Origin of the sequence: Zobellia russellii, from assembly GCF_018728565.1 — a bacterium.
Taxonomy (GTDB): domain Bacteria; phylum Bacteroidota; class Bacteroidia; order Flavobacteriales; family Flavobacteriaceae; genus Zobellia; species Zobellia russellii.
Genome location: NZ_JACSOI010000002.1, coordinates 461374 through 519044 on the forward strand (window position 1 = coordinate 461374; position 57671 = coordinate 519044).

44 protein-coding genes (2 of these 44 only partly in view) are annotated in these 57671 nt (G+C 40.4%); 32 read left to right on the forward strand and 12 right to left on the reverse strand.

What is annotated here, in order from left to right; all coding sequences use genetic code 11:
- From H9565_RS07515 to H9565_RS07525, 3 genes are all read right to left on the reverse strand, one after another.
- Window positions 1-422: the 5' portion of an NAD(P)/FAD-dependent oxidoreductase gene (locus H9565_RS07515; protein ID WP_215438594.1), read on the reverse strand. It extends 850 nt beyond the left edge of the window; the window shows 422 of its 1272 coding nt (coding positions 1-422); its start codon is at window positions 420-422; its stop codon lies beyond the left edge, outside the window.
- 125 nt (window positions 423-547) lie between these two features.
- Window positions 548-1450, reverse strand: a complete 903-nt coding sequence (locus H9565_RS07520; RefSeq protein WP_215438595.1) for a universal stress protein — start codon at window positions 1448-1450, stop codon at window positions 548-550.
- A 90-nt stretch (window positions 1451-1540) separates the two neighbouring features.
- Window positions 1541-2230, reverse strand: coding sequence for a Crp/Fnr family transcriptional regulator (locus H9565_RS07525; protein ID WP_246560369.1), 690 nt, complete (start codon window positions 2228-2230; stop codon window positions 1541-1543).
- 124 nt (window positions 2231-2354) lie between these two features.
- On the opposite strand from H9565_RS07525, the gene H9565_RS07530 reads away from it, so the two are divergent.
- The 13 genes from H9565_RS07530 (at window position 2355) to H9565_RS07590 (ending at window position 15576) form a co-directional block, all read left to right on the forward strand.
- The gene (locus H9565_RS07530; RefSeq protein WP_215438596.1) at window positions 2355-4751 is read left to right on the forward strand and encodes a heavy metal translocating P-type ATPase; all 2397 of its coding nucleotides are present in this window, start codon (window positions 2355-2357) and stop codon (window positions 4749-4751) included.
- Between the two features lie 136 nt (window positions 4752-4887).
- Complete coding sequence (locus H9565_RS07535) at window positions 4888-5322, forward strand: doxx family protein (protein ID WP_215438597.1); 435 nt, start codon at window positions 4888-4890, stop codon at window positions 5320-5322.
- 195 nt (window positions 5323-5517) lie between these two features.
- On the forward strand, window positions 5518-5727 hold the full coding sequence (ccoS, locus tag H9565_RS07540) for a cbb3-type cytochrome oxidase assembly protein CcoS (RefSeq protein WP_215438598.1): 210 nt from the start codon (window positions 5518-5520) through the stop codon (window positions 5725-5727).
- A 2-nt stretch (window positions 5728-5729) separates the two neighbouring features.
- Window positions 5730-7934, forward strand: a complete 2205-nt coding sequence (ccoN, locus tag H9565_RS07545; protein WP_215438599.1) for a cytochrome-c oxidase, cbb3-type subunit I — start codon at window positions 5730-5732, stop codon at window positions 7932-7934.
- A gap of 5 nt (window positions 7935-7939) precedes the next feature.
- Window positions 7940-8131: a CcoQ/FixQ family Cbb3-type cytochrome c oxidase assembly chaperone gene (locus tag H9565_RS07550; RefSeq protein WP_215438600.1), complete on the forward strand. Its 192-nt coding sequence runs from the start codon at window positions 7940-7942 to the stop codon at window positions 8129-8131.
- On the forward strand, window positions 8128-9063 hold the full coding sequence (locus tag H9565_RS07555) for a cbb3-type cytochrome c oxidase N-terminal domain-containing protein (RefSeq protein WP_215438601.1): 936 nt from the start codon (window positions 8128-8130) through the stop codon (window positions 9061-9063). The genes H9565_RS07550 and H9565_RS07555 overlap by 4 nt, the downstream gene beginning before the upstream one ends.
- A gap of 47 nt (window positions 9064-9110) precedes the next feature.
- Entirely contained in the window at window positions 9111-10529 is a 1419-nt protein-coding gene (ccoG, locus tag H9565_RS07560; protein ID WP_215438602.1) for a cytochrome c oxidase accessory protein CcoG, read from the forward strand.
- A gap of 17 nt (window positions 10530-10546) precedes the next feature.
- Window positions 10547-10993 carry a FixH family protein gene (locus tag H9565_RS07565; RefSeq protein ID WP_215438603.1) on the forward strand — a complete coding sequence of 149 codons (447 nt, stop codon included), beginning with the start codon at window positions 10547-10549 and terminating at the stop codon, window positions 10991-10993.
- 7 nt (window positions 10994-11000) lie between these two features.
- The gene (locus tag H9565_RS07570; protein ID WP_215438604.1) at window positions 11001-11705 is read left to right on the forward strand and encodes a sulfite exporter TauE/SafE family protein; all 705 of its coding nucleotides are present in this window, start codon (window positions 11001-11003) and stop codon (window positions 11703-11705) included.
- A gap of 27 nt (window positions 11706-11732) precedes the next feature.
- Complete coding sequence (locus H9565_RS07575) at window positions 11733-12221, forward strand: GTP-binding protein (protein WP_215438605.1); 489 nt, start codon at window positions 11733-11735, stop codon at window positions 12219-12221.
- Between the two features lie 66 nt (window positions 12222-12287).
- Complete coding sequence (locus H9565_RS07580) at window positions 12288-13742, forward strand: vanadium-dependent haloperoxidase (protein WP_215438606.1); 1455 nt, start codon at window positions 12288-12290, stop codon at window positions 13740-13742.
- A 139-nt stretch (window positions 13743-13881) separates the two neighbouring features.
- A complete protein-coding gene (locus H9565_RS07585; protein ID WP_215438607.1) occupies window positions 13882-15150 on the forward strand; it encodes an acetyl-CoA hydrolase/transferase family protein in 1269 nt (422 codons plus the stop codon).
- 24 nt (window positions 15151-15174) lie between these two features.
- Window positions 15175-15576: a group III truncated hemoglobin gene (locus H9565_RS07590; protein ID WP_215438608.1), complete on the forward strand. Its 402-nt coding sequence runs from the start codon at window positions 15175-15177 to the stop codon at window positions 15574-15576.
- On the opposite strand, the gene H9565_RS07595 is transcribed toward H9565_RS07590, so the two are convergent.
- Window positions 15573-16043: a pyridoxamine 5'-phosphate oxidase family protein gene (locus H9565_RS07595; RefSeq protein WP_215438609.1), complete on the reverse strand. Its 471-nt coding sequence runs from the start codon at window positions 16041-16043 to the stop codon at window positions 15573-15575. The genes H9565_RS07590 and H9565_RS07595 overlap by 4 nt on opposite strands.
- A gap of 234 nt (window positions 16044-16277) precedes the next feature.
- Here H9565_RS07595 and H9565_RS07600 point away from each other — a divergent pair, with 234 nt between their 5' ends.
- Entirely contained in the window at window positions 16278-17669 is a 1392-nt protein-coding gene (locus tag H9565_RS07600) for a Gfo/Idh/MocA family protein (protein WP_215438610.1), read from the forward strand.
- A 63-nt stretch (window positions 17670-17732) separates the two neighbouring features.
- Here the strand turns inward: H9565_RS07600 and H9565_RS07605 are convergent, their stop codons facing one another.
- The 8 genes from H9565_RS07605 to H9565_RS07640 form a co-directional block, all read right to left on the reverse strand.
- Window positions 17733-18554 (reverse strand): universal stress protein, encoded by an 822-nt coding sequence (locus tag H9565_RS07605; protein ID WP_215438611.1) that lies wholly within the window; start codon window positions 18552-18554, stop codon window positions 17733-17735.
- A gap of 31 nt (window positions 18555-18585) precedes the next feature.
- Complete coding sequence (gene hemN, locus H9565_RS07610; RefSeq protein WP_215438612.1) at window positions 18586-19947, reverse strand: oxygen-independent coproporphyrinogen III oxidase; 1362 nt, start codon at window positions 19945-19947, stop codon at window positions 18586-18588.
- 73 nt (window positions 19948-20020) lie between these two features.
- Complete coding sequence (locus H9565_RS07615) at window positions 20021-20230, reverse strand: hypothetical protein (RefSeq protein ID WP_215438613.1); 210 nt, start codon at window positions 20228-20230, stop codon at window positions 20021-20023.
- A gap of 9 nt (window positions 20231-20239) precedes the next feature.
- Window positions 20240-20746 carry a DinB family protein gene (locus tag H9565_RS07620; RefSeq protein WP_215438614.1) on the reverse strand — a complete coding sequence of 169 codons (507 nt, stop codon included), beginning with the start codon at window positions 20744-20746 and terminating at the stop codon, window positions 20240-20242.
- Between the two features lie 158 nt (window positions 20747-20904).
- A complete protein-coding gene (locus H9565_RS07625; protein ID WP_215438615.1) occupies window positions 20905-22029 on the reverse strand; it encodes a glycerate kinase in 1125 nt (374 codons plus the stop codon).
- Window positions 22030-22039: 10 nt separating this feature from the next.
- Window positions 22040-23644, reverse strand: a complete 1605-nt coding sequence (locus H9565_RS07630) for a sodium:solute symporter (protein WP_215438616.1) — start codon at window positions 23642-23644, stop codon at window positions 22040-22042.
- A 299-nt stretch (window positions 23645-23943) separates the two neighbouring features.
- Window positions 23944-25254 carry an MGH1-like glycoside hydrolase domain-containing protein gene (locus H9565_RS07635; protein WP_215438617.1) on the reverse strand — a complete coding sequence of 437 codons (1311 nt, stop codon included), beginning with the start codon at window positions 25252-25254 and terminating at the stop codon, window positions 23944-23946.
- A 90-nt stretch (window positions 25255-25344) separates the two neighbouring features.
- Window positions 25345-28023: a TonB-dependent receptor domain-containing protein gene (locus H9565_RS07640; RefSeq protein ID WP_215438618.1), complete on the reverse strand. Its 2679-nt coding sequence runs from the start codon at window positions 28021-28023 to the stop codon at window positions 25345-25347.
- Window positions 28024-28217: 194 nt separating this feature from the next.
- Between H9565_RS07640 and H9565_RS07645 the strand changes: the two genes are divergently transcribed.
- From H9565_RS07645 to H9565_RS07730, 18 genes are all read left to right on the forward strand, one after another.
- Entirely contained in the window at window positions 28218-29243 is a 1026-nt protein-coding gene (locus H9565_RS07645) for a LacI family DNA-binding transcriptional regulator (protein WP_215438619.1), read from the forward strand.
- A 164-nt stretch (window positions 29244-29407) separates the two neighbouring features.
- The gene (locus tag H9565_RS07650; RefSeq protein WP_215438740.1) at window positions 29408-30376 is read left to right on the forward strand and encodes a helix-turn-helix transcriptional regulator; all 969 of its coding nucleotides are present in this window, start codon (window positions 29408-29410) and stop codon (window positions 30374-30376) included.
- Window positions 30377-30552: 176 nt separating this feature from the next.
- The gene (locus H9565_RS07655; RefSeq protein ID WP_215438620.1) at window positions 30553-31443 is read left to right on the forward strand and encodes a nucleotidyltransferase family protein; all 891 of its coding nucleotides are present in this window, start codon (window positions 30553-30555) and stop codon (window positions 31441-31443) included.
- Window positions 31443-32507 carry a phosphotransferase enzyme family protein gene (locus H9565_RS07660; RefSeq protein ID WP_215438621.1) on the forward strand — a complete coding sequence of 355 codons (1065 nt, stop codon included), beginning with the start codon at window positions 31443-31445 and terminating at the stop codon, window positions 32505-32507. Before H9565_RS07655 ends, H9565_RS07660 begins: the two co-directional genes overlap by 1 nt.
- Window positions 32508-32668: 161 nt before the next feature.
- On the forward strand, window positions 32669-36799 hold the full coding sequence (locus tag H9565_RS07665) for a hybrid sensor histidine kinase/response regulator transcription factor (protein WP_215438622.1): 4131 nt from the start codon (window positions 32669-32671) through the stop codon (window positions 36797-36799).
- A 376-nt stretch (window positions 36800-37175) separates the two neighbouring features.
- The gene (locus H9565_RS07670) at window positions 37176-40271 is read left to right on the forward strand and encodes a SusC/RagA family TonB-linked outer membrane protein (protein WP_215438623.1); all 3096 of its coding nucleotides are present in this window, start codon (window positions 37176-37178) and stop codon (window positions 40269-40271) included.
- Between the two features lie 12 nt (window positions 40272-40283).
- The gene (locus H9565_RS07675) at window positions 40284-42092 is read left to right on the forward strand and encodes a RagB/SusD family nutrient uptake outer membrane protein (protein WP_215438624.1); all 1809 of its coding nucleotides are present in this window, start codon (window positions 40284-40286) and stop codon (window positions 42090-42092) included.
- A 27-nt stretch (window positions 42093-42119) separates the two neighbouring features.
- On the forward strand, window positions 42120-42581 hold the full coding sequence (locus tag H9565_RS07680; protein ID WP_215438625.1) for a DUF5018-related domain-containing protein: 462 nt from the start codon (window positions 42120-42122) through the stop codon (window positions 42579-42581).
- A gap of 73 nt (window positions 42582-42654) precedes the next feature.
- The gene (locus tag H9565_RS07685; protein WP_246560372.1) at window positions 42655-44211 is read left to right on the forward strand and encodes a sulfatase family protein; all 1557 of its coding nucleotides are present in this window, start codon (window positions 42655-42657) and stop codon (window positions 44209-44211) included.
- A 12-nt stretch (window positions 44212-44223) separates the two neighbouring features.
- On the forward strand, window positions 44224-45732 hold the full coding sequence (locus H9565_RS07690; RefSeq protein WP_215438626.1) for a sulfatase: 1509 nt from the start codon (window positions 44224-44226) through the stop codon (window positions 45730-45732).
- An 81-nt stretch (window positions 45733-45813) separates the two neighbouring features.
- Window positions 45814-47256 (forward strand): alpha-galactosidase, encoded by a 1443-nt coding sequence (locus H9565_RS07695; RefSeq protein ID WP_215438627.1) that lies wholly within the window; start codon window positions 45814-45816, stop codon window positions 47254-47256.
- Between the two features lie 87 nt (window positions 47257-47343).
- Window positions 47344-48945, forward strand: a complete 1602-nt coding sequence (locus tag H9565_RS07700) for a sulfatase family protein (protein ID WP_215438628.1) — start codon at window positions 47344-47346, stop codon at window positions 48943-48945.
- Between the two features lie 14 nt (window positions 48946-48959).
- Window positions 48960-50462 (forward strand): alpha-L-fucosidase, encoded by a 1503-nt coding sequence (locus H9565_RS07705; RefSeq protein WP_246560375.1) that lies wholly within the window; start codon window positions 48960-48962, stop codon window positions 50460-50462.
- Window positions 50463-50497: 35 nt separating this feature from the next.
- Window positions 50498-52210, forward strand: coding sequence for a GMC oxidoreductase (locus H9565_RS07710; protein WP_215438629.1), 1713 nt, complete (start codon window positions 50498-50500; stop codon window positions 52208-52210).
- 2 nt (window positions 52211-52212) lie between these two features.
- Entirely contained in the window at window positions 52213-52776 is a 564-nt protein-coding gene (locus tag H9565_RS07715; RefSeq protein ID WP_215438630.1) for a gluconate 2-dehydrogenase subunit 3 family protein, read from the forward strand.
- 48 nt (window positions 52777-52824) lie between these two features.
- The gene (locus tag H9565_RS07720; protein WP_215438631.1) at window positions 52825-53745 is read left to right on the forward strand and encodes a hydroxypyruvate isomerase family protein; all 921 of its coding nucleotides are present in this window, start codon (window positions 52825-52827) and stop codon (window positions 53743-53745) included.
- Window positions 53746-54048: 303 nt separating this feature from the next.
- Window positions 54049-57168, forward strand: a complete 3120-nt coding sequence (locus tag H9565_RS07725) for a SusC/RagA family TonB-linked outer membrane protein (RefSeq protein WP_215438632.1) — start codon at window positions 54049-54051, stop codon at window positions 57166-57168.
- Between the two features lie 21 nt (window positions 57169-57189).
- Window positions 57190-57671, forward strand: the beginning of a protein-coding gene (locus tag H9565_RS07730) for a RagB/SusD family nutrient uptake outer membrane protein (protein WP_215438633.1). The gene runs 1057 nt beyond the window's last position; 482 of the gene's 1539 nt are visible here — the first part of the coding sequence; it begins with the start codon at window positions 57190-57192; the stop codon falls past the right edge of the window.

Sequence of the window (57671 nt, forward strand, 5' to 3'; positions counted from 1 at the left end):
ATGAGACTTCTAATGTCCAATGCCTGCGGCACACTCTTCATAGACATGGAGTACTGGGCAATCTGCTGGTTTCCAAAATAGTTGGTCTTTGTACCTGTTGCCAGAACCAGATAATCATATTCTAGGTTTCCCGTATCTGTAAAAATCAGTTTTTGTTCGGGGTCAATACGCTCAACATTGGCCAGTCTAAAGTAAAAATTCTCCAAGTGTTTTAGCACTTTGCGAATAGGGTACGCAATGGAATCCGGCTCAAGACCGCTGGTTGAAACTTGATATAATAAGGGTTGAAATGTATGGTAGTTATGCTTATCCAGTAAAACAATCTGTAAGTCTATTTCACTAAGTTTTTTTGCTAGTGATATTCCGGCAAAACCGCCACCAATGATCACTAATCTCTTCTGACCTGTATTAGGAAGGTTCATCGCTAATTTTTTTACAAAATTAAGAAGAACCCCTAGAGTATCTTTTTTATTTTGAGAAATATAACATATAATATTATCGCAATAAAAAAATTAAGATTGTATTGGCCCGCTATTGTAAAAATTGATTACTCAGAAACTAAAGAACTCTCCTCTTTCCGGCTCTTTGAAGAACTGCACATACCCAGTTCCGGTATAACCAACAAAGGTATCTGCGTGTGAAAAGCCACACGTTTCACCACAGGCTCCCTAGTTATATTTTCCATATAACTATGTTGGTAATGGAGCATGGCCAACAGGTGAATATCCAACTCATTGCTAAACACCTCAAGCGTTTTGGAAATGGAATTCAGTTCCGAAACCGTATGTACGTAATGCTCCACACCATTTAGATATTTGCGCAGCATACCTAAATTAAACTTCTGAAGTTCCGTTAAGGCGGAAATTTTGTGCTGTACGTGCACTATCCTAATTACGGCGTTAAAGGTAAGGGCCATATCCAAAAGAGGCTTAAGCTCCGACTCCGTATAAAAACGATTGAAATCTGTTGCAAAAGCTATTTCATCCGGTGTTTTAAATTTAAAATGCTGAGGAACGGCAAGTACCGGGCATCTCTTTACCGCCTTTATTATTCGTACCGTGTTACTACCCATAAAGACCTCATCTAGACTAGATGCCCCTTTGGTTCCGGCAATGACCAAATCTATGTTATAATCATCCACCACTTCCCGTATCTCGTCTACCAACATTGAAAAAGAAGATATGGCCGTGAATTTATGCTTAGGGTTTTGGAACTGGGCCTGTATTCCTGAAATGAAGTTAGTTAACCCTTCTTCTGATTGTCTTCGTGCCGAATCCTCTATTTGTCCGTCAGAAACATTGGCAGCCATGAACCTACTGTGTGCAATATGGGGCGTATAGGTATTTAGCACATAAAAGTTACAAGCTTCATTTTCAAAAAGCTCTATGGCGTAACGCGCCGCATTCCATGCATTTGCCGAAAAATCTGTGGGAAGTAAAATATTTTTCATCTACTTTTTTTATTGAAATCTTCAAGGGTAAAAGTAGAACCAAACCCATAAGCAAACTATGACATATATCAGTTTTTGAGAAGTGCGCTTTTAGAAACCTTCAATCAGGTCTAAAAGTTTACGTTCCTCAACCACCCCAATCCGTTTTCCGGAAGTCTTGATCAATCCCTTTTTCTTAAATTCGGAAATAATCCGGATACAGGATTCGGTAGCGGTGCCCACCACATTGGAATAATCTTCTCTGGACAAGGTTAATTTCAAGAATCCTTCATCATCCTCTCCGTAATTCTTTTTGAGGTATAAAAAGGCTTCGGCCATTCGTTGCTTCACGGTTTTCTGGGACATATTTACAATAACATCATCTGCCTCCTTTAAATCGTGGGCCATATGGCGTAATACCTCAACCGCAAAATTCGGGTTACAGTCAAGCGTATTTGAAATAACATCTTTGGGTATAAAACACACCTCCATATCACTCACCGCAATAGCACTCAGGTTCGTAACCTCTTCCGCAATTACGGAACGTTGCCCCATTACGGCACCCTTACTGGCCAACTTCACTATTTGATCCTTTCCGTTGGCACTAAGTTTAGACATTTTGGACACACCGTCCCTAACACAAAAAACACCATCTAATTGTTGGCCTTCGTGAAAAAGGGCTTCACCTTTTTTAAGAGTCTTGGAGATTTTGGAATCGGACACTTTCTTCAATTCTTCTTTGCTCATGGCCCGTAACGAATTGAATTGCCGTATTATACAATTTTCACATCTACTATTCATAACTCTATTATTTATACCTGACACTACAAAGGTACCGTTCGTAGTCTACACAAAACCTGACAATTGTCATGTTTTTAAACATCCATAACCCGCACCTTTGTAACAGGTATTAGCAAGTGTAAAGATGAATCCTAATAATTGTTTCCATTGCGGTAATGACTGTGACTCCAATGTCATAGTCCTAGATGATAAAAATTTCTGTTGTAACGGCTGCAAGACCGTTTATGAAATTCTATCTAGCAATGATTTAAACTACTATTACGATATACAATCGGCCGCAGGGGCAACCCCAAAAGCTATTGATGGAAGATACGCTTTTTTAGATTCAACAGCAATTACTGAACGCCTTATTGAATTCAATGATGGTGACCTCCAAATTGTAAATCTCTCCATACCCCATATTCATTGCAGTTCTTGTATTTGGATACTTGAAAATCTTAACAAACTGAATCCGTCCATAAAAAGCGGCCAAGTTGATTTTCCTAAGAAGACGGTCCGTATTACATACAACAGTGCTGATGTTTCATTGAAAGAAGTAGTTACCCTATTAGCAAGGATTGGTTATGAGCCTAGTATATCATTAGATGATTTTGATAACAAAAAGAAAGGTACCGATCGCAGCTTAATTTATAAACTTGGGGTTGCCGGTTTTGCTTTTGGCAATGTCATGTTTCTTTCTTTTCCGGATTATTTTGACCTCTCCTCCAGTGATGCATCTGGCGGTGAGTTCTGGCTCAACAGATATGAACCGGTATTTCACTGGCTCATGTTCCTGTTTTCATTGCCTGTCCTCCTCTATGCGGGCAGGGATTATTTTATATCGGCCTATAAAGGACTAAGAAGTAACCTATTGAATATAGACGTACCCATTGCCCTAGGAATTTTAGTACTCTTTCTGCGCAGCACGCTAGAAATTACATTTGGCTGGGGAAGTGGATTTTTCGATTCGCTCACCGGTTTGGTCTTTTTCTTGCTCCTAGGAAAATTTTTTCAGCAAAAAACCTATTCTTTTTTATCGTTTGAACGTGATTATAAATCCTATTTCCCTATTGCCATAACCCGTATTTCTAGAGAAGGCAAAGAAGAAACCGCTCAAGTGCACGACATAAAAAAAGGCGACCGATTATTGATTAGAAACGAAGAATTGATTCCTGTTGATGGTATACTGATAAACGGACAAGCCCGTATTGATTATAGTTTTGTTACCGGTGAATCCGAACCGGTTAAAAAAGAATCCGGAGACAAAGTCTTTGCCGGCGGAAAACAGCTTCAGGGTGCTATAGAGATGGAGGCCTTAAAATCGGTTTCACAGAGTTATCTTACCCAATTGTGGGGCAACAGTGTTTTTCAAGAGGATAAAGCCACTAAGTTTCAGACCTTGACCGATAGTATTGGAAGAAGATTCACCATTGCGGTACTTTCCATTGCTTTTTTATCTGCACTGTTCTGGCTTGTATATGACCCAAGCAAAGCTATGAACGTTTTTACGGCTGTCTTAATAATTGCTTGCCCATGTGCGATTGCTTTGGCCTCACCCTTTACCCTTGGTAATATGCTGCGTATTTTTGGTAGGAAAAAATTTTACCTGAAAGATACCAGGACCATAGAACAGCTCGCACAAATAGATACCGCTATTTTTGATAAAACAGGCACCATTACTACTTCTAAAAAAAGTACCGCCACCTATGAGGGAATGCCCCTCTCGGAAGCCGAAGCTTCTTTGCTTAAAAATACCTTGCGAGGCTCTAACCACCCACTAAGTAGAACCCTTTATAACCTGTTGGCCCAGCAAAACATTATTACCCTAGATGAATACGAAGAGCATATTGGCAAAGGTGTGGAGGGCATAAAGGACAACACCCACATAAAAGCAGGTTCCGCCACTTTTGTAGGCAACACTGAAACTGCTGACGCACTTACGACTTCTGTACATGTTAGCAGTAATGACACCTATAAAGGCCGCTACGTTTTTCACAATCAATACCGTGATGGGGTTTCTGAAGTATTTCAAGAAATGTCCAAAAATTTTGGAGTGGCTATCCTATCAGGAGATAACGAAGGAGAAAAACCACGATTGGAAAAATTGCTGCCCAAGCTTACGCCTCTTTATTTCAACCAAAAACCACAGCACAAACTGGAGTTTATAAAATCCTTGCAAGAACAAGGTAAAAAAGTACTCATGGTAGGCGATGGACTAAATGACGCCGGAGCATTGGCCCAAGCCGAAGTAGGACTTGCCATATCCGAAAACATTAATGTTTTTTCTCCTGCCAGTGATGGAATTATGGACGCTTCCAAATTTAAACAGTTGAACAAGTATATCATGGCTTCCAAAAAAGCTATGAAAATTATAAAATTATGTTTTCTCTTATCCTTAATGTATAATATTATAGGTCTATACTTTGCCATTACAGGACAACTGGAGCCTGTAATCGCAGCCATTTTAATGCCTTTAAGTTCTATAAGCGTAGTGGCGTTCGCAACGGTAGCTACCAATGTAATAGGAAGAGAATTAAAATAACCTCTAAAGGCTATTCTTACAAAGGAGAAGAAATTGAATGCAACCGGAAAACTTAACTGTTAAAAAACCAATCCGAATGCTATAAAAAGTTAGGTTTGTAAGGTTCAAAAACCAACTCAACTAGACTAAACAATACATGCCTTCTTCAAAGACAGCTTTGCTATACACTCATTTTAAGAAAATTTCACTCCTGCAAATCTCAATAGGTGTTGTTTACCTATGGTTTGGGAGTTTAAAATTCTTTAGTGATGCCAGCCCGGCCGAAGAAATGGCCAAAGACACCATTAGTGTGCTCACGATGGGACTTATCCCTAGGGAAACCTCTATCATTCTTTTGGCAATTTTAGAAGCGGGAATCGGTATTTTCCTGCTTGTGGATATTTATAGAAAGCAAACGGTAATTATAACCCTTGCCCATATGGTCTGCACCTTTACCTCTCTTTTACTTTTAAGTGAGATATCGTTTACTTCTAGCCCTTTTGCCCCTACTCTCCTTGGCCAGTACGTAATCAAAAACTTGATTATAATTGCGGCTTTAATTTCCATTTACCAGAACACCAAAAAAGCCTAAACTTCTGCTATAGGCCCACTTTCATGCAACTCAAAATCTGTTTTCACTTTTTCCTCACAAACAGTTACGCAACACACACAATAACAGACAATTAACACGCACACAAATAATCTTCAAGGTATTTATCAAAACCTGATATAAGTCATATTTAATGGCGAAACCGTACCGTAGTTTTACACCATAATTCAGGTAGGTATGAGTGTAATTTATGTGTTATTGGCTATCAGCATTCTTGTTGCGGTCCTATTTTTCATAGCATTTATCGTTTCAGTTAGAAGTGGTCAGTATGATGATTCGTACACCCCTTCTGTACGCATGCTTTTTGAAGATGAACTGGTCGTGCCTAAAAAGACGGTCACTAAAAAAGTAGAGAAAGAGAAAATCCAACTAAATAAACAAGTATAATTATGGAAGTTCAGCAGTTTTATTACGATAACAAAATCGTGAAAAATTTCCTCTATGCAACCATGTTTTGGGGTATTGTAGGTATGTCTGTGGGCTTATTACTGGCCTTTATGTTCATGTTCCCCAATTTAACCGATGGTATTTCATGGTTAAGTTTTGGTCGCTTACGCCCGTTGCATACCAACGCGGTAATTTTTGCATTTGTAGGAAATGCCATTTACGCCGGGGTTTACTACTCCACTCAGCGTTTGCTTAAAGCACGTATGTACAGTGATTTTCTAAGCAAGTTTAATTTCTGGGGTTGGCAACTTATTATTGTTGCGGCGGCCATAACACTCCCTTTGGGGTATACTAGCTCTAAAGAATATGCTGAACTTGAATGGCCCATAGATATTGCCATTGCTTTGGTTTGGGTAGCTTTTGGGGCTAACCTAATTGGTACCATGATCAAAAGAAGGCAACGCCATCTATATGTAGCTATTTGGTTTTACCTGGCTACGTTCGTAACGGTTGCCGTACTTCATATTTTCAATAATATTGAATTGCCCGTAAGTGCCTTAAAAAGCTACTCGGTTTACGCAGGAGTTCAAGATGCATTGGTACAATGGTGGTACGGCCATAATGCGGTAGCTTTTTTCTTGACTACCCCATTCTTGGGCCTTATGTATTATTTTGTTCCTAAAGCGGCCAACAGACCGGTATATTCTTATAGACTTTCTATAGTTCATTTCTGGTCTCTTATTTTCATTTACATCTGGGCCGGTCCGCACCACCTATTATATTCTGCTTTACCGGATTGGGCACAGAACTTAGGGGTTGCTTTCTCGATCATGCTTTTGGCTCCTTCTTGGGGTGGTATGATCAACGGACTATTAACCTTGCGTGGGGCTTGGGACAAAGTACGTACCGATCCCGTTCTAAAATTTATGGTGGTTGCCATTACCGGTTATGGTATGGCCACTTTTGAAGGTCCAATGCTTTCACTTAAAAACGTGAACGCCATTGCCCACTTTAGCGACTGGATCATTGCCCACGTACACGTTGGTGCTTTGGCGTGGAACGGATTCTTGACATTTGGTATGATCTATTGGTTGGTTCCTAAAATGACCAAGAACAAGTTATTTTCCACCGGCTTGGCAAACTTTCACTTTTGGATCGGAACCTTGGGAATCATTTTATATGCATTGCCCATGTATGTTGCCGGGTTTACACAAGCCTTAATGTGGAAAGACTTTAACCCAGATGGCACCTTGGTTTACGGTAACTTCTTAGAAACCGTAGTAGAAATTATGCCTATGTACTGGATGCGTGCTATTGGGGGCAGCCTCTATATTTTTGGAGCAATAGTCATGATCTATAACGTTGTGCGTACTATAAAATCCGGTAGCGTTATTGAAGATGAGTTGGCCGAAGCTGCAGCACTTACTCGTGTTTCAAAACACAGAACAGCTGGTGAAACTTTCCATACATGGTTAGAGCGTAAGCCTATTCAATTAACAATTTTAGCAACTGTTGCTATTTTGATTGGCGGCATTATACAGATTGTGCCGACCATATTGGTGAAATCTAACATACCCACGATTACCAGTGTAAAACCTTATACGCCTTTGGAGCTTGAAGGTCGTGACCTGTATATTCGAGAAGGTTGTGTTAGCTGCCACTCACAAATGGTTCGTCCTTTTAGAAGTGAGGTAGAGCGTTATGGCGAATATGCAAAGGCAGGTGAATTCGTATATGACCACCCATTCCTTTGGGGTAGTAAACGTACAGGGCCAGACCTATTAAGGGTTGGAGGAAAATACTCCGATAACTGGCACCTGAACCACATGTACGACCCACAAAGTACCTCATCCGGTTCAATAATGCCTGCCTACGCTTGGCTTGTTAGAAACGAGCATGACCGAAGCAATATTCAAACTAAAATGGAAGCCATGGTAACCCTTGGCGTGCCTTATACCGAAGACGATATTGCAAATGCCGATGCCTTAATGGATGAGCAGGCAGAAAAAATTGAAAAAAACCTGTACACAGACCCTGATTTTGCAAAAAGCTATGAGGCCGATAAAGCTTATGCCGCCGAAAACGGTGAGGAATTTGTAGAAATGAGAGATCGTGAGATTGTAGCTCTAATCGCCTACTTACAACGTTTAGGCACTGATATTAAGGTGAAGGAAACCGGAGAATTATTATCTGACAACAAAAATTAGAAATCATGTTCAAATTTGTAAAAGGTTACATGGAAACTATAGATGGTGTAGCAACCTACCCCATGATATCATTACTCATCTTTTTTGTGTTCTTCACATTGCTGTTCTGGTGGGTAATTACAGCCTCAAAATCATATATAAAGGAAGTTAGCGAATTGCCTTTAGAAGAAGATAACCAACAAAACCTAGACCTATGAAAAATACATCTACATGGTGGATCAAGATACCGCTCATATTCTTTTTAATATTCGGGTTAACGGAGTTTTTCGTTGATTCCGGTGAAATGCCGGCCTTTATAAAATACCCTATGGTACAGGTGTTCCTGGTTTTTATCCTGTTTTTGCTTATCGCAATTGCGGTAATTACCAGAGCCATTGAAAATGTAATGTTCCAAACACTTTCAAAAGAAGGACAAGAACGTTATTTAGCGGCCAAGAATAAAACCTTTGAGTGGGAATGGGGACAAAGAGTCTACCAAAAAATGTTGGGTTCCAAGCCAATTGAAAAAGAAGGCGAAATTATACTAGACCACAACTATGACGGTATACGGGAACTAGATAACAACTTACCTCCTTGGTGGGTGTATCTTTTCTATGCTTCCATTGTTTTTGCCGTAGTGTACATGGCCCGTTTTCATGTGTTCAATGACTATGATCAGGATCAAGAGTATGAGCAAGAAGTTGCCGCAGCCCAATTAGAAATAGAGGAGTATAAGAAAAATGCAAAAGATCTTGTTGACGCCAATACCGTTGAACTACTCACAGATGCAGGAGACCTAAAGGCTGGTCAAACTATTTTTGAAAGCAATTGTGTAGCCTGCCATATGATCGATGGTGGCGGTGGTATTGGTCCCAACCTTACGGATCAAAACTGGATTCTTGGCGGAGGCATCAAAAACGTATTCCATACCATATCCGAAGGTGGTCGTGATGGCAAAGGTATGATTGCATGGAAACAAAACTTAAAACCTGCAGAGATTGCACAGGTAGCAAGTTATGTACTAAGTTTTGAAGGTACCACTCCGGCAAACCCAAAAGCTCCCGAAGGTGATGTTTGGCTAGACCCCAATGCGCCCGAACAAGCTGCACCAGAAGTAGAGGTAGATTCTGCTTCGGTTTCCGTAAACTGATTAATGCAGGGTTCATATGCCCTGTTAGCTGATAAAGCGAAAAAAAAATGGCACAAGACCAAGATAATTTTAGAGATTCAATTGGCACCATCAAAGAAGATGGGAAAAGGGCATGGGTATATCCCAAAAAACCTAGGGGCAAATTTTACAAATACCGTAAATATGTCAGCTACGTGCTCCTTGCATTTCTGATTTTATCGCCTTTTATAAAAATAAACGGCAATCAGTTTTTAATGTTCAACGTGTTGGAAAGACGTTTCAACATCTTTGGTTTTCCTTTTTATCCGCAAGATTTTCACCTTTTCGTTATCTCTATGATCATTGGGGTGGTTTTCATTGCCTTATTTACCGTTGCTTTTGGTCGTATTTTCTGCGGATGGATGTGTCCACAGACCATCTTTATGGAAATGGTCTTCCGTAGGATAGAATATTGGATAGATGGTGACCGCGGTGCCCAAATGCGATTGGATAGACAAGAGTGGAATGCCGAAAAAATTCGGAAACGGGTATTAAAATGGTTCATTTTCTTTATCATATCATTTATAATAGCCAACGTGTTTCTTGCCTATTTAATCGGTAGCGACAGATTGATACAATACATTACGGACGGACCAGGGCAGCATATAAGTACCATGGTTTCGCTACTGATTTTTACTGCGGTATTTTATTTTGTCTTTGCTTGGTTCAGAGAACAGGTGTGTATTATTGCGTGTCCTTATGGCCGCATGCAAGGGGTCCTTTTAGATAACAAGTCTATTGTTGTGGCGTATGACCATAAACGTGGAGAGGCCGAAAACGGCAGGAAGAAATGGCGTAAGAACGAGGACCGTGAAGCGCTAGGTCATGGTGATTGTATAGACTGCTTTCAATGTGTAAATGTTTGCCCAACCGGGATTGACATTAGAAACGGAACACAGTTGGAGTGTGTGAATTGCACTGCTTGTATAGATGAGTGCGATACCATTATGGAAAAAGTAAACCTTCCAAAAGGTTTAATCCGTTATGCCAGCGAAGACGAAATAACCAAAAAAGAAAAGTTCAAGTTTACGCCTCGCTTAAAGGGGTATACGGCGGTATTGGTCATATTAACCGGAGTACTAATTGGTATGATGTTCTTAAGAAATGACCTTGAAGCCAATATTCTAAGATTACCGGGGCAGCTTTACGAACATAAGGAAGGTAATATTATCAGTAATGTGTACACCTATAAATTGTTGAATAAAACCACCAAGGCGGTTGAAGATGTTCACTTTAAATTGATATCTCCAAAAGGGGAAATTAAACTGGTGCGCCACGAAAATTTTGACGTACAACCAGAAGCTTTGGCAGAAGGTACCTTGTTCATAGAAATTAATTCATCCGCTTTAAGCGGAGACAAGAACAACCTAAAAATTGGGGTGTACAGTAAAGACAAATTAATAGAAACTACCACGGCCCGTTTTTTGGCGCCACGTAGTTACAAATAGAACGTAAATAAAAAATCATGAAAATAAATTGGGGTACAGGTATTGTCATAGCTATCATCGCATTTATCAGTTTTATCATGTTTTTTGTGGTCAAGATGACTACCAGCCATGATGCCAATCATGATTTGGTAACTGAAGAGTATTATAAAGCGGAACTTGGTTATCAGAAAGAAATAGATGCGGAGCAAAATGCCATTGACTCCCATGAACAAATTCAATTGGAAAAAACCGCCGACGGATTGTTGGTGATTTTTCCCAAAACATATTCAAACACAACGGTATCCGGTATTGTATCCCTTTACAGACCGTCCAATAAGCACTTGGATTTTGACTTACCCATTAGTCTGTCCAATTCACATTTGCTCATACCTGACAAACGCTTGTTGGATGGTCGTTGGGATATAAAAGTTACTTGGAAACACCAAGGAAAGGATTTTCAATACAAAGAAAGCATAACTTTTTAAGAAGCATATGATCCTATCTGCACTCATATTAGGACTTATGGGAAGTTTGCACTGCGTAGGCATGTGCGGGCCCATTGCCTTTATGCTTCCTGTAGATAGAACCAACAACTTCAAAAAACTCGGCCAGATCTTTATTTATCATTTTGGTAGGCTTATGGCCTATGCCATCATAGGACTTGTTTTTGGGCTTGTTGGAAAAGGTCTGTCCATTTTTGGCGCCCAACAGAAACTCTCTATTGCCATAGGTGTTTTAATGATTTTGGTTGTATTGATTCCCTATAAAACATTCAATAAATACAATTTATCCAAACCCATTTACAAAGTCATATCAAAGGTTAAGAACCAACTTGGAAAAGAACTGAAGAAAAAATCGGCAGATACCTTTGTGACTATTGGATTCTTAAACGGATTTTTACCTTGTGGTCTAGTCTATATGGCACTTTTTGGAGCAATTGCCATGGGCAACGCTTTACAAGGTGGTCTTTACATGATGTTATTTGGACTAGGAACTATTCCTCTTATGACAACGGCAATCTATTTTAGTGGTTTACTAAAAGGAAGCGTACGCCAAAAAGTACAAAAGGCTATTCCCGTTTTTGTAGTGGTCATAGGTTTACTTTTTATCCTTAGAGGTCTTGGGCTGGGTATTCCATACGTATCCCCTGCACCTGTAACTCAATTAGCCTCAAGTGCTATAGAATGCCATAATTAAGGGCCACGGCCATAAAACTATTCTCTTATGAAACCGCTACCCAACGAAATTATACTTCGCCCAAGGTTTCAATTGGATGTGAACGAAACCAAAGAGTTGGTTCTCCAAAAATTTGAGACCGCCGCATACCCTCCTTTTCTAGTTAAAAAGCTTGACGAACATGTTTTTATCAAATTTGATACTAAAAACAATCATTTTTGGTCGCCTCAACTTCATTTACAGATAGATGAATTAGATGAAACCAATTGTCGTATCTACGGTGTTTTTGGCCCAAACCCAACCTTATGGACCTTCTTTATGTTCGTACATTTTATAATAGCCTGTTTATTCATCATTTTGGGAATTTGGGCCTATTCCAGCTCCGCTTTAAACAAACCTTATCATTTACAGTTAGGATTAATGATAACATTGATAGTGATATGGTTCGCTCTATATTTTTTCGGAAGGGGCGGCAAACAAAAAGGAAAACCCCAAATGAAAGAATTATATGCCTTTATGACGAAAGTTCTTACGTGATAAATTTTTGAGATTTTAAGGCCTTCCTTATATTTGAAAGTTAACAACAACCTAACAATCAACCAAATGAAACGTATTTTAATGCTAACCCTTACCGTAGGGTTATTATACTCCGGCGTAGCATTCGCCCAAAAAAATCAAGAAGAACCAAGAGGAACGAAAAACATAGCCTATAAGTGGGGTAAAATGGCATTGGATGCAACTGCTTCGGACACCGAAAAATTTAAACCCAGGCCCACCATAACTTCCCGTTACCTAGGTCTCATTTTCGTTTCTATTTTTGATGCGTGGTCTAGATATGACAAAAACGCCATACCTGTTTATCTGAAAGGCGTAGACCGTAGGCCCGCAGGTGAGCAAAATCTAAAAAACAAAGAGATTGCCATTAGCTATGCCGCCTTTGGAGCCATGAAGGAATACTACTATTCAGATACGGAAATGTTCCGGAAATTTATGGTTGACTTAGGGCTTGACCCAGATAATACTTCAATGGACCCAAACACTCCCGAAGGGGTTGGAAATTTGGCCGCAAAGGCCACTATTGAAGCTAGAAAAAATGATGGTAGTAATCAATATGGAGAGGTTGCAGGCTCTAACGGAGAACCCTATTTTGATTATACCAACTACAATCCTGTGAACACCGCAGATGAAAATACGGATATTAACCGTTGGCAACCCAAGTATTTCTCCGATGGAAAAGGAGGGCAATATGCCCCAGGTTGCCTTACCCCTTACTGGCAAAAGGTAACCCCAATTACCTTAACCTCAGCGGATCAATTTAGACCGGGGCCTCCCCCAATGGTTGGCTCCGAACAATTAAAGAAAGAAGTTAAGGAAGTGGTAGACCTACAAGCCAATCTTTCGGATGAAGAAATTGCGTTGGTTGAATTTATGAGAGACGGACCGCAGTCCGTTCAGCAAGCCGGTCATTGGCTTAAGTTTGCCCAAGACGTTTCTCGTCGTGACAACCATACTTTAGATCAAGATGTAAAAATGTATTTCCTTACGGAAATTACGGCTATGGACGCTTTTATAGCTTCGTGGGATTCAAAAATGTTCTATGATTACGCCAGACCGTATGCCTTAGTTCACGAGTATTACAAAGACCAAACCATTAAAGCTTGGGGTGGACCCGGTAAGGGAATAGTTGAAATGAAAGGACAGGAATGGAGACCTTACTCGCCAGATATTTTTCTATGCCCACCTTTCCCTAGTTACACTTCGGGACACAGTACTATTAGTGGTGGTTGTGCCGAGGCGCTTCGCCTTTTTACAGGCGATGAACATTTTGGGGAATCCGTAGAACTTATTCCTGGTTCCCTAACCGAACTGGATTCAGTCCATTTTGGGAAACCGGTTACCATACACTTTCCAACATTTACCGAAACCGCAAACATGGCGGGTATCTCACGCGTAATGGGCGGGTATCATATTCAAGCCGATAATATAGCTGGTCTAGAACTAGGACGGGATGTAGCTTCTCAAGCATGGAAGTTTTACAACAAGCATTTAGGCAATTAAGTAAAATAATTTGTACAATAAGCAAAAATGGGAATCCTAAAGGGTTCCCATTTTTTTTAATGGCACTAGCCAAAATATGATATTGTTCATGTTTTAAAGAACCTTTAGTATAGATATTTGCTTGACAAAATAGATTGTTATGAAAATTGTTTCCAAAGCCGAGGCCGCAGCATCCGTAAAATCCGGAGACCGTGTATTTTTTCAAGGGGCCGCAATGACCCCTAATGTTCTTATAGATGCCTTATGCGACAGGTATGAAGAGTTGAAAGATGTAGAAATTATATCCATTCATACCGAAGGCGATGCCAAATATTCTCGAGCACCTTATAACAAAAGCTTTAGAATGAATAGCTGTTTTGTGGGCAGTAATATTAGGAACATGGTCAATAGTAACTTGGGGGATTATATCCCTATTTTCTTAAGTGAAATCCATCTTTTATTTAGACAAGGCATCTTACCTATAGATGTAGCCGTGGTACAAGTTTCTCCTCCTGACAAACATGGATATTGCTCACTTGGTGTTTCCGTGGATGTTACACTGCCGGCAATTCAAATGGCGAAAAAAGTAATCGCACAGATTAACCCTTCCGTACCCAGAACCCATGGGGATGGCATCATTCACATTAATAATATTGACTGTGCCATAGAGGTAGATTGCCCTATACATGTACATGATATCCTATCCATATCTCCCGTTGAAGCCCAGATAGGCAAAAACGTAGCCGAACTGATAGAAGATGGTGCCACCTTACAAATGGGTATTGGAAGCATACCTAACGCAGTATTGAACAATTTAGGCAACCATAAACGGCTAGGTATCCATACCGAAATGTTCTCAGACGGGATACTGCCTTTAATAGAACAGGGAGTAGTAACAGGGGAGGACAAACAGATAAAAACCGGAAAAATTGTTACCTGCTTTGCCGTAGGGTCACAGAAATTATATGATTTTGTGGATGACAATCCTTCGGTACACTTTAAGGAAGCTGCCTATACCAATGACACCTCCATTATAAGAAAAAATCCAAAAGTAACGGCAATTAATAGTGCTATTGAAATAGACCTTACAGGTCAAATTTGTGCCGATACCATTGGCAGCAGACAGTATTCCGGTGTGGGAGGGCAAATGGACTTTATCCGTGGTGCATCACTTTCAAAAGGAGGAAAACCAATTTTTGCCATGCCATCGCTTACTGCAAAAGGTATCTCTAAAATAACCCCCTTCTTAAAACAAGGAGCCGGGGTAACTACAACAAGAGCACATGTTCATTATGTGGTAACAGAGTATGGCGTAGCGCATCTTTTTGGAAAAAACCTAAAAGAAAGAGCCAAAGCTTTAATTGCCATAGCCCATCCTGACTTTAGACAAGAACTTGAGCAGGCCACTTACGAACGCTTTAAGAACTAAGCCTAATAGTGTATTTTTGATGTAATGGGAAAAAAGGAAATTAAAAGCAGAGACGATGTAAAGCTACTTGTTGAAACCTTCTATGGAAAAATACGGGAAGATGAAACCCTTGGCCCTATTTTTAATGGAATCATTTCTGATTGGGAAGCGCACCTAAAGCTTTTGACCGACTTCTGGGAAACCCAACTTTTTCTGCAGCGCAAATACAATGGCAACCCCGTTACCGCCCATCAAGAAGTAGATGATAAAACCCATGGTACAATAACTTCCGAACACTTCGGTATTTGGTTGAATCATTGGTTTGCCACCTTAGATGAGCTTTTTGAAGGAGAAAGAGCTTGGATTGCCAAAAACAGAGCTCAAAAAATGAGCACCATGCTCTTCATGCAGATGTATCAGCACCGGCAGACAAAACCAAACGCTTAAGTGGTTTCGTTTCTATATTTACCTACTATATCCGAAATATGGATGCAATACACTACAGGTGCTTCCTTGGATTCAATTTTACTTGAAAAATCGCCAATAAAATCCACCTTAGTTTCTTCATTTCTATTTAGAAGCTCGTGCACACCATTGGCAAAGGTGTGAAGGTATTTTTTGGCCGTAGGTCCTTTTAATTCTTCAAACGTACCATTAACCTTTACGGAACGCCAATTATGAAAGGCCTCAATATCATCAACTTGTAATGCCACTTGAGAATAGTTACGCATAGATTCAATTTTATGGCCCTCCCCTGAGTAACTTATCAAACATTTATTTTCCCTATCATAAAAATAGGTGACCGGAACAATATGCGGACTCCTACCTGCCACATAGGCCAAATGACCTATACAATGATTACTTAAAAATTGCATGCAATCATCCTGTTTCATTTCACTAACTAATTTTGCCATAACTGTTTTGTTTTGATTGCCATAACTGTTTCTTACTAGTAAATATAACAAGTTTGCAAATGGAATGCTATGATAATTATCAGTTTACGGAAAGTAATCCGTTTTAATAGCTCTTATATATAAAACCACATACGCCTAGAATGCTCATTTTGGCAATATCCATGATTTGCAGTAGCGATAACAATTGTCTAAATTACACTTCCAAACCACCTAATCAGTAATCGTCCTCAAAACATGAAACAAAATTCCTCACGAAGATATTTTCTTAAAAAAGCCGCTTTAGGTTCTGCTGCAGTAACCTCTGCCCCATTTATTTTATCGGCATTTAAAGATGAAAGCTTCCTAATGCAACGTGCATATGAAACCAGTGTATTCACATCTAACGACCAAATAAACCTTGCCCTGATCGGAACCGGAATCCAAGGCATTTTTGATACCCAAGCGGCACTTACCGTTTCCGGTGTAAAACTGGTTGCCGCATGCGACCTCTACACCAGTAGACTGGAAAGGGCCAAAGAATTGTGGGGCGAAGCAATTTTTACGACCCGGGATTATAGAGAAATTTTAAATAGAAAAGATATTGATGCCGTTATCATCGCCACTCCTGACCATTGGCACCAGAAAATAGTGATAGATGCCCTACAGGCCGGTAAACACGTTTATTGTGAAAAGCCTATGGTCCAGCAGTGGGAAGAAGGTCAAGCTATTATTTCTGCCCAGAAAGCATCCGGGAAAATATGTCAAGTAGGTAGCCAAGGAATGTCATCCTTAGGAAATGAAAAAGCCAAGCAATTGTACAAGGAAGGTGCCATTGGCGATATTGTAATGTTGGACTTCTACAATGACCGTTATTCAGCGGAAGGTGCTTGGCAATACCCTATTCCACCAAACGCCAGCAAAAGGAATGTTGATTTTGACACATTTCTTGGGAAAGCCCCCAAAGTTCCTTTTGAGCCCAAACGATTCTTTAGATGGAGAAATTACAGAGATTACGGAACCGGTGTTGCAGGTGACCTCTTTGTTCATGCCTTTTCCACTTTGAACCACGTAATCGATTCCCACGGTCCTAACCGAGCCATGGCTACAGGAGGATTACGATACTGGAAAGACGGCAGGGATGTGCCTGATGTTAGCATTACGCTTTACGATTATCCAAAAACTGAAACCCATTCCGCTTTCAACGCTGCGTTTCGTATCAACTTCATTGCCGGAAGCGGTGGTGGTAGCGGTTTTAAATTAATTGGCACCGAAGGAGAAATGGAAATCGGCCAAAATTCCGTTTCCCTAAAACGCTCTAAACTTAGTCTGGTTCCCGGTGGTTACTCTCTTATTTCTTTTCCCGAAGCTATGCAAGAACAAATCAAAAACGGATATGCCCAGCAAAATCTGGAGACCAGAGCCTCCGCTTTAGAAACCGGAACTACCAAATGGCAAGCACCAAAAGATTACAAAGGTGGCCATCACGACCATTTCTATAATTTCTTTACCGCCATAAGAGAGAAAGGAAAAGTCATACAAGACCCAACGTTTGGATTACGGGCCGCCGGAGCAGCGTTACTGGCCAACGAAAGTTATTACAAAAAGGAGCCTGTACAATGGAATCCTACAGAAATGAAATTAAAATAGGCTACAATAAAAAGGGCGGCCCGTATAAAACGTACCGCCCATAGTTGCGTAGTTTAAGTGCATCTATATTTTAAAGGTCACCACCGGAATATTAGAGTGGTTTACAACATCTTCGCCAATACTTCCCATAAAGAAATGGGCCAAGCCTTTACGGCCATGGGTAGAAATACCAATGGCATCGGCACTATTATTTTTACTGTAGTTTAGAACACCGCGCTCTACACTATAATCATTATATATTTCCACTTGCAACGCTTGGTTTACCTTACCAATAAAGTTATTTATACGCGTATAAATATCATTGGAACTCATAAAATTATCGCCTGGCGTATTAATATACACTAAATCCAGTTCTGCGTTAAGCATAGTTGCAAAAGCTTTTGCCTTTTCAAAACCTGCAATACTTTCCTCCTTAAAGTCGGATGCGAAGACAAAACGGTTAATAGTAAAATCCGTAATCTCATTTTTGATAACCAATACGGGAATATCAGCATTTCGCACGACTTTTTCAGCATTGGAACCAATAAAAATTTCTTCTAGACCATCCGTGCCGTGAGAACCCATAACAATAAGTTCTGCATTATGATCCGCAGCAATTTCATTCACCTCACTAAACACTTTGTAATGTTTAATTATGGGGGTAACCTTTAGGCCTTTTAAATAAGGTTTATTAAGAAATTCGTTAAATCTTTTCTCGGCCAATTTTATTAGAAAAACAGTTTGCTCAGGGTGAAATCCCTCCGTAGAAGTTATCATGGCCTGGTTAAGTTCCAACATATGCAGTGCCAAAATTTCGGAGCCGTGTTTTTTGGCTAATGATACCGCCACTTTTAGGGCATATTCTGACTGTTGGGAGAAATCTAAGGGTACAATTATTTTTTTCATGGTATATCTATTTTTAACGATTAGGGCAACATTAAACGGTCATAGAAAACAATCTTCTTTGGGGCTCTTTTTTATGTAACAGCACATCAAACGCCATACATATATTCCTGATGAAAGGGCGTCCTTTTTCGGTTACCTCTATACCTGAGCAACCTATATTTACCAATTTATCCTCTTCCATAACACGCAGCCTTTTCACCACCTCATCTATCCTTTCAAAACGTTGACTGAACAAACCCCATGAGGTTTTAAAACCGCACATTAAATTTAGGATATGCTTCCTAATTACGCGATCTTCATCCGTTAAGATATGACCTCTATAAACTGGAATAACTCCATTTTCAACCAAATGTTGGTATTCTTCAATACCTTTTACGTTCTGGGCAAAACCGTACCAACTATCACTAATGCTCGAAGCTCCCAAACCAATCATGGCTTGGGTCTTAGATGCGGTATACCCCATAAAATTTCTGTGTAAACTACCGGATTCCATGGATTTGTAAAGTGAATCTGTTGAAAGAGCAAAGTGGTCCATACCAATTTCATGATAACCGACTTCTGCTAACAGGGCCTTACCGGTCTCGTACTGTTGGCGTTTCTCTTCGGCCGTTGGCAAATCGGCATCCTTATAACCTCTTTGGCCATTTCCTTTTAACCAAGGCACATGTGCGTAGCTATAAAAAGCCAAACGGTCTGGTCGTAATTCTTTTGTGCGCAAAATAGTTTCCTTTACATGTTCCTCTTTTTGAAAGGGAAGGCCAAAAATAATATCATGACCTATGGATGTGTAGCCAATCTGCCTAGTCCACTCCGTAACATTTTTTACGTTGGCAAACGGTTGTATACGGTGTATGGCTTGCTGTACTTTTATATTGTAATCCTGAACGCCAAAACTTACGCGCCTAAAACCAACATCATATAGCGCCTGTAAATGTTCTTTAGTTGTATTATTGGGGTGCCCCTCAAAACTAAACTCATAGTCTTGGGCTCTTTTGGCTAGGCTAAAAATACCTTTGATCAAGTTTTTTAGGTGCTCAGGAGAGAAAAAAGTAGGTGTACCGCCTCCCAAATGCAGTTCTTTTATAATTGGCCGTTCCGAGAATAGGTCACAATACAGTTTCCATTCCTTTAATACGGACCGGATGTACGGTTCCTCTACCTCATGTCTCTGTGTAATACGCTTGTGGCAGCCACAAAACGTGCACATGCTTTCGCAAAACGGTAAATGTATATATAAACTTATGCCTTCTTCTGCATTGCTTTCTTCAAAACTTTGGATTAAACTGGATTTCCATTTCTTAACCGAAAAATTATCCATATTCCAGTATGGAACAGTGGGGTAACTGGTATATCTAGGTCCGGCAACGTTATACTTCTGAACTAAACTGCACATAAATTATATCTTGTTTGATACAAACTTAGTCCAGTTACAATACTTAAAATATGATATTTATCAGGTGCCGAGATTATAGCTCCTCACAGGCAAAACCTTGCTCTTGTAACAGTGACGCTACCTTAGAGGAATGCTGACAGGTTTCGACCCGGAGGATATTGTCACAATCCTCCAAGTCAAAATTCCATCTACCTTCGGGTTCTACCATACGATTTAAAAAGGGCTTTAAATACCTTATTTCCTTTCGTTTTCCTACAGTTGTTTTAAAAACTAGAACAGTCATACCCAAGATTTAAGCTTCCGATCTATCATAAAACATGGGTGGCTCAATACCCAAGGCCCGTAAATACACATACCCCTGACCTCTGTGGTGTATTTCATTATCTATAAAATATTGAATAGTTGAAATGATAGTACCCTCATACTCCCCAAACAATTTAATGGTCTCCTGAAATTTTTCAATTCCTATCTTAGACCAGTTGGCATTGATTTCTTCTGTAGTTTTATCCCAAAGCTCCAACACCTTGCTTTTACTGTTTCCGTGAGCTACCTCTTCCGTAAAAGGCACCGCCTTACCTGTCACAATTTCCTGAATACCTGGCCCCGCAATGCTTAACAGTTCATCAACCATTTTTGAAAACGGGCGCATACCGCCAATGGAGAAATCAAAATAATCTTTCTCTGGAAAAGCTTCAATTACCTTTCTGGTCAAAGCTCTATGCCCTTGCCAATGGGCCAATAGTTCGGCAGGAAGAATTACTTGTGCTACTTGTTCGTTAGGAGAAATTGCTGTGTTCATAATTTACATTTTTAAGGTTCGTATTGTATTACAAGAACAAATGTAAAAGGGGGCAGTGACAGCAGTTTGTCAGTAGTAAAATTGAAATGCTATATTTTTTTAAATCGATTAAAACCCACTTCATATTTTAAGCTGATTTAAAGTCGATTACACCAACCCTATTGTATCAGCTTGGCGAAATTATAACTGGCATTTACCAAATTTGAATAACTGGAAGCCATAGCTTGGGGTAAAGTAGAAACTCCCCTTACGATTGAATTTACATAGGCCAAACCAAACTTTTCTTGCTGTTCTATGGATATAGAAACCGAACCACACAGCGCAGCAACCGGAATGTTATTTTTCAGGGCAGAATTGACCACTCCATTAATAGTTTTACCGGATAAGGTCTGTTCATCTAGTTGGCCTTCACCCGAAATAATCCAATCGGCATCTGCAATTGCGTCATCAAAATGAGCCAGTTCCTTTACCAAATCTATACCGGAGGTCAGCTCTCCCCTTAGAAAAAGGATAGCCCCACCCCCAATTCCACCAGCGGCACCTGAACCTTTTATTTTTTGAAGATTTATATCGTAGGTGTCCAACGCTACTTTGGTAAAACTCTTTAAGCCTTTATCCAGAATTTCAATTTCCTCTGCGGAAGCTCCTTTTTGCGCCCCGTATATCCTTGCCGCACCATTTTCACCATAAAATGGATTGGAAACATCGCAAGCAATTTTGAATTTGGCATTGGCCAACAACGGATGCACCTGTGAAGCATCAATACTCTTTACTCTATTTAGACTACTTCCTATAGGCTCTAACTCCTTACTGAAGTCACCTAAAAAACGATATCCCAAGGCATTGGCCATACCCATCCCGCCATCGTTCGTGGCGCTTCCACCTATTCCCAAAATAATTTCTTTTGCTCCCCTTTCTAGCGCGTCCGCAATAAGCTCCCCTGTTCCAAAAGTAGTGGTATACATACAATTTCTATCCGCATCCTCTAATAATTTTAGTCCGGATGCTTCCGCCATTTCTATATACGCAATATGAGTTTCAGCCGCATATAAATATGAGGCGTTTATAGGCCTGAATAAGGGGTCGTTTACCGTTATGGCAACCTTCTCTCCCTGAATGTAATGTTTAACCACATCAATAGTGCCGTCCCCACCATCGGCCAAAGGCATTTTTAAGATTTCGGCATCATTAAATACCTTCTTTAAACCCTCCTCTACAGCGTCACAAAATTCAAAACCAGTAAGGGAACCTTTAAATTTATCTGGGGCTATTATAAACTTCATAGATGTAATTTTAGTTCAAAATACTAGGCAACGAAATGCTGAACATTACTATAGCCGCAAAATAGGCTAACAAAATAGCCACCTCTTTCTTCCCGGAATAGTAAACCACCTCCAAGCCTTCATTAACTTCCCTCTTAACCGTATAACTGACCGCAAGAGCTACCAAAACAGTAACCAAACACCCTAGGGCGTTCCACCAGAACCAGAAGATTTGGGGCACATATAACCAAAGATAGATATTAAACAACACCCCAACCACAATTCCAATATTAGCTCCAAGGGCATGTGTTCTCTTGGTAAGAATTGCCAGAATAAATGCCGCCAATATAGGTCCGTAAAAAACGGAACTTATTTTATTTATGACCTCTATGACCGTACCTTCTATATTTCCCGCAAAAAAAGCAAAAAACAGACACACAAGTCCCCAAAAGATAGAGAACAACTTTGAGTAGGTCATATATTTTTTGTCAGCCATATTGGGGTTAAACCGTTTCACAAAATCCTCCATAGTAACTGCGGAAAGGGAATTTACGGTAGAACTTAAAGTAGACATAGCCGCAGACATGATGGCAACGATAAGTATACCTATAACACCATTTGGCAAATATTTTATAATGAAAACCGGCACCATTAAATCTGCCTTTTTTCCTTCCAAGGACGAAATATTGGCTTGATAAACCACATCCATCTGTTCCTGAAAACTTGCATCCTGAACCAAGAGGGTACCCAATACAAGTCCCATAATACAATAAGTTAACGTAAAGGGAAACCTGAGCAGGCCATTGGCCATCATTAACTTTTTAAGATTGGACATGCTGCTTGAAGACAACAACCGTTGTGACTGGGTCTGATCTGTTCCATAGTAGGAAGCATATAGAAAAAAGCCCCCAATTACCATTGGCCAAAAACCAAATTCGTCATTACCCTCTGCATTTGAAAAACCCCATTTGCTAAAATCAATAGCCGTAACACGGTTCCTATCCACATGGGTCAAAAAATTATCCATGCCGCCCAACTCACTAAACCCGTAGAAAAGACAGATAATAATACCAATGAAAAGAATACTCATTTGGATAACATCTCCCCAAATAACCGCTTTCATTCCCCCTTGGTAGGAGTAAACCATGGTAATCAAACCTATGATCAAAATGGATATCCAAAAATCCAACTGTATGGTTGCTTGTAGAATCAATGCCATGGTATAGACCATTACACCTGTTGCTACCGACCTACTTATTTGAAAAACAAAACTGATAAGCAAACGAGATGAAGCATCAAAACGTTTTTCCAAATATTCATAAACACTTACAATTCCAGATTTATATAAAGTTGGCAGTACTGCAATCAGTAAAAAAGCCATTGCCAGAGGAACTCCTAATTCATAGGCCAGCCATTGCATACCTCCACCATCTTTTAGCCCAACAAAGGCCGGTGCAGATATAAAACTGATAGCCGAAAGTTGTGTAGCCATAGCCGAAAGGCTTAAGGGCAACCAGGATGTTTTTCTCCCCCCTAGGAAATAATCGCCCCCGGAATTATTTTCCTTGAACAAAAAGCCCAGCCCCAAAAAGGCTACTAGGTAAAGAACGATTATGATATAGTCTAAATAATTCATGAGTACAAATACTTTTGGTTTGGTGTCCTATTCTTTATTCTGTTCAACACTCAGAATATGATAAACATTTGCCATACAATTATTTTAGAATTCTAAAAATACAGCAGAAATATCTTACATTTTAATATAATTGACTCTCCATGGCGGAAATTGTATTCAATTAACAATTTACCGCCATTTTGAGTCTCATGAGAACAAGAGACGCTCAACAACTAGCAACCAGTCTACGATAACCGCCCAGGTTATACGCATACATAGACTTGCCTCCTATCCTCAATCTACATTACAACAGAGTACTTTTAACTCTTTAACAAGTCTATTACCAGTGCTGCACTCCACGAGAAGTTATCACCACCATATCCTTTTCTTTTTTCCTCTCCGGTATCTTTCCTACAATCGAAATATTCAAAAAAGCCGTCTCTCTCAATAAGTTCTATGGAATCTTGCTTAACGCGATTTGCAATATCATTGTAACCATAATCCTTTAATCCACGGTACAACATCCAATTCATATTGATCCACACAGGTCCTCTCCAGTATTTTCTTGGGTTAAAACGATCATCAGTAGGATCAAAGGATGCACAAAGGTATTTGTCATCTCCACCAAAGCGCTCCATCATGGTATGTACTAATTCCACAGCTCTTTCTTTACTGGGAATTACAGCGAACAATGGAGAGAATGAAGATGAGGAGACGTGCCTAATCGGCTTTTCATTCCTCAAATCATAATGAACATAAGCGCCCAATTCCGTATTCCATAGTTTTTTATTGAAAGATGCAATACTCTTTTCTTGGTTTTTACGCAGGTAGGCTATTTTATCTTCATTACCTCCTATCATTTCATAAAGCTCTATTAAAGCCTGATTTGATTTAATGAGCATGGCATTGAACAGTGGATCTTGCACCAAAAACGGGGAAAGTTCGGCTATTTTAGTATCATCATAGTTGTTCTCTTTTGCAATATCAATGATGTATAAATAATGGTCGTACTCTCTCTTGGATGGTCTTTCCGAAGCATCAACATGAGTAGTATCCTTTCGTTCAAAGGTATATTCCGGCGGATTCATCGTATCCCAAATATCGTCCCATACCGGAGAGTTGTCCGTTCCGGATTCCCAATTGTGATAAATGTAAACCAAACCTTCATTTTGAGGGTCTCGGTTTTCATAGAAATATACATGGTTGTCATATACCTTATCTATCTGCCCTTTTATAAAATTGAGCATATCTTCCTTATCCTCTACAATGTTGAGCATATCTTGTAGAATAAACCCTGTAACCGGAGGTTGGGTCATGCCTGTAGATTTATATTGCTTTGAAGAAAGAGGATGCAGATCCGATCTATGAAAATCATGCCCCGGAAAATAAGAATCATCATCTGTATGAAAAACAATGTGCGGTATAAAGCCATTATCCCACTGTGCATTCAACAAGGTCTCTATTTCTATTTTTGCGTGATCGGTATTGTAATGGGCAAGGCCAACCGCAATAAAACCACTATCCCATTTCCATTGGAACGGATAGAGTCCCTTACTGGGGATAGTAAAACCTCCTTCTTGAAAATTGGCATCTAAAACGCTAATTGCCCTATTGATTATATTTTCTTTCATAACATGCGTAAGAATAAAACACATTGGCAGCAAGCCACCACCAATGTGCCTTTGAATTAAAAACTACTTAACTAAATCTTAAATTGATTTTTAGAAGTTGAAAGTGGCCGTCAAGAAGAACCTTCTTGGAAGTATGGGACGACCTACAAAAAACTCTGTTTCGCTCTGGCCAGCGGCACCTGCCCTCGGGTTACCTTCCGTAATACCATCACTATCAAACAAGTTGAAGATGGAAAAACCTAAACGTACGGATTGGTTTTCTTCCGGTTTACCAAAAGTGTAACCTGCACCCAATCTACCAATTGGAATAGCATCTAGTTCTATATCATTAACATCAGAAGCATATTTAGTGCCCGTGTAATTCACACCAAAGTTGGCATCAAATTTATTGTTGTCATAATAAGCTCCCAAAGACCCTAAAAAGTTAGGTTGTCTTGCTAATTTATTTCCTACGTTGGCTTCTGTAGAGGTGCCGTTCACCAAATCAAAGTCTGTGTTTTTAGTAATTTCATGACCTTGGTAGGTTACTGTTCCCCTTAGGTTAAAATTACTCGCCACTTCATAATCACCTGTAGCCTCCAAACCAATGGTTCTAGTATCTTGCTCAGAACGGGTTTCATCAATTAACTGTCCGCCAACAATAGCTTGCTGTATTTTAACCCTGTCCTTTAAAGCCACATAGTAAGCGGCAACCGATCCGGAGAACTTAGGCGTACCAAACTTGGCACCGGCCTCAAACTGAATAATATTTTCTGGGTCGTACGGATTTTCAGAAATACCCGCTACTGGTGCAAAACCCCTTATTTGAGGGAAGAAATACCCTTTTGAGAAGTTAGCATAAAGGTTGGTTGCATCGCTCAACTCATAAAGACCGGCAAAAGAAACCGCCCAACCTGAAGCTTTAATAGAAGACCTAATGAAGCTTCCATCTGCAGTTTGCACATCGCTCAATGCTGTAGTCAACTCGAGGTTGTCATAAACCGTTGCACTTGTTATTCCGCCCTTGGCGTTCTCACCATCTGTATGCTCATATCTGAAGCCTACATCAAAACGCCATCTATCAAAAATCATCTCATCGGTTAGATAAAAAGCCATTCTATTCTGGGATAGGAAGTTATTTGAGGTCTGACCGATACGGTTGTACAAACCGCCTTCCGAATAAACTACATTATCTCCGGTCCCATCCGTATAGTTTAGGTTTACCAATCTAGGGGCATTGTTAAACTCGGACAAAACACGATACTGGTAATTTACATCTTCTGCCTCTGTGCGTGCTATAAAAGTACCTAAGGTTATGTTGTGGCTACCGCCGTTCATGGTTTCAATAGATTTTGTCAACGAAGCCTCTCCGGAATAATCCGTCATTGGTCGTAAACGGTCTACATGAAGGTTGTCTATTACCAAATCTGAACCGTTTATTTGAGAATTAGGATTTCCTCCTTGGTACTGTGCGGTGTACCCTAGATTGCCAGGAGCAATGCTTGCCACGTAGTTATCCAACGTAATAGGATTACCATTATCTCCGTTTCCACCAACATAAAGGGCAAAATTATGTTTATAGTTGGCGTATTTTACTTTAGACTTAAATCTTAGGTCATCTTCCAATCTGTAGTCAAAATCTGCCAAAAGGTAACCACCTGTGGTAGAAACACCATCGGCAATAGGGCTATTGTAAGTCCCTCCCGGGGTAAGGAAAGAAGTATTGGCCAGTTCACCGGTCAATAACTGTTCTACTGGTTCACCGTCATTTCCGGCCAAACGCTCTCTACTTCCACCGGACAAAGGTAACGGAAGGTAGAACTGGGCCTTATCGTTAATAAACTGACCATGTACGGTAAACGAACCTTTATCAAATTTCTTCTTAATATTGGCTCTGAACTGCACCCCTTTTGTAGGCAACCCTGTATCTATGGGTCCACGATCATGTCTTACAAATCCGGTAAAAGCATAGTAGGTATTGGAATCTTCTCCACCCAATTGGCCACCGCTGTAGAAGTCGGTTTTTAACCGTCCCATATTGGCAACTTCTAGGTTTATAATATTACCAGGATTGGTATCTCCCGTTTTACTTGTATAGTTAATGATACCGGCCACAGAACCTGCACCATATAAGATGGCAGAACCACCACGTACAAATTCCACCCCTTTAAAACCAATATCCGGTCTTGCGTATACATCATGCGCGGAAGAATTTAAGCCAAAGGTGCTCATTAAAGGCATACCATCATATTGTAGAGGGTTGAATACATACTGACCACCAGAAGGCAGACCTCTAACAAATACATTAGTTGCCGTTTCACCACCACCACCTTCTGCAGTAATACCAGGCACACTTCGCAAAATATCTGCCTGGCTATTGGCCGATAGTTTCGTGATTTCTTTCATTTTTACAGAGCTAATGGACAATGGAGCTTGCTTTTGAGACCTGAACGTACTGGACGCGGTCAACACCACCTCATCTAATTGTTGCCCTCCTTCTTGTAGCACAAAATTTACGGTTATATCCGCTCCATTTAATTCCACTTGCTTGTCAAGCGTGGTGAATCCTAAATATGAAGTTCTTAGGACTTGGCTACCTTCTAAATCTGTTGTAAACGTATAGTTGCCATCAAAATCTGATGTGGTACCGGAAGTACTACCAACTAGTATAATATTCGCTCCTGGAATGGGTTCCCCAGCACTATCCGTAATGGTTCCGGATATTCCTGTCTGGGCAAAAGCACCAGTACTGAATAGGAGACCGACAACCGCAAAAATTACCTTTTTCATAATTGTAGTTTTAAATTGAGTGAACTTGAGTTATTGTTAATTTGTTAATACACAGCCAAAACTATTTGAATATCATATTATTTCGACAAAAAAATTGCAAATTTGATATGCAAACGTTCCCGCAATCGTTTGCAATTCTTAATTTTATGCCAAATAAATTTGCATTACGCTGAAAATCAATAGGGTTTTATATCATGAGCAAAAGACACAACACCACTTTAAAGGAACTTGCAGAAGAATTAAATCTTTCCATATCAACCGTTTCGCGTGCCTTAAACGACCATCCGGATATTAGTGCAAACACAAAGCAAAATGTAAAAGACTTGGCGCGAAAAATGAACTATTCGCCCAATTTGTTCGCACGAAGTTTCCGGTCACAGAAAACGAACATCATAGGGGTTGTCGTCCCCAACATTTCGCACTACTTCACTTCTACGGTTCTTAAGGGCATATTGGAAGAAGCCGAAAAACAGGGTTACCGAATAATTATATCAGAATCTAATAACAGCGAAGCCAAACAGACGGAAATGCTCAATACCATGACCCAGTTTGGGGTTGATGGTATATTGATGTCCCTCACTAGAAAAATTGAAAAAATAGATAACATCCTACAGACATTGAACCGTGTACCGATAGTGTTGTTTGACAAAGTATCTCAAAAAATACCATGTACCCAGATTGTTATTGATGAAGAACAAGCAGCGTTTAATGCCGTGGAGCACCTAATTGAGTTAGGAAAAGAACGCATAGCCATTATAAAGGAAACGGAGAATTCATACAATTCCGAAAAGCGCTATGCAGGTTACCTTCGCGCTTTGGAATACCACGGCATCAAAATTCGCGAAAAGATTATTTTAAGTACGGAAGATATCTCACTTATCCACGGTAGGCGCCTTACCAACATTCTTCTAAGTATGAAAAAAAGGCCGGATGCCATTTTTGCCATTACTGACAATGCCGCCATTGGAGCCATAAAGGCCCTCAATAAATTTAAGGTAAAAATACCTGAAGAAATTGCGGTAGTAGGCTTTAGTAACTCCGCAAATTCCAAAATTATTCAACCGGAACTAACTACCGTAGACCAACCAGGTGACAAAATTGGTCGCACCTCTGTTAAGTATCTTATAGAGGAAATTGAAAACCCGTCCCAAGACGTCTTCACCAAAACAGTTGAGATTAAAACCACACTGGTAGTCCGGGATTCTTCCCTACGTGCTTAATTTCAGCTCTTTTTTGGTAATGCTGACAAGCTGTTGTCACCCTCTCCCTTTTTCTTTGTGCTTACAAAATGTACGCAAGGTACGTGAACAGCTAAAAAATGAAATTCCGAAATTATTCAGGTCAGTCTCTGAAGTTTTATCTTTGGAATATATACCGCACTCTTATGGGATTGGATACCATTAACAGATTTGACCGCATAGTAGCCATATTAATTCAACTGCAATCAAAACGAATTGTAAAAGCACAAGAATTGGCCAATCGTTTTGATGTAAGCCTCCGCACCATTTACAGAGATATTCGCTCTTTAGAAGCATCCGGGGTACCCATTTCAAGTGAAGCCGGTGTAGGGTATTCAATTATGGAAGGGTACCGTCTCCCCCCTATTATGTTTACAAGAGAAGAAGCCTGTAGTTTTGTTGCCGCAGAAAAATTGATGCAAAAGTTTACGGACACCTCATTGGGCACCCATCACAAATCGGCCATGTATAAGGTAAAGTCGGTGTTAAGGGGAAAAGAGAAAGATTGGGTATCTACGCTGGAAGCACAAATTTTAATAGACCCGTCCCTAACTCCTTTTGATGAAAACATACCCAACGCACTGGAAATTCTATTTGAAAGTATAGCGGATAAAAAACAGGTATCTCTAAAATATCATTCTTTGAATTCGGAAAAACCATCCGAGCGTTTTATTGAACCTGTAGGGCTTTTTCACGAGAATAATTTTTGGTACGTGCTTGGCTATTGCCACATAAGAAAGGACTACAGACAATTTAGAACGGACCGAATGCTGCGTATTGGCAGAAGCCACCATCCTTTTACATTAGAACATGGCTTATTGGACGAGCACTTGAACAAACAGCCCGAAAGGAAAAAAACCAAGGTTGTGATTTCTATAGACAAAACTATTGCCCGGTACATTTCCGCTGGAAGAAAACAATATGGTTTTGTATCTGAAGAGGTGAAAAAGGACAAAGTTCTTATGACCTTTATGACTTCGGACATTATAAATGGCTTCCCCAGGTGGTATCTTATGTTTTGTGATTACGCCGAAATTCTAGAACCTAAAAGTTTAAAAAACCGAGTTATCGAAATTCTGAAGGAGGCCCAAAACCGACTCGCACAAAATATGTAAAAGACCTGCCGCACCTTTATTTCAATTTACAAACTCTAAAAAATGCACCCATTATCAGCCAAACCATCAATGCTTAGCAATCCACAAGATGTCAAAAAATTGTTATGTAAATAGAAATGACCTACAAGTTTTCAGGTTAAAACCTTATTTTAGCGGCTCTCAAAAAAAAGAAAGACATGACCTTATTATTAATGGCCGCTGGTAGCGGTAGTAGATACGGAAAACTAAAACAATTTGACGATTTAGGCCCTAACGGCGAATTCTTAATGGAGTTTGGCATCTATGACGCCCTAAAAAACGGCTTTGACCATATTGTTCTCATTACTAAGAAGGAAAATGTTTCTTTGGCTGAAAATCATTTAAGACCAAAATTACCCGCCAACATTAAACTAGATGTTTTGGCTCAAGAAATTACAGATTTACCGGAAGGATGTTCATTCTCAGGAGAGCGTAAAAAACCTTGGGGCACGGCGCATGCCGTTTGGACTGCTAGAAACGTGATCAATGGTCCTTTTGCAGTTTTAAACGCAGATGATTTTTATGGTCAATCCGCTTATGAAAACGCGGCTAATTTTGCCCGAGAGCACAATAATGATAATACATTTGCCCTAGTTGGGTATACCTTAAAGAATACCTTGTCCGAACATGGTTCCGTATCAAGGGGAGTTTGCCAAGTGAACGGAGACGATTTGATCTCTGTTGATGAGCGCTTAAAACTTGAACCTAAAGATGGTAAAGTACTGGATCTTGATTCTGGCAATGAATATACCGGCGAAGAACAGGTGAGTATGAACTTTTGGGTTTGCCAACCTTCTATCTTCGATAAAATCGAAAGTGAATTCAGAACGTTCCTTGCTGATGATAACCTAGCTACGACTAGCGAACTTTACATTCCTAAAACGGTTCAAGAAATGCTGCAGGCGGGAGAAATAAAGGTAAAGGTAGTACCTTCTGGCGGTGATTGGTTTGGTGTAACGTACGCTAGCGACCGTGAAAAAGCCGTTGCCAACCTTCAAGGCAAAACAGATGCGGGCAAGTACCCTTCTCCGCTTTGGCCAAAACAGTAATGAGTAGGTATTCCATAGAACACCTTAATGAACTATTAGGGCACTTTTCGGTGCCCCGAACAAAGTACTTGATCAAACCGTTAACAGACGGTTTGATCAATGATACTTTCTTGGTTTTTGATGGCCCTACCCCACTCTACATATTACAACGTGTAAACCATTTGGTTTTTACAGATGTAAAAGGGGTCATGAACAACATTCAACAGGCCTTTATCTATTTACAGGACCACGACTACAGTAAAATAACCTTGGTACCGCCGCAAAACGGAAACAGCCATTATATCTCCCCAACAGGAAACCATTGGCGTTTAATGACGTTTATTGATGGTAGCACGGCATACAATACTACGGAAGACACTTATATTGCTTTTGAAGCGGGAAGGATAATTTCCAAGTTCAATTTACTTTTACAACAAGCGGATTTAAATGATTATGTAGATACTATACCGCAGTTTCATGATATAGCATTAAGGGAAGACCAATTTAAATCTGCTCTTAAATCTGCTGCTCCAAATAAATTGGAAACTGCCCAAGAGGCCATAGCTTTTACCAAGGCGGTCTTAAAAAAACTTTCCATATTAGATTTAACGAAGTTACCGCTTAGGGTTTGTCATAATGACACCAAACTAAATAACATTCTCTTTTCAAAAGAGAGCAACAAAGCGCTTTGTCTTATTGATTTGGACACGCTTATGAAAGGCTATTTCCTTTACGATTTTGGCGATGCCGTACGAACTATAGCCAATACCGCCGCAGAGGACGAAAAAGACCACAGTAAAATTGTTTTTAACGAAGCTCTATTTGAAGCTTTCATAGACGGCCTTGCAAAAAACAGTTCCTTCTTAACCAAGACAGAAATTCAAACGTTACCATGGGGTGCTGTTCTCATGCCCTTTCTGCACGGTATACGAGCATTAACGGATTACCTGAACAACAACATCTATTATAAGGTAGCTTACGAAAATCAAAATTTGGACCGTAGCCTAAGCCTATATAATTTTACAAAAAAAGCATTGGACCGTATGAGCTATATGGAAAAGGTGGTAAACGAAAAGTTGTCTTAAATTGAATACACCCCTGTGCCAAATGCGCACGGGCACTTATTATTTATTTTAGCTCCAACAAACCTGGAATAAAAGCTAGATTAAACATCAACTATAGTATTTTTACTACCTTGAAAATATATTTCCAATATCATATAGGTACTAAATCGGTTTCTGGTTTTATGTCCAAAAAAGTTTACTCCATACTTGTATGCCTGTTCTTCTTCCTGTGCCTTTCGGCGCAAGAGGGCGACCTTAAGTTTTCGCAAAATTACACGATTTCCAACGGGTTGGCACATAACGGGGTAACCTCCATTCTTGAAGATTCAAGAGGTTATATTTGGGTAGGCACCTTTGAAGGCCTCAACCGTTATGATGGATACGAATTCAAGACTTTTAAAAACACCCTAAACGATGATGTCTTTGTAAGTAACCGTATCAGGTCTTTAAAAGAAGATTCCAAAGGGAACATATGGATCGGTACGGACGAAGGAATATCTATATATGATTACAACCTAGAAAAATTCACGAATATTTACTCCAATCAACTTGCCAAGAAAGGAGTTAAAGGACCCGTGGTCAGGGATATTGTCATTGATCAGAATAACGGAACCGTACGCTGTGCTACGGAAAAGTACGGCATTTTAGTCTTTAACGAAGATTATACCTTAAAGGATGAGCATGTACCTACCGCTTTCTATAGTAACGGAGCAGTTGAATTCTATAACTCCATTTCTATTGATGAAACTATTTCTCTATATGCTACTTCTGCTGGATTGCTTTCATTCAACCTGAAAAATCAAGAATTCACTAAAGTAGCCGAGAATACTATCGATAATAGCGAGTCTGTAATGCGTATGGACGAAACTTCTTTTTTAGTTACGCTTAAAAAGGGATTTGCTATTCTAGCATATGAAGAAAAAGATAATGAGTATATATATCAAATAGTAAAAAACAACCTCTTAGCCACAGAAAGCTTTAATAGTTCGGGCTTTGACCATCAAAACAATCTTTGGTTGGGAACGCTTAACAATGGTGCGGTTCGCATTAATACTACGGATAGCTTAAAGTATGATTCCACCATAGACTATTCGCTTTTTAAATTCCAAAACAAACAGCTTCGTATCAGTTGCTTTAAAGCTACATCCAACAACAGGTTTTGGGTAGGTTCTTTTGACAAAGGTCTTTTTAGATTTGACCTCAAAAAAAATCCGTTTAAGGAATTTAAAGGTAAGAGTCCTTATGAATTTGGGGTAAGTGACCGCCATTTAATTCACATAGCCCCACTGGACAACCAAAACGTATACCTCACAAAAAACCAAGGAGGTCTTGCCTTGTTCAATACTAAGGAAGCAAAATTTAAACCCTTGCCCTTTACGTTTGACGAAAAAAACGAATCGCAGATTTCTTCGGTTTATGTAGATTCTAAAAAACGAACATGGATGAAAGTAGCCAATAAGGGCTATTTTAGGCTGAATCCAGGAGAGAAAAGGCCACAACCTATCAATACAAGTTCCCTGCCCGAATTTTCGGAAATTGATTCTTACAAAATCACCGAAGACAAGAAGGGAAACATCTGGCTGGGAACTAGAATAGGTGTCTATAAGTTGACCTTAGACGAAGAAGTTTCTGTTACCCGAATAGAAGCCTTGAACGACAATCCCTATTTTGAAGATTCTAAAATGATCTTGGCCCGTTACGTATATGCAGACCCAAAGTATGATTTTATCTGGGTAGGCACCGCAGAAGACGGCCTCTTTAGAATAGATATTGAAGATGACCCATTGCTAAAAGACGCAGAGGTCAAACATCTACGGATGGACAAAAAAGAGGGCGGGCTACCCAATAATTTTGTATCGGCCATAATCAGGTCCCCAAGCGGAAACCTGTGGATAGGAACGGAAGGTGCCGGAATTTGCAAAGTAGAAAACAGTGAAAACGAACCTATATTTATTCCCTACTCCGAGAAAGACGGCCTTTCCAACAACGTTGTTAAAAGTATAAACGTAGATAGCCAAGGTAATTTGTGGATAGCCACCAACGTTGGCCTGAATAAATTTTACCCTGAGGAAAAAAAGTTCAGAAAGTTTGGAAAAGAAGACGGTTTGCCCTTTGAAGATTTCTGGTATGCTTCGGGCTATCTGAACAACGGTACTTTGGTCTTGGCCGGTCTGGAAGGCTTTTCTTTCTTTAAGCCCAAATCTATAATGGATGCGGAGCCTTTACCGGTACTACACTTTGGAAACTTTAAGATTTTCAATCAGACTATATTCCCACAAGACACCATTAATAAAAGGGTCTTACTATCCGAACGGCTCCATAACGGGCAGACCTTAGACCTCAAATACAATGAGAATGTCTTTAGTGTAGAAGCATTGTCCCTACATTTTGCATCAACTGAAAATCATTTTTTAAAATACAGATTATTACCTGTAGATCAAAATTGGTTTCAGACCACTTCGGACCAACGGATGATCAATTACAATGGTCTACAACCCGGAACCTATTCCTTAGAAGTAGCGGCATCAAATTCTATTGGAGAGTGGACTGCGCCTAAGATATTGAACATAATTATTTCTCCTCCGTTTTGGAAAACTCCCTTAGCCTATATTCTCTATACCTTGGCCTTCCTTCTAATTCTAGGTGTCATTCTATATAATATTTTCAAAGTACAGTCGCTGCGCTACAATATTCAACTAGAACAAATAGAAAAAGATAAAGTAAAGGAGGTTAATGCGGCCAAGCTTCGTTTTTTCGCCAATATATCCCATGAGCTTAAAACACCGCTCAATCTTATTTCCAGTCCGGTAAAACTTCTATCGGAACGGTATAGAGACAATATAGATTCTCAAGAAAAGTTGAACATCATTGCTAGGCAATCCAAAAAAATAGGGCAGCTCATAGACCAGATTCATGATTTTGAACGTGTAGACGCCAACTTAATGGAGATGGACTATTCAAGATTCTATTTTGATGAGTTTATAGAAAGTATAGTCCCAGATTTTCATTTCCTGGCCTATAATAGCCATAAAAGGTTACAGGTTATTTCCGATGACTCCAACATAGTAGTATCTGCAGATCGCGATAAGCTAGAGAAAGTTTTCAATAACCTCTTAAGCAATGCTTTTAAGTATACAGGTGCCAATGATGTCATTACCATAAAGTATGTTAGTGAAGATAAAGACCTACTTGTTTCCGTAACGGATACCGGAAGAGGTATAGATGATGATGACCTGCCCCACATTTTTGAAAGGTTTTACCAATCACGAAAAAGAGAAAGTGTACATTCAACAGGTTCAGGTATAGGTCTTGCTTTTTCCAAAAAATTAGTGGAAATGCATTACGGCTATTTAGAAGCATTTAGCGAAATAGGCGTAGGAACGACCATAACGGTACGTCTACCGGTGGTTAAAAAAGAATCTGCAGATGACCAGGCCCTAAAGGAAAAAGCCATAATATCTGCCGAAAACAAAGTTTCCAATGCCGAAACAACGATAGCAAAGACCGAAATTTCCAAGATAAAAACCAGCGGAGATTACACGGACCACTTGATTTTCTATGTAGAAGATGTCTTGGATATGCGGCTATATGTGTCAAAAGTACTCTCTAAATTCTTTGAGGTAAAAACCTTTACCAATGGCAGGGAGTGTTTGGATGCTATGGAAGACCAATGGCCAGATCTGGTAATCAGTGATATTCAAATGCCCGTCATGAACGGACTTGAACTTTGTAAACGTATAAAGGCCGATATTAAGACAAGCCATATTCCGGTAATTCTGCTTACAGCATTGAACGATATAGAAAATCAGATTCAGGGTATTAAGGATGGAGCGGACGCGTACATTAAAAAACCATTTGATGCCCGCCGGTTGGTTGCCCGCACCGAAGCATTGTTGGAAAACAAAAAACGATTACGGGAGCGTTTTAAAATTGGTATTCCGCTTACGAAGGACAATAACCTAAACATTAGAAACGACAACGCATTTCTTGAAAAGCTATACCATCTTATGGCCCATAACCTGGACAATCAAAATCTAGATATGGACCAAATTGCACGTCAACTTTATCTTAACCGGACACATTTTTATCAAAAAGTGAAGGCATTAACGGATAAAACTCCGTTTGAAATGCTAAAAATGTACCGTCTGAAAAAAGCGGCGGAATTATTGGTACAGCAACCGGACTTATCCGTAAACGAAGTTTATACGATGACCGGATTTAAAAGCCGAACGCATTTCAGCAAACTTTTCAAAGAAATGTACAATACCACACCGGGTAAATATTCAGCTCAGAATAAAAATACTTCTTCATAACGCCAAGCGCACAGAACTAACCGCTCTCCTACTACTAAAATTTCCGAATTCATAGCCTTGAATATCTTAGGCGATTTTACGCCTCAAAACTCATTTGTTTCAAGGGATTACTCTTGACCTTACATCTACAAACCCCTTCCAAAAAGGGTCTTTAGCTACTGTTAACCACCTCTAAAACACTACAAAAGAAAACCTTCTGCTGGTCTGCCCTAAAATTTTAATAGCCATCAGTTTGAATTTAAAGAGACATAAAATTTACGCTTGAATACATCATTTTTTGCTTGAAAAATACCTTTGTTTCTCGCTATTGTTAAAAAATTAACATTCCAAATAGCGCCTTTCACTCAACTTAAATTTTTTATAACTCAACTCAAACATGAAAAAAAACAGACCTAAAATTCCACAGCGTTGGTTGTTTTCGCTTTGCTTAATGATGTTGCTCATATGCAGCTTCTCTTTTGCACAAACAACAGTTAACGGAACGGTAATAAGTACCGAAGACAGTATGCCGCTTCCCGGTGCCAATGTCTTGGTAAAAGGAACCAGTATAGGAATCGTTACCGATTTTGACGGCAATTATTCTATTGATGTTCCTGCTGGATCGGACATTTTAGTATTCAGCTATATTGGGTACAGCACCCAAGAAGTTACTATTGATGGAAAAACCACAATAGACATTTCATTAGACACGGATTCTGCCAAATTAGACGAGGTGGTAGTTATTGGTTACGGTACATCTACCAAACGAAAAATGGTTGGAGCGGTTACCACGTTAGCACCCGAAAAATTGGAACAAACCCCTTTCAACAATGTTGGCGAGGCCTTGCAAGGACAAGTATCCGGTCTTATTGTAGAAAACAGTGGTGGTGCTCCCGGTAGCTCTCCGGCTATCTCCATTCGTGGTGGTGGCTCCCCTTTATACGTGATTGACGGGGTCATTACAGAACAACAAGATTTTCAAACCATTAACTCCAATGATATTGAAAGCATCAGTTTTCTTAAAGATGCTGCGGCAACCGCTGTATATGGTTCAAGAGCGGGTAACGGTATTGTTTTGGTAACGACCAAAAGAGGTAAAGACGGAAAAATAAACGTCAATTACTCCTACAATTACCAAATGAGCCAACCCACTATATTACCGGAAATGATGAATTCCTATGAATTTGCACAGGTTCAAAATGCTGCAAGTGCCTATGAAGGCATACCGGTTCCGTATTCCCCAGAGCAATTAGAAACCATCAGGACCCACGCAGACTTGGATACGTATCCGGACAATAACTGGCCAGACCTGACCCTTAAGGAATTTGCTCCCGAGCAAAGGCACAATCTTTCACTTTCCGGAGGAGACAAAAAAACCAACTACTTTGTTTCTATGGGGTATATTGATGAAGGAAGTCTGCTTAAACAAGATGTAGTAAACTATACTAGATTCAATGTTAGAAGTAACGTAACTACCAAATTTGATAAAATAGGTCTTGAGGTTGGCGTAAACCTCAACTCCAGTATTGAAAACTACGAAGAACCCTCTGCGGGTATGTTTGGTGTTTGGCGAGCTGTAAACCAAAATACCGACCCACTTTACAGAGGTTATAATCTAGACGGCACACTGGCCGGGGGCGGCAACGGGGACAATCCACTTGCCTTAACGGATAAGGACGCGGGTTATAACAAGACCCGGGACAAGTTCATTAATGCACAGCTAGACGTAAAATGGCAAGTTCCCAACATAGAAGGTTTTAAATTAGGGGTAATGGCCAACTACCGTGATGGTGATGGTTGGGGTAAATTATGGGAATACAATGTTCCGCTATACATGCAGGACGGCTCCCTAACACCACAAACACCACCGGCCTTGAGCTTAAATTCATACTACAGTAATAGATTGTATTTTGAATCTAGTGCTTCTTACTCCCGCACCTTTGGCATGCACGGTCTTGATGCTACCTTTGTGTACAACCAGACTACCAGCAAATATGCAGATTTAGGAGCTTCAAGAAGAAATTACCTGTCCGGTGCCGTAGATCAACTTTTTGCCGGTCCGGCCGTGGGTAAAGACAATGACGGTAGCGAACAGGAAGCCGCCAATGCAGGTTATGTTTTCCGTTTGAAATATGACTTTGACTACAAATATATCATTGAGCTTAGTGGCCGTTATGATGGTAATGACAATTTTGCCCCTAAAAAAAGATGGGGATTCTTTCCCGCCATGTCATTTGCATGGAATATTGCCGAGGAAAATTTTATGCAAAAGCTTAAAGAGGATAATATCATCAACTCTTTAAAACTTAGAAGTTCTTATGGTAAAACAGGTGTCTCGGAAGGAGTAAACAGATTTGGTTATATCCCCGTATACAATCTTGAATCTGGCGTTTATACTATTGGCAATGCCTTGGCAAACGGTTACTCAGAAGGCAATTTGGTAAATCCGGACGAACTCACTTGGTACAATAGGGAATCGTTCAACTACGGATTGGATTTCTCTACATTCGGAGATAAATTTAGCGGTACCCTAGAGTATTTCTACTACTTAACCACAGGTTTTTTGGTAAGTCCACAAAATGTGTACTCCCAACCTTTGGGCAAACCTTTGCCTCAAATTCGCTCAGGTTCTAAACAACGTAGAGCCGGATATGAAGTTTCGCTACGTTACAAAGGAAACATCAACGAGTTTAGATTTGGGTTAGGCGGTAACGTTTCTTATTTCAATCAATTATGGGAACAACTGGATACCGAAGATCAAGCTACACTCAAAAACCCGTACACAAGGGAAACCCAGAGGACCGATTACTGGCAAGGTGGAAAAGTATTTGTTACTGACGGATTATACCAAAATGACAATGATATCTTAAACACCCCACGTTTGCTAAGTTCTACGGAAACTCAAGGTGGAGATATCCGCTATGTGGATTCTAACGGAGACGGTAAAGTGGACGAGCAGGATAAACGCTTGCTAGGCCTTCCTTCTCAACCACGCCTTACCTACGGTATAGATTTTAATATGAGCTACAAAGGATGGTTCATGAACGGTCTCTTTCAAGGTGCCGGAAACCGTTATATTGGTTTTGATCGGTTTATTGCCGCAGAAGCCAAACGCTTAACGTATATCTATCAATTGGACTATTGGACACCGGAAAACCCGGGTGCATCCTACCCTAGACCGGTTACTTCAGTAGCCGTGAACGGAGGCAATAATGATATTGTAAGCAACCCTTCGGATTACTTTTTAAAGAACGCCAAATATTTCAGATTAAAGAATATTCAGCTGGGTTATGACCTAAAGAAAACGTTTTTAGCGGATAACAACTGGATTTCTTCCTGTAAAATATTTGCAAGTGGTACCAACCTGTTTACCATTTCTCCGGTAAAAGACTTTTTTGACCCAGAACAAGTGCAAAGTGCCAACAACGGGATAAACAGCTACGGCTACCCAGTACAACGCACGTATTCATTTGGTGTAAACCTAGGATTTTAATTCAAAAAAATAATGATGAAGAACTTATATATAACCCTGTTTTCTGTTTTGATCGCCCTCATGAGCTTCTCATGTAGCGACGACCTTTTAGATACCAAACCCTTAGACAAGTACACTGAACAAGATGTGTGGAGCGATGCTAATCTTGCCCAAGGTTTTATTTATAACACCTATAATTCGGTATTGCCTGAATTATTGGTCAACCCGGAAGATCCAGACCCAAAAGGAGGTGGCGCCGGTAATGACGATTTTACCGATAATACCGTTTTGGTAAATGCCAACAAAGTGGCCTTAGACCTGATCGATCAATTTTATGACGCCGGTTGGGCCAAAAACAACTCTTATTATTTCTACGGAAGGGCTCCATTAGGGTTAAAATCCCCTATAAAACAAAATTCTTTTGAAGTCATCAGGGACTGTAACTTGATCATTGAAAAAGTGGCCGCTTCGGAAGGCATCCAGGAAAACATCAAACCTAAATTGATTGCACAGGGCAAGATGTTACGTGCTTTAATCTATTACTCAAAGGCACGTTTGTTCGGTAAATACGTAATTGTAGATAAGGTGCTTACCCCTGAAGACGATTTAAAGTTACCACGATCGGAAACGATAAAAGAGACCTATGATTTTATCATCAAAGACTTACAGGAAGCAGCTCTAGATTTACCCGTTTCTAGCAATGTAGAGACTGGCGAACTTACAAAAGGTGCCGCATATGCTATGTTGGCAGAAATTGCACTGCACGGCGCTGCATATGTTGAAAGTGGAAAAGAAGACTATTACAACATTTCCAAAAAAGCAAGCGAAGACTTATTTGCGCTAGGGTACAGTCTAGACCCTAATTACGCAGAATTGTTTAACAATTACACCAATGCATTAAATTCATCGGAAATCATATTAGGGCTATACACCAATATAGATGCTACACTCTGTGTATTGACTCCAATGCAACGTATTGTTCCTAATATGGAGGTTGCCAAAACGGAAGGTACCCCAAAACTGAACGAATCATTTTTAGGGTGGACTACCGCCATGCCTTCTGCCGATTTGGTTGATGATTATTTGGTAACCGATACGGACGGAGTAGCAAAAAGGTGGAACGAAACCTCATACTATCAAGATTTTGAGACTAACGGAGGGTTTCTTTCCGATGCTATATATAACGAACATCGCGACGCCCGTTTCTTTGCTTCTATTGTACAGGATTCCTCAAAACTTTTTACCAATACCATTACCACTAGAGTTGGTGGCAATATGCATTATGTACAAAGTACGAAGGGTACTGAAGCATCCACTATATCCGGCTATTTTATAAGAAAGGGTATTTATCCTGATATTGAAGGATACAAAGCGGTAAACTTCACAAATTACCATCAGGTCATTACCAGATTAGGCCGTGCCTATTTGAACTATGCTGAAGTTATGCTGCGCCTAAACGATGCAGAAACAGCGGTTCAATACATCAACAAAACCAGGGTTGAGCATGGCAAACTACCGGAGCTTATGGCAGGCATGACCTTAGATCAAGTTTGGGAATGGTACAAAATTGAACGTCGCGTAGAATTGTTTTTTGAGAACGATAGATATTGGTCCCTTTTAAGATGGGGTAAAGAAGAAGGCGGAGGTATCATTTCGGAATTAAACGACAAAGAATATACCTTCTTTGAAATTGCAGCAGATGGCAAAGGCTTTGAAAGCGTACCCGTAATATTAAAACCGGGCAATCAGAAAAAACGCTTTTCTACAAGACGCTACTTATTTCCTGTTCCTGAAAACGAGCGTATCCTAAATGAAAAACTAGATCAAAATCCAGGCTGGTAAACTAACGCACAACAAAATTCGTATAAAATGAAAAATATAACATACTTACTATTCTTGCTCGTAGGCATTACAATGACCTCTTGCCTGAAATCAGATTTAGAAGAGCTGCCCACATTCAACGAGGCCGAAATTACCAATTTCAGATTCGAATATAGATGGATTGATGACACACAAGACTTTAACCGCCTACAAGTGGTTCAATTGAATGTAGAAACGACCATAGACACGGTTAATCAAAAGGTAGCCTGCGCCATAACTGTGCCGCCTGCCAATGGCGATTTTCCGGAGGAAGTACGGTCACAGGTAAGCCTTTCGGAAATAGTGGGCTACGCAGATATTTCTACGGCAGCTACGTTGGCCCCGGCAAACGGAGCCCCTGCCCTTGGTGAGATTGGCGATTTTAGCACCAACCCTATCAGTTACGAAGTTACAGCGGCAGATGGCACCAAACTTACTTGGGGTTTAACCATTACGGAATTCAATAAATAGGGCAGGGTATGTATCCCTACTCCTAGTTTACGTTGCACAAACAATTTGTAACTTTCTTGTAAAAATCAAGTTTATGATAACATATGCTTTTCCAACTTTTCAGTCCCTTTTAAAATTCAGTATGGTAGGCGTGTTAGCCTTTTTGAACATTCCTACCAGTGAAAATACAGTAACAAAAACAGAGCGCCCTAATATTCTGTTCTGTATTGCGGATGACGCTTCAATGAAGAGTTTTGGTGCTTATGGAGATACCTTCATCAATACGCCGGAAATAGACCAACTGGCCAAGGATGGATTGGTATTTCAAAATGCATATAACGGCAACCCTAAATGCTCACCGGCACGGGCCTGTATTTTAACGGGCAAGTACAGCTGGCAGCTAAAGGAAGCCGCGAACCATAACGGACGTTTTCCTCTGGAATTCAAAACCTATCCGCAGTTATTGGCTAAAAAGGGCTATCGTGTAGGGTATACGGGCAAAGGTTGGGGTCCTGGTGTGTATGACACTAAGGACAACCCCGCAGGGCCGGAATATAACACCATAAAACTAGAACCACCGTATAAAGGAATTACGGATGTTGACTATGCCGCTAATTTTGAGGCTTTTCTCAATGAAAACCCTACGGATACCCCGTTTTGTTTTTGGTTGGGAACCAAAGAACCCCATCGTTTTTACGAATTGGATTCTTGGAAGAAAGCGGGCCGAAGGTTAGAAGAAGCAAATGTACCGCCCTTCTATCCAGATAATGAAGTGGTTCGCGGCGATTTATTGGATTATGCAAACGAAGTAGAGTGGTTTGACACCCATGTGGGTAAAGCAATTAAAGCTCTTGAGAAAAAAGGGCTGCTAAAAAACACATTGGTCCTCATAACGTCTGACCATGGTATGCCGTTCCCAAGGGTAAAAGGCCAGATTTATGAAGAAGGCTTCCATATTCCATTGATTGCTTATTGGAAAGGAAAAATTGTTTCCGGCCGTACGGTAAGCGATTTCGTTAGCTTTTCTGATTTGGCCCCTACTTTTATGGAGGTAGTGGGTGAAACGCCTCCCGAACAAATGACGGGAAGCAGTCTTACAAAACAACTTTTTTCTACGGAATCCGGTAGGATAGATAAAAATCGGGACCATGTGCTTTTAGGCAAAGAACGTCATGATATAGGACGCGCCAATGAAGACGGAACCGACCTAGCCTATCCGGTAAGGGCCATCAGGAACGACTCGCTCTTATATGTTCACAATATAAAACCCGAGAGATGGCCCGTGGGCAATCCTGAATATGGTTTTATGAATACGGATGGTTCTCCTACCAAAAGTTACCTAACCTCGCTTAAACCGGAAGATGACGAGTACCCTTTCTTTGAGATGAATTTTGATAAGAGACCGGAACACGAACTTTATAATATTAAGAAAGACCCGCACTGCATCCATAATCTGGCTAATAAACCGGAAAATGCAACGGTCATCAAAAAGCTTCGTACCCAAATGGAAACGGAACTTATTGCTCAGGGCGACCCCAGAACACTGGGCAAGGGAGACATATTTGATAATTATATCTATTACGGTAAGCGATTGGATTACAAAACCGGTAAACGTATCGCCCCGCTCAAGTACATAAAAAAAACCGAATAAAAATTTAGCACTATGTATCTAAAACCAAGGTCTTTTTATTTTGTGTTGTTATTTCTTGCCACGTTCGGGTACAACTGGGCCCAAGAAAAACAACCCAATATTATTTTTGTCCTTGTGGACGACCTTGGTTATGCCGATGTTGGTTTTAATGGCTCTACTTATTTTGAAACTCCGGCATTAGATGCTTTGGCCAAAGAAAGCCTGGTTTTTGACAATGCCTATATGTATCCTACTTGTTCTCCCTCAAGGTCCGCACTTTTTACAGGAAAACAATCCTTCCGAACGGGAGTGTATACGGTTCCTGTATTGGAGAAAGGAGATGCTCAAGAAAATATATTCTCTAGATGGACGGTTGAAAAGGAACACCCCATTTACGCCAAACCCCTTGCCGAAATCGGATACAAGTCTATTCATTTGGGAAAATGGCATATTGTAGGTCCTTATCCAGAAAAAGAACTGGCCATGAAATGGCCTATTCAACAACGATTGGACCAACCCCAAGCGGGAGATTTTACCTGGGTAGAAAGCCATAAGACCCCAACCGTAAAACAATACTATCCTGAAGGAAGGGGATTTATTAAAAATGTGGGCGGCACCTTTAGAGGTGACCCCGCCCTAGAAGAAGGTGGGTACAAAAGTGAACGCGGAGGGTATCGCGCTCCGTTCAGCAACCCGTTTATAACTCCAAAATCCAATGACGAATGGCTTACGGATAGATTGGCTGACGACGCCATTGAGTTTATGGACCATCATAAAACCGACCCATTTTTGGTCAACCTCCATTTTTACGCGGTTCATCGTCCTATAAAAAACAGGAACGATTCACTTTTTAACAAATACATGAGCAAGCCTGAGGACCCCGTAACGGGGCAGGGAATAGGCAAGAATAAAGAACGGATGGCCAGCTACGCCACCATGGTAGAATCTATGGATGAGAACATTGGTAAAATCATGGCGTACCTTAAAAAGAATAAGCTAGAAGAGAACACCATTTTAATTATTACCTCAGATAATGGCTATCACCCCATAGCCTCCGAGAATCTAAAGTTGAGAGGTGCCAAAGGAGAAATTTATGAAGGCGGAATAAAAGTGCCAGCACTAATTCACTGGCCCGGCAAGATAAGAGCCAGAAGAACTGAAATCCCTATTTCAGTTATGGATTATTTCCCCACCCTAATGGATGTGGCCAACATTGCGTATAAAGGTCAATTAGATGGAAAATCCCTTACTCCCCTATTTAAAAAAGACAACTCTGATTTTAAGCAACGCCCCTTGTTCTGGCACATGGCTAGCCAATATAAACACGGCACATGTTCCGTAATCCGAAAAGGAGATTACAAGCTGATCCAATTCTTGGCAGATGGAAAACTAGAACTTTACAATCTAAAGACAGACCCTAAAGAAACCAAGAACTTGGCCCAAGACCATACCAAAACAACACAAAAATTACTTGATGAGCTGGTAGCATGGCGGGCTTCAAACAAAGTGCCGTTACCGCCAAATTCCATTCTCACCAAGTAAGTCAAAAAAAGTACCATTTTACCTAAAGGTGGCCAACCGGCAAATTTCACCAAAACACTCACGCTCCAAGAATAGTACAACATGAACAACCGAAGAAATTTTATAAAAAAAGCTGGCATGGGTGTTGCCCTAGCCGGGGTTACCGGCCCAATGGCGGTAAAAGCTGCTTCTACACATTATGAGATAGCAAGCAAAAAAGACCCAACCCAAGGAGAACAAGTAAAAATAAAGGTTACCAAACCCTTATTCTGCCCGTACAACAGTGATGGCACCCCTGCTCAAAAAGGTGGTGATGCCTACTATTTCTTAAGCGATGCATTTACCCATAATCCGTTTACGGTTCCAGCTAGTGGAATGAGCGGTTCCCCTATTATCCGCGATGCCGCCGGTAAATTCGTTGGTTTTATGACCACTTTTGGTTTTGAAAATTCTACTTTCAGTTTTGATGGAAAAGAAACCCTTACCGTAAACGTTCCTGAGGGACAGGAACTTTTTGTTGATGAAAGCGGTAATGGCGATGATGCTTGGAAAGCCTACAATACCCAAATGATGCAGCGCCTGAACATTCAGCCCTACAAGGTATTCCCTCATTTTTGGGCAGATGTGGAATATTGTACTTGGGTAGAGCAGAAAATACAATCCAATGTTCCTAAAGGGCACTTTAATTTACTGAATCACGACTTTGTAGCGAAGTATTTGGATAAAATTATCGAATACGGATATCCTAAGGGAAAAATGACCTTGGACCATGGCTGGGGCCAATTTCCGGACGGTAGTTTAAACTCTGGTTACGGCTCGTGGCATCCGGACCCCAAAAAGTTTCCAGATTTCAGAAAAACCATGGACCTTATCAACGAAAAAGGGTTTACGCCCGGCCTGTGGATAGCATTTCCTAAAATACATGGCTCCAGTATTGCTGCCCAGAACAATCCTAATCTTTTGGGCGCTTACAGAGCGCAAGGCAAAACGGAGTACGACAAGGGTGTGCGATGGCTGAACCCCAAGGCAGATATTTTTGAGTACGCTACGGAGACAATCCACCGCTTTTACAAAATGGGGGTGCGCAAATTTAAAATCGATATGTCTTACAACACTAAATCTGATATGTTACACATCCATAAGGAATTGTACAAAGCAGCAAAAGGCATTGACCCTACCATTGAAATGGAATTTCACGTTCCGGATATTTTCTTTACCAAATTTACCGATGTTACCCGTACCAATGATGTATGGCTAAACGATAAATATGACTGGCCCGCCCGTGTAAAGACCCATTATGAAATTTCCTATAAATCCTCACCAGGCCGGGGTATTAACCTAGACCATATTGGGGGTAATGCCGAAAAAGATATTACCGAGGAGAAATACCTAAAACATTTGGAAATGTTTAAATCCAAAATTGGATACCCATTGGTTTCGGTACTTCCACATCATATCAGCCAGAAGTGCGTTGAAGCTACCGGTGATTATTTATGGGATTATGAAAAAGGACCTAGACACATTATTTCCGATTTTTATTCCTAAAGACAAAATTTACCCTAATGTACCGAGAGAGACAATAGATAAACTAGTACATACACAAGTTTACCTTATTTCTATTTCATTTGGACTATGGAAATCATTGCCCTTATGACGCTTTTGATAAAGAAATACGTATCTCTAGTTTTGTTTTGCTGCGTTCTTATGCTCGCCTCGTGCGGAGAGACTCCAAAAACATCTCAAAAGGAAACCAATGATAACCGCCCTAATATTCTTTGGATTACTATTGAAGACTGGAGCCCGGACCTTTCCTGTTATGGCACAAAGGGTATACATACGCCAAACGTAGATAAATTGGCCTCGGAGGGTATTCGTTACAATAAAGCCTTTACCACCTCTCCCGTCTGCTCTACATCACGCTCGGCAATGATGACCGGTTTTCATCAAAATTACATTGGAGCCAATCAACATCGTGAACATAACAAACAACCCCTACCCCATGGTATAAAGCCCATTCCTAAACTCTTGGAAGAAGCCGGATATTTCACCACTCTAATGAGTTGGAAAACCGATATGAACTTTTTACCGGACACTAAGGAAGAGCTCTTTATGAATACCAATGATTGGGCAGACCGCAAACCGGGACAACCCTTCTTTGCCAGAATCACTTTTGGAGGTACGCACCGGTCTTGGAACCGAGACCCCCAAAGATCTATTAATATAAGTGATGTTGAGCTTCCGCCTTATTATGCAGATACTCCCTTTGTTCGTCGCGATTGGGCCAATGGCCTTGAACAAATGCAATTGGTAGATCGGGAAATAGGCAGTTTATTAAAACGACTTGAAGACGAAGGGTTGGCCAATAACACTATTGTTTTCTTTATTGGTGACCATGGTCGTTGTCACATACGAGGCAAACAATTTTTGTATGATGGTGGTACCCGCATCCCCATGATTATGCGGTGGCCGGGCCAAGTAGAACCTGGGCAAGTAAATGACGACTTGGTCATGTCTTTGGATATTGATGCTACCATACTTGATGCCGCCCATGTTACACCGCCAGTTCCCCTACACGGAAAAAACCTCTTAGGCGATGGGGTAAAAAACAGAAAGTACGTTTTTGCCGCCCGTGATAAAATGGACGAAACCCATGATGCCATGCGCTCCATACGGTCAAAAGATTATAAGCTCATTCTTAATTTAATGCCCGAAAGACCATATTTACAGTATAACCAATACAAGGAAAACGCTTATCCGGTATTGGCCGAAATGAGCATTATGTACCTAAAAGGAGAGCTTACTCCCGAGCAAGCCGCCTTCTTTGCCCCCGTAAAACCGCAAATTGAGCTATATGACCTACAAAAAGACACATTTGAGGTAGACAATGTAGCCGATAACCCCGAATATAGCCCTGTGAAAAAAGAGCTGTTGGCCCAACTGCAGAACTGGCGCACCCATGTTATTAAAGATAAAGGTGTAAGTGAAGAGTTTAAGGCCCTTGGCGTTTTTCCCGATAAGAATCCATTTTCAACAGTGGACGAATGGGTAGCCAAAAACCAAAAAAATTATGATTTTAACCGTATAGGCTGGCCGTCATGGTATCCTACTAAAACACTTCAAGAATGGCAAAAGGCCCGTGACAAATGGGAACCCTATGTTATGAGAAGCGCAACCGAAGATATACCTCGTCCTGAAATTGGCATTATCACCAAAAAGAAAACGAAAAAGAATTAAAGCCAAAATTCAGAATGACAACAAAAACCAAATTTGCACAAAAAGTAGCGATCGTCCTTTTTTTATTTATGGGGATAACCGCATTGCACGCTCAAATAAAACCAAAAAAATTCCAGCCAGAATGGGAATCTATAAGAGCCGGATATGAGATTCCAGAATGGTTCAAAGATGCCAAATTCGGTATTTTTTTACATTGGGGCCCTTACGCCGTACCCGCATACAGTAGTGAAAAATATCCAAAAGGCATATATGAACCCAAATGGTCCAAAGGTGGTAAAAAGCCTTACACCTATCACCGTGAACATTACGGAGACCCTTCAAAATTTGGGTATAAAGACTTCATACCTGAATTTAAGGCCGAAAAGTTTGATGCCAATGAATGGGCTACTCTGTTCAAAAATGCCGGTGCCCGTTACGTAGTACCTGTTGCGGAACATCATGACGGCTACGCCATGTACGCTTCTAACCACACCCGCTGGAACGTGAAGGATACAGGACCTAAAAAAGATGTTATGCGCCTATTGTCCGATGCGGTCAAAGCCAAAGGAATGAAGTTTGGAGCATCATCCCATTTTGCGTTACACAGGGTTTATTATGAAAAAGACGACCCAACTTGGGACACCAACAATCCTGAATTTTACGACCTGTACGGTGAGCCGGTAGGTAATGATACGTTACCCACCAAAAAATTCCTAAACCTATGGTGGAATCGTACCACGGATATTATAGATAATTACGAGCCGGATTTGCTCTGGTTCGATTTTGGGTTGGACAAACCCGGTTTTGAGGTCATGCACAAAAAAATACTCGCCTACTACTATAACAAAGGTGAAGAATGGAACAAGGGTGTTGTTTTTCAGGACAAGAACATGAGAAACAAATCCTTTCCTGAAGACCTTATTGTGTTAGATATTGAACGTGGCCGTATGGATGGCATTTACAAATACCCTTGGCAAACAGATACTTCAATAGGAAAAATCTCTTGGGGCTATGTAACCAATGAAGAATACAAAACTTCCAATTACCTATTGGATGAATTGATAGACATCGTAAGCAAAAACGGATGTTTATTATTGAATATAGGCCCTAAAGCCGATGGAACCATTCCCTCAGAAGCAAAAGAAATACTGAACGAAATGGGCCAATGGCTAAGTCTTAATGGCGAAGCAATTTATGACACACGACCTTGGACCATCTTTGGCGAAGGCCCTACAAAAGTAGAAACAGGTCATCATTCCGAAAAGAAAAATAAGGAATCCGGTCCGGAAGACTTTCGTTTTACTACCAAAGGAAAAACCCTTTATGCAACGGCATTGGGCTGGCCACAAGATGGCAAATTCACAATAAAATCACTTTCAAAAAATAATCCCAATACATCAAAACGAATTAAATCTGTAGAATTCATAAGCGGTAAGAACAACATAAAGTGGAAACAGTCCTCCAAAGGTCTTTCCATATCGGTTGACGGCCAAAAGCCTTGCGAAGCAGCCTACGTTTTTCGTATTCTATTGGAATAAAAACATATCAAAACCTATTTTTCAAAACGTAACAAATGAGCAAATTTTATTTTAACGAAGAACAAAGTTCCTATGATGCCATTGTAGTAGGCACCGGTGTTAGCGGAGGCTGGGCCGCCAAGGAATTGTGCGAAAACGGACTAAAGACCTTAATGCTCGAAAGAGGCAGAATGGTGGAACACATAAAAGATTACACCACTGCCCATATGGACGACTGGGACTTTAAGCACGGCATGGAGCTTTCAATTGAAGAAAAGGCAAAACGTCCCAAGCAAAGCCGGACCAACAAAGGCAAAAGCGCAGATTCGTACAAATGGTTCGTAAACGATTTGGAACACCCCTACAATGAGACCAAACCCTTTAATTGGATGCGGGGATACCATGTAGGTGGACGATCCATTACTTGGGGAAGGCATAGTTACCGCTGGAGCGAAATTGACTTTGAAGCAAATAAAATTGATGGCCATGGTGTAGATTGGCCTGTTCGTTATAAAGATATTGCTCCTTGGTACGATAAGGTAGAAAGCTACATTGGCGTATCCGGTGAAAAAATGGGACTGAGACAACTACCCGATGGCCAATTCCTTCCAATGATGGAATTAAACTGTGTAGAGCAACATTTTAGGGATAAAGTCTATGAAAACCTAGATGGAAGGGTCGTTACCTCCGGCCGTATAGCCCATATTACGGGTGACAAAGAATTTGAGGGACGTACCAAATGCCAGTTCAGGAACCGTTGTTCCAGAGGGTGTCCTTTTGGCGGCTACTTTAGCAGTAACTCGTCCACACTTCCAGCTGCGGAACGAACAGGGAACCTAACCCTAAGACCGGATTCAATCGTTACCGAAGTCATTTATGACCCGGATACCAAAAAAGCAACAGGAGTTAAGGTCATTGACCGATTGACCAAAGAAGAACTGGTATTCAACGCCAAGGTTATTTTTTTGTGTGCTTCGGCCATAGCATCGGCTTCCATCTTGATGCAATCCAAATCAGATCGTTTTCCTAACGGAATGGGTAATGATTCCGATCAATTGGGTAGAAATATAATGGATCACCATTTAGGTGCAGGGGCTAATGGAAAATTTGATGGTTACGACGATAAATATTATAAAGGCCGAAGACCAGGAGGTGTATACATTCCTCGATTTAAAAATATAGACGCCAAATCTCAAAGCAAAGATTACCTACGCGGATTTGGATATCAAGGAGGTGCAAGTCGTAAAAACTGGAAAGATGCCGTTGCCGAACTTTCAATGGGCGCCGAACTTAAAGAGGCGATCTTAAAACCTGGCGGATGGACTATGGGCGTAGGTGGTTTTGGAGAAATACTTCCGTACCAAGACAACCGTATGACCCTAGATTATGACAATCTAGATGGTTGGGGCCTACCTACCGTAACCTTTGATGCAGAAATACGTGACAACGAGTTAAAAATGCGTGAAGATATCGTAGTGCAAGCGGCAGAAATGCTAAAAAAGGCCGGAGCAAGAGACATCAACACCCACAACAGCTCCTATAATATTGGTCACGGTATTCACGAAATGGGAACCGCCCGTATGGGAAGAGACCCGAAGACCTCGGTTTTAAACGGTCATAACCAAATACATGAAGTACCCAATGTTTACGTTACAGATGGTGCTTTTATGGCCTCATCAAGTTGTGTAAACCCGTCATTGACATACATGGCGTTTTCGGCAAGAGCCGCCAATCATGCAGCAGAAGAACTTAAAAAAGGAAATATATAACCATGGATAGAAGAAAAGCATTAATGCAAATAGGAATGTCTATGGGTTACGTAGTAGCCGCACCCACATTCATGAGCGTTTTACAAAGCTGTAACGATACTAAAACCACTACGTGGGTACCTCAGTTTCTCAATGAAGACGAAGGTACGGTACTTATAGGCGTTATAGATAGTATACTGCCCAAAACCGATACATTATCGGCCTCGGAAGTTAACGTACATATCTTTTTGGACAGTTTTGCAAACGAGGTAATGCCTCCTGCTCAGCGCAACCAATTTAAAGCTACCTTGAACCAATTGGCCGTGAACGCCCTAGAAAGCTCAAACAAAGAGAACATAAGTGACCTTACTGAAGCCGATCTTGCACCTGAGGTATTAAAAGCATTGACGGATAAAAAGGCCGAAGGCGTTCCCTTTGCCAAAAAAATCAGAGACCTGACCATTTGGGGCTACAAGTGCACGGAGTATGTTGGTGAAGAAGTGCTGGCATATGATTCTATTCCCGGTAAATATATTGCCTGCGGAGATCTGGATGAACTTACTGGGGGAAAAGCTTGGTCTATTTAACGTGAAACCAATCATCATAACCATTTTATAAATAACCAAGAACCTGCCATGAAAAGACGCAATTTTATCCAAAAAACAGCATTATCAACAGGAGCAATTTCAATGGGTTCGGGCCTAACATATGCCGCTACCCTAGCTTCACCAAAAGACCCCTATAAATTCAACCTTAAGTATGCTCCGCATTTGGGAATGTTTGAAAATCATGCGGGCAAGGATCCTATTGACCAGCTAAATTTTATGGCAGATCAAGGCTTTACCGCTTTTGAGGATAATAAGATGCGTACCCGAGATGTAGCCCTGCAAGAGAAAATGGCCCAGACCATGCAAAAAAGGGGCATTGAAATGGGTGTATTTGTAGCTGTTTTTCTAAAAGATGGACATGTAGCTTCTGGAGACCCGGAAAAAAGAAGGGCTTTTTTAGAATACTGCAAAGAATCCGTAGAAGTAGCGAAGCGAGTGAATGCCAAATGGATGACCGTTGTACCCGGTAACGTGGCTCCTAAAATAAAAGAAGGTTACCAAAGAGCCAACGTTATTGAAACACTCAAACAAGCTTCGGCAATTTTTGAGCCACACAATCTTACAATGGTGCTTGAACCTCTAAACTTTTTTAATCATCCGGGAGCATTCCTAACAGACTCGCCACAGGCCTATGAAATCTGTAAGGCCGTAGACTCTCCCTCATGTAAAATTCTCTTTGATATATATCATCAACAAATCCAAGAAGGTAATCTCATACCCAACATGGAAGCCTGCTGGGATGAAATTGGCTACATACAGATTGGTGACAATCCGGGAAGAAAAGAACCTACCACAGGAGAAATCAATTATTGGAATGTTTTAAAATTCATTAAAGAGAAAGGCTACAATGGAATTTTGGGCATGGAACATGGTAACTCAAGACCTGATAAAGAAGGTGAGCAAGCGGTTATAAATGCGTATAAAAACGTAGATTCATTCGCGCATTAAAATTACTTTTCATTATATAGTTATTTAATAATCTCTTGGCATCTATGAACTACTTCTTCTCAAACTCTTGACAGAGAGAGACATTCTATTTACGGAAGGAGACATTTTACCAATAATCTAAGTGCACATTTGAACAGACCCAAACCGTTTGGACTAATTGATTATGCGTAAATACTAGTAAAAAACAGACTTCACAACTATTATACTCAGACCATATGTCACCCTATTGAAACCATTTGTTATACATCAAAATTAACTTCAAAACTATATTCGCCTAATAACTCAAAACTCTCAAATGATCTTATGAAACACAAAAAACAATCGACCAAAAAACCTTTGTTGCTCCGGCTGGGATTATCCTTTTTAGGACTCCTTTTAGCTACCATGCAACTACACGCCCAAGATGACACTATTAATGGTACGGTTTCAGATGACACTGGAATGCCTTTGCCCGGTGCAAACGTATTGGTAAAGGGAACCACAACAGGAACCCAAACCGATTTTGATGGGAATTATACAATTTCCGCCTCCAATGATGCTATTTTAGTGTTTAGCTACATTGGTTTTTCAACTCAAGAAGTACCAGTAAATGGTGAATCCACGTTAAATGTTACTTTGTCGGAAGATGCAAGTAAGCTAGATGAAGTTGTCGTTGTAGGTTACGGCCAACAAAAAAGAGTAAACCTTACCGGTTCGGTAACCGCTGTAGATGAAGAAGCTTTGGAAGACAGAAACGTACAAAATGCGTTTCAAGCACTTCAAGGACAAGCGGCCGGTCTACAAATTTCACAAAACAGTGGAGCTCCGGGTAATGAAGGCCTTAACATTAAAATACGTGGTCTTAACTCATTTGGTAGTAACAACTCTCCATTAGTATTGATTGACGGTGTAGAAGGTAATCTACAAGATTTAGACCCCTCTGTAATTAGTTCCATTTCTGTGCTAAAAGATGCTTCTTCAGCAGCTATCTACGGTTCTAGGGCTGCAAACGGTGTTATCTTGGTGACTACCAAGAGTGGCGGTAACAACAACTTTAAGATTGAATACAGCGGTAGTGTGTCAACGGAGACCTTTACCAAGGTACCGCAAATGATATCCAATTCGGCAGATTATATGACTTTAATGAACCAGGCATTAATAAATACACCTGGAGCATCTGCCAATCCGTATCCTCAAGAAGTGATAGATGCTTACCGAAACAATCAAGGCAATCCAGCTTTTCCTAATACAAATTGGTTTGATGAAGCCTCCAGAACCCCAATCGTACAACGTCATGTTGTAACGGCTAGTGGTGCAATTGATGGCACCAGCTATAATATTTCTATGGGTAACTGGGATCAGCCGGGTATTATTCGCTCTTCAGGGTTTAAGAAGAATAACTTCTTTATGAGTGTAAAATCAGATATAGGAGAAAAGATTACCGTAGGAGGTACCGTATCTGGCGTAGCTTCAAAAACAAGTGGTCCTCAGCAGGCAGGCACAGAATCCGGCTTATTCAATTTATTTAGAGTTAGGCCAACTTGGGGTGTGTATACCTTAGATGGCACAGGACATTATTCAGGTAAAGCATTCTCTGGAACTGATACAGAATTTCCTGGTTTTGATGAAGGATTTACTAGAAACAACCCTATAGCTGAGCTTGAAGTTCAGGATGGAGAGGTTTTAAATCAATATAACTTTAACGGAAACCTCTTTTTTGATGTTAAGCTTTCAGACGATTTGGTTTGGAGTACAAAAGGAGCTTATAAGTTTGATTATGACTACTATAAAAATCAACGTATTCAATATGACGAATACAATTATAGAACAGGCGAATACCTAAGAACAACTCGTGATGCTTCACAATTAACTATTGATAATACGTGGAGTAAGCAAACTACGTTATTCTCTACGCTGACGTATTCAAAATTGATTGGCGACCATGACTTTAAAGTTTTAGGAGGGTATAGTCAAGAAGGTTTTGATCGTAATTTCACTAGATCACAAAGAACTGGCATTCCAAATAGAAAAATCACTGATTTAGAAGGTGTAAATTCTGAAAATCAATTTACAACCGGTTTTTCTGAAAGTTGGGCCATACAGAGTTTCTTTGGTAGAGCCAACTATAACTACAAAGAAAAGTACCTGCTTGAAGCAAACGTAAGAGGAGATATCAGCTCACGTTTTGCCAAAGGAAACAGATTAGGTGTTTTCCCATCGGTGTCTGCTGGTTGGAGATTGGATAAAGAAGACTTCTTTCAAGATATTGAAGCAGTTAGCGAACTAAAACTAAGAGGTTCTTGGGGGCAATTGGGTAACCAAAATATTGGTATTAATGTACAGGATGATGAATTAAATTCTGGTATATACCCTTATCAATCTACCCTATCTTTTGACCAATTTGGCTATCCTTTTGGAAGTAGTGTTCTTGCCGGAGTTGGCTTAAGAAGCCTAGTTGATTCTGATATTACATGGGAAACTACAACGGTAACGGATTTTGGAGTAGACTTTAATATATTTAATAGAAAACTATATGGTTCTGCCGATTACTACGTAAAAGAAACCGTAGATATATTAAGACAATTACAAGTTGATGAAAGTAGTGGATTGGACGCTCCCGTGGTTAACCAAGGTGCTATGACCAACAAAGGTTGGGACATTGTCATTGGTCATGACAATAGCATAAACGAGGATTTACGATACAGCATAAACGGAAACGTTTCATGGTTTAAAAACCGTCTAAAAACTTTTGGAGATCCAGAGATACAGGACAGAAACATAAATGAAGAAGGTTACGCTTTTGAAGATTGGTACATGTGGGAAGCCGATGGCTACTTCCAGGATGAGGCAGAAATTGCAAGTTCGGCTACTCAACCTCAACCCGGTAAGGTAGGTTTCATTAAATTGAAAGACCAAGACAATAATGGTGTTATTGATGGAGATGACCGTATCCATATAGACGGTAGATATCCTGCTTTTGTGTACGGGTTAAATCTTTCTTTGAACTACAAAAACTTAGATTTTAGAATGTTTTGGGAAGGTGTAGAAGGTACTAAAAACTATATTGCCCGTGACCCTTTTAGACAAGATGGCGGTACGGATAAAGCTTGGTTAACCGAAGCATGGACGCCCGATAACAGAAACTCTAGATTGCCTGCGGTATATTACGAAACAGCCGAAACACGTAGAGCTACAGTATATAACAATTCTTTCTGGTTATGGGACACCTCTTATCTAAGATTAAGAAATGTTACCTTGGGGTATTCTCTACCTACTGACGTATTGGACAAGACACCGTTCAACAGATTACGATTCTATTTTGCAGCAGAAAACTACCTTACCTTCCAAAAAGACTACCCTATTGATGTAGATCCGGAAGCTAATGGTGTAGATGCCTATCCATTTAGAAAAACATTAACATTAGGTGTAAACATGACATTTTAGTCAATCAAAAATATTATATAAATGAAAAAGACAATCTTATTACTCGCTCTATCCTTTCTGGGGATTACAATAAGTTCGTGCGAGGACGACTTTTTAGACAAGCAGCCTTCTTCTCAACTGCCTTCAGAAACTTTTTGGCAGACTGAGCAAGATGCAGAACTAGCATTGACCGGAGTATATAGTAATTTACAACAGAACATGTTGGCTATACGTGCAGATGGTGGATGGCCTCCAACAATCAAACCCAACTGGGATGCCTTAACAGATGATTGTTATCAAACATTCAATTATGGTTTTAGAGAATTGATTGATGGAACGGCAAGTCCTACCTCTGGTGGTAATAACGGTGCAATCGCACAACTTTACAATGTATGTTATAAAGGAATTCAAACCTGTAATTTCTTTTTAGCAAACATTGATCAGGTTGAGAATATTGAGGCTGATAAATTAAATGGATGGAAAGGTCAAGTAAGCACTCTGCGTGCATTTTTCTATTATAACTT

Coding starts and splice junctions, on each gene's coding strand:
- H9565_RS07520 (WP_215438595.1), bottom strand. CDS start 1,450: ATGAAAAATATTTTACTTCCCACAGATTTTTCGGCAAATGCATGGAAT.
- H9565_RS07525 (WP_246560369.1), bottom strand. CDS start 2,230: ATGAATAGTAGATGTGAAAATTGTATAATACGGCAATTCAATTCGTTA.
- H9565_RS07530 (WP_215438596.1), top strand. CDS start 2,355: ATGAATCCTAATAATTGTTTCCATTGCGGTAATGACTGTGACTCCAAT.
- H9565_RS07535 (WP_215438597.1), top strand. CDS start 4,888: ATGCCTTCTTCAAAGACAGCTTTGCTATACACTCATTTTAAGAAAATT.
- ccoS (WP_215438598.1), top strand. CDS start 5,518: ATGAGTGTAATTTATGTGTTATTGGCTATCAGCATTCTTGTTGCGGTC.
- ccoN (WP_215438599.1), top strand. CDS start 5,730: ATGGAAGTTCAGCAGTTTTATTACGATAACAAAATCGTGAAAAATTTC.
- H9565_RS07550 (WP_215438600.1), top strand. CDS start 7,940: ATGTTCAAATTTGTAAAAGGTTACATGGAAACTATAGATGGTGTAGCA.
- H9565_RS07555 (WP_215438601.1), top strand. CDS start 8,128: ATGAAAAATACATCTACATGGTGGATCAAGATACCGCTCATATTCTTT.
- ccoG (WP_215438602.1), top strand. CDS start 9,111: ATGGCACAAGACCAAGATAATTTTAGAGATTCAATTGGCACCATCAAA.
- H9565_RS07565 (WP_215438603.1), top strand. CDS start 10,547: ATGAAAATAAATTGGGGTACAGGTATTGTCATAGCTATCATCGCATTT.
- H9565_RS07570 (WP_215438604.1), top strand. CDS start 11,001: ATGATCCTATCTGCACTCATATTAGGACTTATGGGAAGTTTGCACTGC.
- H9565_RS07575 (WP_215438605.1), top strand. CDS start 11,733: ATGAAACCGCTACCCAACGAAATTATACTTCGCCCAAGGTTTCAATTG.
- H9565_RS07580 (WP_215438606.1), top strand. CDS start 12,288: ATGAAACGTATTTTAATGCTAACCCTTACCGTAGGGTTATTATACTCC.
- H9565_RS07585 (WP_215438607.1), top strand. CDS start 13,882: ATGAAAATTGTTTCCAAAGCCGAGGCCGCAGCATCCGTAAAATCCGGA.
- H9565_RS07590 (WP_215438608.1), top strand. CDS start 15,175: ATGGGAAAAAAGGAAATTAAAAGCAGAGACGATGTAAAGCTACTTGTT.
- H9565_RS07595 (WP_215438609.1), bottom strand. CDS start 16,043: ATGGCAAAATTAGTTAGTGAAATGAAACAGGATGATTGCATGCAATTT.
- H9565_RS07600 (WP_215438610.1), top strand. CDS start 16,278: ATGAAACAAAATTCCTCACGAAGATATTTTCTTAAAAAAGCCGCTTTA.
- H9565_RS07605 (WP_215438611.1), bottom strand. CDS start 18,554: ATGAAAAAAATAATTGTACCCTTAGATTTCTCCCAACAGTCAGAATAT.
- hemN (WP_215438612.1), bottom strand. CDS start 19,947: ATGTGCAGTTTAGTTCAGAAGTATAACGTTGCCGGACCTAGATATACC.
- H9565_RS07615 (WP_215438613.1), bottom strand. CDS start 20,230: ATGACTGTTCTAGTTTTTAAAACAACTGTAGGAAAACGAAAGGAAATA.
- H9565_RS07620 (WP_215438614.1), bottom strand. CDS start 20,746: ATGAACACAGCAATTTCTCCTAACGAACAAGTAGCACAAGTAATTCTT.
- H9565_RS07625 (WP_215438615.1), bottom strand. CDS start 22,029: ATGAAGTTTATAATAGCCCCAGATAAATTTAAAGGTTCCCTTACTGGT.
- H9565_RS07630 (WP_215438616.1), bottom strand. CDS start 23,644: ATGAATTATTTAGACTATATCATAATCGTTCTTTACCTAGTAGCCTTT.
- H9565_RS07635 (WP_215438617.1), bottom strand. CDS start 25,254: ATGAAAGAAAATATAATCAATAGGGCAATTAGCGTTTTAGATGCCAAT.
- H9565_RS07640 (WP_215438618.1), bottom strand. CDS start 28,023: ATGAAAAAGGTAATTTTTGCGGTTGTCGGTCTCCTATTCAGTACTGGT.
- H9565_RS07645 (WP_215438619.1), top strand. CDS start 28,218: ATGAGCAAAAGACACAACACCACTTTAAAGGAACTTGCAGAAGAATTA.
- H9565_RS07650 (WP_215438740.1), top strand. CDS start 29,408: ATGGGATTGGATACCATTAACAGATTTGACCGCATAGTAGCCATATTA.
- H9565_RS07655 (WP_215438620.1), top strand. CDS start 30,553: ATGACCTTATTATTAATGGCCGCTGGTAGCGGTAGTAGATACGGAAAA.
- H9565_RS07660 (WP_215438621.1), top strand. CDS start 31,443: ATGAGTAGGTATTCCATAGAACACCTTAATGAACTATTAGGGCACTTT.
- H9565_RS07665 (WP_215438622.1), top strand. CDS start 32,669: ATGTCCAAAAAAGTTTACTCCATACTTGTATGCCTGTTCTTCTTCCTG.
- H9565_RS07670 (WP_215438623.1), top strand. CDS start 37,176: ATGAAAAAAAACAGACCTAAAATTCCACAGCGTTGGTTGTTTTCGCTT.
- H9565_RS07675 (WP_215438624.1), top strand. CDS start 40,284: ATGATGAAGAACTTATATATAACCCTGTTTTCTGTTTTGATCGCCCTC.
- H9565_RS07680 (WP_215438625.1), top strand. CDS start 42,120: ATGAAAAATATAACATACTTACTATTCTTGCTCGTAGGCATTACAATG.
- H9565_RS07685 (WP_246560372.1), top strand. CDS start 42,655: ATGATAACATATGCTTTTCCAACTTTTCAGTCCCTTTTAAAATTCAGT.
- H9565_RS07690 (WP_215438626.1), top strand. CDS start 44,224: ATGTATCTAAAACCAAGGTCTTTTTATTTTGTGTTGTTATTTCTTGCC.
- H9565_RS07695 (WP_215438627.1), top strand. CDS start 45,814: ATGAACAACCGAAGAAATTTTATAAAAAAAGCTGGCATGGGTGTTGCC.
- H9565_RS07700 (WP_215438628.1), top strand. CDS start 47,344: ATGGAAATCATTGCCCTTATGACGCTTTTGATAAAGAAATACGTATCT.
- H9565_RS07705 (WP_246560375.1), top strand. CDS start 48,960: ATGACAACAAAAACCAAATTTGCACAAAAAGTAGCGATCGTCCTTTTT.
- H9565_RS07710 (WP_215438629.1), top strand. CDS start 50,498: ATGAGCAAATTTTATTTTAACGAAGAACAAAGTTCCTATGATGCCATT.
- H9565_RS07715 (WP_215438630.1), top strand. CDS start 52,213: ATGGATAGAAGAAAAGCATTAATGCAAATAGGAATGTCTATGGGTTAC.
- H9565_RS07720 (WP_215438631.1), top strand. CDS start 52,825: ATGAAAAGACGCAATTTTATCCAAAAAACAGCATTATCAACAGGAGCA.
- H9565_RS07725 (WP_215438632.1), top strand. CDS start 54,049: ATGAAACACAAAAAACAATCGACCAAAAAACCTTTGTTGCTCCGGCTG.